Consider the following 56,923-nt stretch of genomic DNA (forward strand, 5'->3'; position numbering starts at 1 on the left):
CCGGTGGTGTGCTGCTGCCGTTCTTCTCCTTCATGACGTTCCTCATCGCCGTCCCGACCGGTGTGAAGTTCTTCAACTGGATCGGCACGATGTGGCGCGGCAGCCTGTCCTTCGAGACACCGATGTTGTGGGCCATGGGCTTTCTGATCACGTTCGTGTTCGGCGGGCTGACCGGGGTGCTGCTGGCCTCGCCGCCGATCGACTTCCACGTCTCCGACACGTACTTCGTGGTGGCGCACTTCCACTACGTGATCTTCGGGACGGTCGTGTTCGCGATGTTCTCCGGCTTCCACTTCTGGTGGCCCAAGTTCACCGGCAGGATGCTGGACGAGCGTCTCGGCAAGATCACCTTCTGGACGCTGTTCATCGGCTTCCACGGCACGTTCCTGGTCCAGCACTGGCTCGGCGCCGGGGGCATGCAGCGGCGGATCCCCGACTACCTGGCTGTCGAGGGCCTGACCACGCTCAACACGGTGTCGAGCGTCTTCTCGTTCCTGCTCGGCATGTCGATGCTGCCGTTCTTCTACAACGTGTGGAAGACGGCGAAGTACGGCGAGAAGGTCACGGCCGACGACCCGTGGGGCTACGGGCGTTCCCTGGAGTGGGCGACCTCCTGCCCGCCGCCGCGGCACAACTTCGTCACCCTGCCGCGGATCCGCAGCGAGTCCCCGGCGTTCGACCTGCACCACGACGCCATCGCGGCGGCGGAGCGGGAGCTGACGCTGCGATGACCGCCATGGAAGGGCTCCCCGTGGATCTGCGGGCGTTCCACAACGAGGTCGAGGGGCATCTGCTCGCCGCCGCCGCGCACGAGGAGGCACGCAGGGCCGCCGCTCGGGTCGCCCGCGGGTTCGACTGGCTGCCCGCGGAGCAACGGGCGGAAGTGGAGCGGCGGTTCGCGGCGGAGCATCTGGCCCTCGCCCGCGCCTCGTGGCAGCGCACGGTCCGCCGTGGGGAGGAACTGCGGGACGAGTACGAGGCCTTGTACCGAAGGCTCCGCGCGCGGATGCTGACCGCACTGCTGCTGGGGGTCGTACTGCTGGTGGCGGTGGACCTCGTGGTGCTGGTGTCGGTCTGAGCGCTTCCGGTGCCCCTCAGCGTGCGGTTCGGCGCGCGGCGTTCTCCCGCCACTCCCGGCCGATCGACCGCATCAGGGCCGGGTACACCCCCAGGTACCGGAAGGGTCTGATGCCGAGCATGTACAGGGAGCCGAGGCGGCCGTTGGGCTTCACCAGGACGGCCATCTGGCCGCGATAGCCGCCGTTGCCGTCGGCGACCCAGCCGATGTGCATCACCCCGTGCATGGTCTTGTTGGCGTACTCGGCGGCCCATTCGTCGTGTGTCTGGAAGACCGAGGTGAAGGGCGCCGAGCTGAGGTCGGGCCCCTGCGGCCCCGCGCGCAGGTCGTCCGGCAGCCGGTCGCGCAGCGTCGCCACCCGGCCGCCGACGCCCGAGTCCGGTTTGTCCCAGCCGAGCAGCGCGCCGAGCTTCCAGCGCACCGCGAAGAGGAAACGACCCACACGGTTGCCGCCGTGCGGACCGCCCTCGCCACCCGCCATCTGCCGGACCAGGTGGTGCAGGTCGTCCGGGCCGCCCGGCGTCGGCAGCGCCCACAGGTCCTCGAGCCGGAAGTCGCCGGCGATCTCGTGGATCCGCCAGGGGCGGGACGTGTGGTCGGTCGAGGGGAGGCGCAGATCGCTCATGGCGGATCCTTGTCTATACGGTGGCGTATAGATCGAGCATAGACCCATCTATACGGCTCCGTATACTGGCTGGGGCATGTGAGGGGAGACACGGCATGGGCGCGATCCGTACGCCGCGGGACAAGTGGATCGAGGAGGGGCTGCGGGCGCTCGCCGCCGGTGGCCCCGAGGCTGTCCGGGTCGAGGTCCTCGCCCAGGCGCTCGGCGTGAGCAAGGGCGGTTTCTACGGCTACTTCCGCAACCGTGCCGGCCTGCTGGAGGAGATGCTCGACACCTGGGAGCGAGCGGTCACCGAGGATGTCATCGAGCGGATCGAGCGCGACGGGGGCGACGCCCGCGAGCGGCTCGGGCGTCTCTTCGACTTCGTGGGGTCGGGCGAGTCGCGTGTGACCAGCGCCGGGGTCGAGCTCGCGATCCGCGACTGGGCCCGGCGCGACGAAGGCGTCGCGCGGTGCCTGCGCCGGGCCGACAACCGGCGTATGGACTATCTGCGCGAGCTCTACGGAGCCTTCTGTCCCGACGAGGGCGATGTCGAGGCCCGCTGCCTGATCACCTTCTCACTGCGCATCGGCGACCACCTCATCGCAGCCGACAACGGCCCGCGCAGCCGCACGGAAGTCCTCGCCGCGGTCAGGAAGCGGTTGTTGAGCCCATAGCCGGTCAGAGCCTGACCGAGGGGTGGCTCCTCCGTGCGGAGGGCGGAGGGCGGCGTGCGCGGGCGGCGGGCGCGGGCGGCGGGCGCGGGCGGCGGGCGGCGGACACTCCCCCGCACCAGACATCCACCTTCACCCTCTCCCCCGCCCTCACCCTTCCCGCTTCCACTCCGGCGGCCACAGGATGCCCAGCAACTGACGGACCAGTTCGTCGACGACCTCGTCGAGGGTCGCGTCCACCCAGCCGGTGCTCCAGTCGTGCAGCAGGCCGTTGACGCTGCCGATGAAGCCCGTGGCAGGGAGGCGATAGTCGCGCGGTGCGGCCTCCCCGCGGGCTGCGGCGGCGTCGGCCTCGGCGCAGATGAGGTCCACCCAGCCGGCCCGGCGGGCGAGGCGCTGCTCCTCCAGGCGCGGGCTGACGCCGATGATCTCGACGAAGGTGATGCGGATCCGGCGCGGATCGGCGGTGACGTTCCCGGCGTAGGCGCGGAAGATGGCGGTCGCGCGTTCGACGAGCGGCAGCTCCGCCGCGCCCGCGGCCGCCTCCAGGACCGCCGCCTCGGCCCAGCCGTTGACCTGGAGGTGCAGCGCGGCGAGTACGTCCTCGAGCGTGCGGAACTCCTCGTAGAACTGCCGGGTGGACAGCCCGGCCGTCTCGCTGAGGGCCGCGACCGTGGTGGAGCGGAAGCCTGGGGCGTCGCCGAACAGCTGGAGCGCGGCGTCGAGGAACCGCCGGCGTCGCTCGGCCTGCCGTTCCTCGGCGGTCTTGCCGCCGTAGCGGCCGGTCGGCGCTCTGAGTCTGCCCGGCACCGGCTCTCCTTTCGTCGTTCGAACACCGATTTTGTCGTGCACGCAGTCTTGTGGAGAAGGCCACCCCTTCCTTACTTTGCAGTAAGTTGACTCTGAAAGCACGTGTGTTCAGTTTCCACGCGCCATCCGCTTTGGCATGTCCCACTCATCATGCTCGCCCCCGCAGCAGCGACCCCACAGCAGAGAGGGGAGCCGTCATGCCCGTCCTCCGACGCCGGCACCTGTGCTCCGTAGCCGCAGCCCTGGCCCTGACCGTCACCGTCCCCGCGACCGCAGCCGCGGCGGCCCCGGGCTCCTCCGCCGCGCTGCGCGAGGTGCTGTTCGTGGGCAACAACTGGGACGGCACCGCCGATGTCATCCGCTCCGGCGGTGACTTCGCGAGGATCGGGCGGATCAACGTCATCCCCGACAAGGACGAGCGGATGGCGGCGATCAACGCCGATCCGATCAAGTGGATCTACTTCATGGCGATCCGCAACAGCGTCGGCGAGGGCCACGACCAGTTCGTCGACGACATGTACTCCACGCCGGACGGGACGGCGGTGGTCGTCTCGCGGCCCAGCTTCGCCGACGTCGTCTCCATCGACCTCGCCTCCGGGAAGCTCAACTGGCGTTTCCCGGTGTCCGGTTACCGCTCCGACCACATGGCGGTCTCCCCCGACGGCAAACGCGTGGCGGTGTCGGCGTCGACCTCCAACACGGTGCACGTGCTGGACATCGTCTCCGGCAAGGAACTGGGCAAGTTCGGCACCGGCGACAAGCCGCACGAGAACATCTTCACCCGCGACGGCAAGTACATCTACAACATGGCGATCGGGGACGTGAACACGCAGACCGACGCCCCGTGGCTGGACTGGACGAAGGGCGACCGGCGCATCACCGTCGTCGACGCGACCACGTACAAGCAGGTCAAGGTCATCGACATGCGTCCGCACCTCGACGCGCTCGGCCTCAAGGACCACTCCGACGCGGTCCGCCCGGCCGTCTTCTCCCCGGACGAGTCGAAGCTGTACTTCCAGGTCTCCTTCTTCAACGGCTTCTTCGAGTACGACGTCGCCGCCGACAAGATCACCCGCACCAAGACCCTGCCGAAGAACCCGGCGACCGGCGACGACCGCACGACCTTCGTCAACGACTCGCGCCACCACGGGATCTCGATGAGCCCGGACGGCCGCAAACTGTGCGTCGCGGGCACCATGGACGACTACGCCACCGTCGTCGACCGCGCCACCCTCCAGGAGGGCCCGCCCATCACCGCCGCCAAGCCCTACTGGGCCACGGTCAGCGGTGACGGCAAGTCCTGCGTGGTGTCCGAGAGCGGCACCGACCAGGTCACGGCCATCGACTTCGCCTCCGGGAAGAAGGTCGTGTCCGTTCCGGTCGGTGACCACCCGCAGCGCGTCCGGCTCGGCCATGTGGCGGCCGACTGGACGAGCCCGTCCGCTAACTGACCTCCTTCGACGCCCACGCAGCGAGTTCGGAGCGGGCCGCGGTGAGCAGCTCGGCCGAGGGAGCCGTCGCCCCGTTGGTCACCAGCGCGTAGTGCAGGGCGCCCGAGTCCGGCGCGGTGAGCAGCAGGCGGCGGCTTCCCGTGCCGCCGGGCTCCTGCGCCACGCCGACCGCGGTCGCCGGGGTGTAGGCCGGTGGGGCGTGGACCGCGCCCAGGTCGGAGACGACCGAGGTGGACGCGGTCGGGAAGCTCGCCGGCAGGTGCAGTTCGGTGGGCGCCGGCCCGCCGTTGGAGCGCCACAGCAGCAGCCCGTACTGTCCCGACCCCACCAGCCGCTGCACGTTCGGCAGGGAGCCGGGCACCGGGTTCCAGGTCAGGGTGGTCGCCCCGTCCCGGGAGCGGTCCTCGTAGGTGAAGGCGACGGTCTCACCGGCGGTGGCGCTCGGATAGAGGCGGTCCAGGAGCCGGGCGTCCTGACGCAGCACGGGCTTGCCCGTGTCGTCGAGGCGTACGGCGGACAGGTCCTCGTCGTTCCAGGCGTCGCCGGTGGTGAGCACCTTGCCGGGGTTGCCGTTCATCGGTTCGCGATGGCGGCCGTTGTAGATGTCCCACTGCCATTGCGAGCCGGAGAGCACGGGTCCCGAGGCGGCCGGGTCGGACCACCAGTCGGCGCCCTTGAGGCGGGAGTCGAGCGCCTGGTACATCGCCTTGAGGACGGTCGGCGCCTTGTCGGAGACGGTGCCGGCGAGAGGGTGCCCGAACTCGCTGACCACGGCGGCCGTCCGTGCGGCGGCGGCCCGGTCGCGGACGGTGCGGAAGTCGCCCGCGTACTGGCCGTCGGCCGCCTTGCCCCACATGAAGACCCCGGAGATGGCCTTCTGGTCGTAGAAGTGCGTGTTGAAGACGTAACGCGGGCCGAGCCGGCCGGCGTCCAGCAGGCCGCCCTCCTGCTTCTGGAAGTCCAGGTTGGCGTTCCAGAAGAGGTTCGGCTCGACGAAGGCCGGCTTGTCATGCCAGCCGGCCGTGTCCATGCGGGCCCGGAACCTCTCGCAGAAGGGCCAGAGCACGTCCTTCTCCCAGGCGCGGCTGGTCTGCCCGGAGTCGTACACGCCCGCGTGCGGCTCGTTGTAGGGGTCGAAGCCGGCGATGCCCTTGAACTGTTCCGCGCTCAGGTGCTGCCGCAGGTGTTCCATGGTCTTCTGCGCGGTGGCGAGGAAGGCGTCCTGCACGCCCTGCGCGTTGTGCCAGAAGTCGTACGAGGCCCGCTTCACGGCCTCGTTCTGGGTGATGTTCTGTCCCCAGAAGAGGCAGATCCCGCAGGACTCGTCCGGGTAGTTCCCGGCGTCCACAGCCCACTCGGGGGCACCGTCGCCGGTGTACCAGCTGTCGGTGTCGAAGAGGTGCCGGGAGTAGAGGTCCTGGTGGAAGTCGGGGTAGACCCGGATTCCGGCGTCCAGGAAGGCCTTCATCTGATCGGTGGCGGCGGTCAGATAGGCCGTGTCGACCTGGCCACGCTCGGGCTCGGCGTACGCCCAGGAGAGCAGGAAGCGGACGGTGTTGCCGCCGCCGAGGGCGCGCAGCGCGGTCGCCGACGTACGGGCGTCGGCGACCGAGGCGAAGGGCAGGCCCTTGTTCTCCGCGAGCTTGGTCTCGCCGGAGACGTTGTAGCCGCGCAGCACGATCTCGCGGCCGTAGGCGTCGGTGAAACGGCCGCCCTGCACGGTGACGGTGGGGTCGTCGAACCAGAGGGAGCCGGCCGGGGGCGCGGCGGTGGCCGGTGGGACCCCCGCCACCGAGACGGAGCCGAAGAGGACAGCCAGGACGACCAGCAGACGCGCTCGGATAGTCGGCATGTCCATTACAGTCCGGCCATATCAGGACACCGTCAACACCCCTGACTCGGGAGTAAGTTCCCGCTCGGGGAATCCTCACACGTCAACCACCCACCCTTCGTGTCACGTTCAACAAGTACTCCTTCCTGTTCAGCGGGTTGTGGTCGGTGCGCGGGCGTTCGGGGATCGTGCCGTGTGTGACCGGCGCGTAGTGGGCGAAGGAGCTCTCCAGCTCGCCCTCCCCACGGGTGAGCCCCGGCAGCTCCTGCTGGAGGGCGTGCACCCGGGCGGCCGGCACGGTGCCTTCCAGGACGCAGAGGTCCTTCCTGTTGCGCGTCGTCTCCGGTACGGCCGAGAACCGGGCGAGGGCCGGCAGCAGGGCGCCCACGGTGTCGGCGGGTGCCTCGACGCGGAAGCGGTGCAGCGGCTCGTGGACGCGCGTCCCGGCCCGCCGCAGCGCCTCGCAAAGCACCAGCGGGGTGACTCCGCGGAAGTCGGCGCCCGTGCTCGACATGCTCTTGTCGAAGCCCTGGTGGGCATGGCTCTGACGGGGTGAGTAGCCGCTGTGGGTCATGGTGACCACACAGTCGTCGACCCGCCAGCCGTGCAGGCCCTGCTCCAGGGTCTCGCGGACGGTGTCCTCGACGGCCTTGAAGAAGGCGTACGGCATCGAGCCGAGCTCCACCTCCAGCCGGAAGCCGACGCCCGAGCCGACCGGGGCGGGGTCGACGCGCAGGCCGACCGTCGCGAGGAACGGATTGGGGTCCTTCTTGTTGAACTCCACGGCCTGCCCGCTGCCGACGAGCCGCTCGACGCACAGGGGCGTCGTCTCGCGGAAGGTGACGTCCAGGCCGTACTCCCCCGCGAGGGTGGCCTGGATGACCTCCTTCTGCACTTCGCCGTACAGGGAGACGGAGGTCTCCCGGCGGCGTTCGTCGCGGCGGAGGCCGATCAGCGGGTCCTGCTCGGCGAGCTGGGTGAGCGCCACGTGGAGCGCTCCCCGGTCGACGTCCGGACCGGGGACGACGACCGTCTCCAGGGTCGGCGGGGCGAAGAAGTGCTCGTGCGCCTTGCGGGGTTCGCCGATGGCGTCACCGATCCGGATGTGGCCGAGCCCGGTGAGGCGGGCGATCCGGCCGGCCGTAACGGAGTCCGCCCGGATGTCCGTGCCGTCGCCGAAGACGCTGATGCCGGTGATCCGGCCTTCGGCCCCGTCCGCTCCGAAGGAGACCTTGTCGCGGACGCGCAGGGTCCCGGAGTACATCCGGGTGTAGGCGACCTTCTCCCCCGCCGGACCCCGGTCGATCTTGAACACGGTGGCGGAGACCGGGCCGTCCGCGTCCCCGTCGGCCACCGGCAGCAGGGTTTCGACGCCGGACAGCAGCGCCGCCACGCCCGCGCCCGTGGCGGCGGAACCGAAGTAGACGGGGTGGACGAGGCACTCCCGGGTCTGCCTGACGAGGGACGCGTGCAGCAGCGCGTCCGTGACGGTGTTCTCGACGTACGCCGCCAGCAGGGTGTCGTCGTGCTCGGCCAGGACGTCCAGCGCTCCGCCCGGACCGGGGCCGGGGATGAAGCGGGCCGTGCGGGCGCCGAGGCCGGTAGCGGTCCCCATCGGCACGATCGCGGGCGTCAGCCGCGCCGAGATCTCCCGCAGCAGCGCCTCGTGGCGTGCCCCACCGCGGTCGATCTTGTTGACGAAGAGCAAGGTCGGGATGCGCAGCCGCTGGAGCGTCCGCATCAGCACCCGCGTCTGCGCCTGCACGCCCTCCACTGCGGAGATCACCAGGACGACACCGTCGAGCACGCCGAGGACGCGCTCCACCTCGGCGATGAAGTCCGGGTGGCCGGGGGTGTCGATGAGGTTGACAGTCACGCCGTCAAGCGGGAACGACACGACGGCCGACTTGATGGTGATGCCGCGCTGCCGTTCCAGGGCGAGGGTGTCGGTGCGGGTGTTGCCGTCGTCGACGCTGCCGATCTCGTCGATCACACCGGCCGAATGGAGCAGCCGCTCGGTCAGGCTGGTCTTACCGGCGTCGACATGGGCGAGAATTCCAAGGTTGAGCATGTGCACGGAGCGTCATGTCCTTCGGAGAGAGGTCCTTTCCTGACTGGGGGGACATGCACGCAGTGCGCATTCGGGAACTCCTCGGAACCGTCGGGGTCGCTGTCCTGTGCAGGGCAGCAGACCGGCGCGGGGGGCCACAACGGAATTAACCGCCGCCGGGGTACCCGGTCAGGCAGCCCGGATGGAGAGGAGCGGCTCGTGCGTGACGTTCTCCCGGTACTGGGCCGCTGGTACGCGGCCGGGGTCCCGTTCGGCCTCGCGACGGTGGTCGAGGTCAGCCGCAGCGCACCGCGCGACCCCGGCGCGGCGATGGCGGTCGGCCCGGACGACGAGGTCGTGGGCAGCGTCTCCGGAGGCTGTATCGAGGGCGCGGTGTTCGAGCTGGCACAGGCCGTCGCCGCGGACGGGGAGGCCCGGCTGGAGACCTTCGGCTACACCGACGACGACGCCTTCGCGGTCGGCCTGACCTGCGGGGGCGAGATCACGCTGCTCGTGCGTGCCGTCACCCCCGAGCGCGATCCCGGCTTCGGCGCGGTCGCGGACTCGGTCGCGGCGGGCGAACCCGTCACCGTGGCGACGGTGACCGACGGACCGGCACCGCGCGGGGCCGCCCTCGCCGTGTGGCCGGACCGGGCCCTCGGCTCGCTCGGCACGAGCGGCCTGGACGCGGCCGTGACCGCCGACGCCCGCGGCGAACTCGCCCTCGGCGCGACCGGACTGCGGCACTACGGGCCCGGCGGGCAGCGCCGCGAGGACGCCGTCAGTGTGTTCCTTCAGTCGTTCGCCCCGCCACCGCGGATGCTGGTCTTCGGCGCGATCGACTACGCCGCGGCCGTGGCCCGCATCGGCGATTTCCTGGGCTACCGTGTCACCGTCTGCGACGCCCGCCCCGTCTTCGCCACGCCGCGGCGCTTCCCCGAGGGCGTCGAGGTGGTCGCCGAGTGGCCGCACCGCTACCTTCGGGAGACGGCCACGGACGAGCGCACGGTGATCTGCGTACTGACGCACGACCCGAAGTTCGACGTGCCGCTGCTGACGGAGGCGCTGCGCCGCCCGGCCGCCTACATCGGGGCGATGGGCAGCCGCCGCACCCACGCCGACCGGGCGGCCCGGCTGGCCGAGGCCGGGCTCACGGCAGGCGAGCTGTCCCGGCTGCGTTCACCGGTCGGCCTCGACCTCGGGGCCCGTACGCCCGAGGAGGTGGCGGTGTCGGTCGCCGCCGAGATCGTGGCACTGCGCTGGGGCGGCACGGGGGCACCGCTCACCACGACGGAAGGGGCGGTGCACCCGCGCCGGTCCTGAACACGGGCGCCGCACGGCAGCTCCGAGACACAGCGGTTCAGCCCGCAGCCGGCTTCGGCAACTCAGCAACTCAGCAACTGGAGGGAATCCCATGATCTTCATCACCGCCAAGTTCCGGGTCCGCCCCGAGCACGCCGACCGCTGGCCCGAGATCGCCGGTGATTTCACCCGGGCGACCCGTGCCGAGCCCGGCTGCCTGTGGTTCGACTGGTCGCGCAGCGTGGAGGAGCCGTCGGAGTACGTCCTCGTCGAGGCCTTCCGCGACGACGAGGCCGGGGCCGCACACGTGCAGTCCGCGCACTTCAAGGCCGCGCAGCAGACACTGCCCCCGCATCTGGCCGAGACGCCGCGCATCGTGAACGCGAACGTCGCGCAGGACGACTGGTCGCTCCTCGGCGAAATGGCCGTGCCCGGACAGGAATGACCCGCCCTCCGGCACCGACCCCCACACCGCCCCTCGGCACCGACCCCCGCCACCGCCCCTCTGCACCGCCGCCCGCCCCGGCACCTCCACCCGCATGAGCCGTAAGTCGTGCCGGACCGGCTCTTGCCTCGGACGGCGGGCGCCCGTACGCTCACGGCCGTACCGACTGGACGGTATGCAGCCGAGGAGAGTCGCCGCAGATGACTACGATCAACCGCCAGGTACGCCTGGCCGCACGTCCCGTGGGAGAGCCCGGTCCCACCGACTGGGAGCACGTCGAGGAGCCGGTGGGGCAGCCGGGCGACGGGGAGTTCCTGGTACAGGTGCTCTGCCTGTCGATCGACCCGGCGATGCGCGGCTGGATGAACGCCGGCAGGTCGTACATCCGGCCGGTGGAGATCGGCGAGGTGATGCGCGCCGGTGCGGTGGGACGGGTGGTCGCCTCCCGGCACTCCGATTTCGCGGTCGGCGACCATGTGTCGGGCACGTTCGGTGTGCAGGAGTACTGCGTGTCGGACGGGCGCGGCGTGACCAGGGTCGACCCCGCGGCCGCTCCCCTGCCGACCTATCTCGGCACGCTCGGCATGTCGGGTCTGACGGCCTACTTCGGCCTGATCGAGGTCGGGCGTCCCGAGCCGGGCCAGACCGTCGTGGTCTCCGGAGCGGCCGGGGCCGTCGGCAGCGTCGTCGGTCAGATCGCCAAGATCCTGGGATGCCGGGTCATCGGCATCGCCGGTGGCGAGGCCAAGTGCCGCCTGGTGGTGGACGAGTTCGGGTTCGACGCCGCGATCGACTACCGGAGCGAGGACGTCCGCAAGGCGCTGCGCGAGCACGCCCCCGACGGCGTGGACGTGTACTTCGACAATGTCGGGGGCGACGTTCTGGACGCCGTGCTGCTGCGGCTGGCGCGCGGTGCCCGCGTCGTGGTCTGCGGCGCGATCTCGCAGTACAACAGCACCAAGCCGCAAGGCCCCGCCAACTACCTGTCGCTGCTGGTGAACCGCGCCTCCATGACGGGCATCGTGGTGTTCGACTACGCCGAGAGGTACGCGGAGGGCATCGCGCAGATGGCCGCGTGGCGGGCGGAGGGCCGGCTGAAGTCCCTGGAGGACGTGGTGACCGGCCCGGTCGCGGCGTTCCCCGAGACCCTGATGCGCCTGTTCCGTGGTGACAACCACGGCAAGCTGGTGCTGAAGATCGCGGACTGACCGGGCCTGGGAAGGGAGAGATCCGATGAAGGCACTGACCTACCACGGCCGTCACGACATCCGCTTCGGGGACGTCCCCGACCCGGCCGTCACCGGCCCCGCCGACGCGGTGGTGCGGGTGACCGCGGCCGGCATCTGCGGCAGCGACCTGCACATCTACGAAGGCAACGCGTTCAGCCCGGAACTGGGCTACACGCCGGGACACGAGTGCGTCGGCGTGGTCGTCGACACCGGCAGCCGGGTCACCCGCTTCAAGCCCGGCGACCGGGTCCTGGTGCCCGCCTCCGTCGGCTGTGCGCAGTGCCGGCAGTGCGCGGCCGGGTTCACCGCCCGGTGCGAGCGCGCCACGTCGAGCACGGAACTCTGCTACGGAGTCGGCCCGAAGCTCCAGGGCAGCCAGGCCCAGGCCCTGGCGGTCCCCCAGGCCGATGTCAACCTGGTGCACGTGCCCGAGGACATCTCCGACGAGGCCGCCGTCGTCCTGACGGACAACGCCCCCACCGCCTGGTACGGCTGCCGCCGTGCCCGCATTCAGCCGGGCGAGACCGTCCTGGTCGTGGGCCTCGGCCCGGTGGGCCTGATGGCGGCTCAGTCCGCCTTCGCGATGGGCGCGGCACGGGTGCTGGGCGTGGACCTGGTCGCGGAGCGCCGCGTCTTCGCCGCCGGCCTGGGCGTCGAGCCGGTCGAGGGTGACGACGTACGGTCGGCCATCCGGGACATGACCGCCGGCCGCGGGCCGGACGCCGTGGTGGAGGCCGTGGGTTCCGACGCCACCATCCAGCTCGCCTGCAAGGCCGTACGCCAGGCGGGCCGGGTCAGTGTGATCGGAGTCAGCCAGAACAAGGCCTTCCCGTTCCACATGTACCTGGCGCAGGTCAAGGAACTGGAGTTCGCCATCGGGCTGTGCTCGGTGCACTACGAACTCCCTCCCCTGATCGCCCTCACCCGGGCCGGACGGATCAAGCCCGAGGCCGTGGTATCCCACCGCTTCGCCCTCTCCGAAGGACCGGCGGCGTACGAACTGTTCGCGGGGCGCTCCGACGGCGTCCGCAAGATCGTCCTCGACCCGACGGGCTGACCGCTTCCCGGGCCTTCACCGCCGGCTTCCCCTTCCCCGGCCCCGGCCCGGGCCCCGGGGGAAGGGCAGCACGGGTGAGGGGGCGCCCGGAGCTTCTGGTGATCCGGGACGCGCTGTCGTTCTCCAAACCCGTCTGCGCAGCGACGTCCCGCACCTCGACGCCGACGGCCGTCTGGTCCTCAAACCTTCGCTTCGAGCCTGCTCGTCCATGCCTGTCCGGGCCGGGCCCGCAACACCTCGATGCCGGGATCTCCCCCGCCGCCTGCGAAAGCCCTCGGCGGGAGGCGTCTCTCCGCTCCTCCCCATTCGGCCATTTCCGAGTGCGTCCGTGGACATGACGCGCTCTGAATGGAACGCTCCCTCCAGACCGCGGGACCGTATCCGGAAGACACGCCCCCGGACGCGCGGACGCCCGCAGGCCTTTCCCGTACGCACCGTCGCACCACTCATCGCTCATCGCGCATCGCTCATCGGCACGAAGTGCTCCACGAAGTCCTCGCAGAAGCCGAGTCCTGGCACGCCCGGATGCCTCGCCGAGAGGGGTTCCAGATGAAACGCACAGTTGTCACGGCCGCCGTCACCACCGTCCTCCTCGCCACCGCACCACTCCCCGTCGTCCAAGCCGCCGCACCCGTGGACACCCGTCCTGCCGACTACACCGTGGACACCACGTCCGACGCGGTCGACGCCGACGGTGCGGACGGCCGGTGCCTCACCGTCTCGGGCCGGTGCAGCCTGCGTGCCGCGGTGATGGCCGCCAACGCCCGGCCGGGCAGTACGATCACGCTGCCTCCCGGCCACTACCGGCTGACGATCCCGCCCGACCCGCGGCTGATCATCGGCGACAACCCCGACCCCACCACGGGCGACCTCAACGTCGCCGCCCCTGTCACGATCAAGGGCAGCGGCGCACGGACCACCGTCATCGACGCCAATCGTCTGGACCGGGCCTTCCGCATGCAGGCGGACTCCCGGCTGTCCGATCTGACGATCACCGGAGGAGTGACCAGACAACGCGAGCTCCCCATCACCGACACCGGTGGTGGCGCGATCGCCAACGGACATCACATGACACTGCGGCGGGTCACCGTGACCGGGAACTCCGCCGGCTACGGCGGCGGCGTCTTCAACGTCCCGGACTCCCACCTCGATCTGATCGACAGCACCGTCAGCCAGAACACCGCGGGAGAGGCCGGGGGTATCAGATTCGACGACACCGGCACCGTGACCAACTCGACGATCGCGGACAACCGGGTGACGAACCCCGGCGACCGCCCCGGCAGCCTCGCCGGATACGGGGGAGGCATCGACATCCGGGGGACGGGAGCGGTGGAGATCCTCAACTCCACCATCACCGGCAACCGTTCAAGCGACGGCGGGGGCGGGATCAACATCGCCCCCGCCTACCTCGACAGCCTGCCCGCGCCGATCCCCGACATCGTCGATCTCCCCCTCGGGCGTCTGACGCTGCGCAACTCCGTGATCGCGAACAACACGGTCGAGGGGGCGCCCGCAGACTGCAAGAAGGCCTTCGCGACCATCACGTCGCAGGGCAACAACCTCGACGGGGACGGCAGTTGCCGACTGACCGCGGCGGGCGATCTGCCCAGCCGCACGCCGCTGATCGGCCCGCTGGCGGACAACGGCGGCCCCACGGACACCGTCGCGCTGCTCCCCGGCAGCCCCGCTCTGGACGCGGCCTACGGCTGCCCGGGCACCGACCAGCGTGGCGTCGCGCGCCCCCAGGGCCCAGCCTGTGACATCGGCGCCTACGAGGCACGGTCATGATGCCGCACCACAAGCCCTGCTGACGCCGGCGCTCGGGGCGGCCGGACCGGACCGGATCCGACACCGCGTTCGCGGCCGGCCGCCCCTGCCCGTACGGGCAGCCCCCTCCCGTTCCCCGAGGAGCCGTGCGACGACCTCACGGCGCGGGCACAGTCGTGCCGCCGCCCGAGAGGCCGTCCTCACCAGGGACGCCCGGCACGGGAACGCCGTAGTGGGCGGCCAGCGCCAGCAGTGCCACGCGCAGCTGTTCGGTCTCCAGGCCCGCGTCCGGCTCGAACCAACGGGCCACCGCGGTTCCGCTCGTCATTCTCAGGGTGAAGCGCGCCAGCTCCTCCGCCACCTCGGGGCGGTCATGCAGTGCGAAGACGCAACTGACGGAATCGCGGGCCCAGGTCACCAGCGCGTCGCGGTAGTGCCGCACCTCCGCCACGGCCGCCGCGCTGGCGTCCTTCTGCACCATGCCCAGCCCCAACAGCAGTTTCACACCTCGCGGGTGGTGCCGGAAGGCGCCCGCCAGGTCCGCGAGAAAGGTGCCCAGACGCTGCGCGACGTCGGCGCCCGGCACTTCGGCCGGAGGCAAGGCGTCGAGCAGCGCGGTCCTCGCGCGCTCCAGCACGGCGACGTAGATCCCGTCCTTGCTGCCGAAGTGCCAGTAGATCGAACTCACCGGCAGACCGCACGCAGTGGAGATCATCGAGATGGACGTGGCGGCGTAGCCGTGACGCGACATCAGCTCACCGGCGGTGTCCAGGATCGCGTCACGGGACCGCGCGCCGCGGTCCAGGGCCGGTGCCTCCGTCATGGGGGCGACTCTAGACGAGGTACTGCAAGTCGTCGCCTGCCGGTCCGCGGCCCCACGCCGAGATCATCGGCGAGGCGGCGGGGTCCAGGAGGCCCGCCTTCACGGCGGCGAGGTGCCCGTCGATCTCCTCGTCCCAGGCCGGAGGGACCGGGCGGAGAGGCGTCGCGGCCGATGTCGTGCGGAGCGCCTCGAAGCCCGGGCGCTTCAGCGTGGTGCACGGGGCGGCAGCCGGTGCAGTTCCACGTCCGCGAGCCGCCCGTCGGCGACCGTGGCGGTCATGTAGGTGCAGTGGGGCTGGCGGCGCCGGTCCGTCGGGGAGCCCGGGTTCAGCAGGCGCAGGCCGGTGGCGGCCGTGGTGTCCCAGGGGATGTGGCTGTGGCCGAAGACGAGCACGTCCAGGTCGGGGAAACGGGCGGCGCACCGCTGCTCCCGGCCCTGCTTGGCGCCCGTCTCGTGCACCACCCCGAAGCGCAGCCCGCCCAGCTCCACGAAGGCCACCTCCGGCAGCCGGGCCCGCAGCTCGGGCCCGTCGTTGTTCCCGTACACCGCGACGAGCCTGCGGCAGCGCGCCTCCAGCAGATCGAGGGTGTCCGTGTCGACCCAGTCCCCGGCGTGGAACACCACGTCGGCGCGCGGGAGTTCGGCGAGCAGGGGGGCGGGCAGTTCCCTGGCACGCCTGGGCAGGTGGGTGTCGGACATCAGGAGCAGTCGCACATCATCACCCTAGAGGGTGCCCGCCAATATCCACTTATAGGGATGAATCGACATCCCGGTTGAAGGACGGGTGAAGATCCCTCCATCCTTCCTCCATGTCTCTCCTCTCGCCTGTCTTCGATGCGCCCGGCCTGCGCGACTACGCCCACGACTGGGCGGTGCTCGACGTGGAGACGTCGGGCCTCGTCGCCCGTCGGGACCGGGTGCTGTCGGTGGCCGTGGTGGTGCTGGGGCCGGACGGGGAGCAGACGGACGAGTTCTCCACTCTCCTCGACCCCGGCTGCGACCCCGGACCGGTGCATGTCCACGGGCTCACGGCCGAGCGGCTGCGCGGTGCACCGGCCTTCGACCAGGTCGCGCCACGGATCGCCGAGATGCTGCGGGACCGGGTGCTCGTCGCACACAACGCCCAGTTCGACTACGACTTCCTCGCCCACGAGTTCGCCCGCGCGGGCACAGCCCTGCCGGTGGCCCGTCGCCTGTGCACCCTCGCCCTGAATCGACGGGTCGATCCGCCGACCGAGGACCTCAGGCTGGGCACGCTCGCCGCCCACTACGGAGTCCCGCAGCTCAGGGCACATGACGCGCTCGACGACACCCGGGTGCTGGCGGGCGTGCTGCGCGGCTCGCTGCGGGAGGCGGCGCGCCTCGGACTGCCGTTGCCGTTCGTGTCCTGCCCGCCTCGCCAGGACCCCCGGTTCGCTCCCCGGCCGCCCAAGACGCCGTGCGCCTACCGCAATCCGGGGCGGCCGGAGCCGGGCGGGCCGCTGGTGCAGGGGATGAAGGTCGCGATCACCGGTGAGACGCTGACGCCGCGCGCGGAGCTGGAGCGGCAGGCCGCCGAGGCCGGGCTGAACGTCATGACGTCCGTCAGCAGGCACACCAGCGCCCTGGTCACCAACGACGCCTCGTCCGGCTCCGGCAAGGCACGTCGCGCACTGACCGAGGGCGTGCCGGTGCTCGACGAGACGACGTTCGTGCGGCTGCTGGGAGACGTCCGGCCCGGGATGCCGCACGAGCGGACGCGCAGTGCGGAAGCCGTGATCCCCTCGCCCGCGACGCCCCCGGCCACAGCCCGCACCCCGCAGACCGCCCAGGAGCCCACGGTCCCCGCCGTCGCCCCCGCCGTAGTCCTTGCCGAAGCCGCGCTTTCGGCACCGCCCACGCTACCGCGTGCGGCCCACCCCGCCACCGATGACCGTCCTCTCTCCGGGCGACGTGTCCTGGTGCTCGGTGGCACCCACCCCGATGCCGTCGCGGCCCGCGGAAGGATCGTCGAGCTCGGCGGTGCGGCGGCGATCAATCTCTCCGCCGGCGTCACCGACGTCGTGCTCCTGGCGGGCGGCGAACGGGACCGCAGGATGAAGCGGATCACCGCCCTCGCGTTCCCGACACACCAGGCAGCGTGGCTCGACGCCCCGGTCATCACCCCGCTCACCCGGCACGACGGGCCGGCGGCACCGCGTGTCCTCCCGCGCGGCGGTGTCGTCGACCTGCCGCAGCCGGGCGGTTCCGCCTCCGCGGTGCCCTGGACCGTCACCGCGACCTGGGCGCAGCAGACGTCGTGCGAGATCGACGTGGTCGCCTTCGTCGTCGACGAGGAGGAACAGGTCTGCTTCGACGAGGACTTCGTCTTCTACGGCGCGCCGGAGAATCCGGGAGGGACGGTGCGGCTGCACAGCGACGGGCCGACGGAGCAGACGATCGGCGTCGATCTCGCCTCGCTGCCACCCTCGGCGCGCAAGGTCGTGGTCGCCGCCGCCATCGACGGCTCGCCCACCTTCGGCGACGTCGGCGCGATCCACATCAGCTCCGGGCCGGGCACCAGCGCCGCGCCCCTGGTCCAGGCCACTCTGGACGCCGCGACCACCGAGCGCACCATGCTGCTCGCCGAGCTCTACCGCCGCGGTCCGCTGTGGCGCCTGCGCGCGGTGGGCCAGGGGTACGACCGGGGGCTGGTGGATCTCGCCCGGAGCTATGGTGTGGATGTCGCCGGCTGACGAGCTCTTTGACCGCGAACAGACAGACGCCGCAGCTCAGTTGCCCTGCCCGTGGAAGTGATCACGGCGAGGTCTCGAAAGGTGAGGCGACCTCGCCGAGCGGGTTAGCATCGGGCAACACGCAGTACAACAGGACGTCTACGGCAAGCGACCCGAAGGGGCCCGGAAACCCGATGCCGGTCAAGGTCAGCGTCATCGTCCCCGTGTACAACCCGGGGATCTACATCGAGGACTGCATCTCCTCGCTGCAGCGGCAGTCGCTGCCTCCCGACGAGTTCGAGGTGATCTTCGTCGACGACGGCTCGACCGACGAGACCCCGGCCCGGCTCGACGCGCTCGCCGCCGAGGACCCCCGGATGAAGGTCATCCACCAGGAGAACTCCGGCTGGTCGGGCAAGCCCCGCAACGTCGGCATCGAGGCCTCCCGGGGCGAGTTCGTGATGTTCGTCGACAACGACGACTATCTGGGCGACGAGGCCCTGGAGCGGATGTACGACTACGGCGTGGCCAACGGCGCCGATGTGGTCGTGGGCAAGATGGCCGGCAAGAACCGCGGGGTTCCCGTGGAGCTGTTCCGCCGCAACCGTCCGCGTGCCACCGTCGAGAACGCCCCGCTCATCGACAGTCTCACTCCGCACAAGATGGTCCGCCGGGCCTTCCTGGACCGTATCGGCCTGCGCTTTCCCGAGGGCAGACGGCGCCTGGAGGACCACGTGTTCATCGCCGAGGCGTATCTGCGCGCGGAGAACGTCTCGGTGCTCAGCGACTACGTCTGCTACTACCACATCCGGCGGGAGGACGGTTCCAACGCGGGCTTCGAACGCTTCGATCCCGTCGGCTACTTCGAGAACCTGCGCGAGGCCCTCGACGTCGTCGAGCAGTACACGGAGCCCGGCCCGGTGCGCGACCGGTTGTTCCGGCGGTGGCTGAGGGTGGAGATGGTCGAGCGGCTGCGCGCGCGGCGCCTGCTGAACCTGCCCGACGACTACCGCAGGGAACTGTTCGGAGAGATCCACGAGCTCGTGGTCGAGCGCTTCGGGCCCGGCGTCGCGGCCGGACTGCAGCCGACGCAGCAGGTCATCGCCGCGCTGACGGCGGCCGACCGGTACGACGACGTGGTGGCCTTCGCGGAGTGGGAGGCGGGTGTCGCACCCAAGGCGACCCCGGGGGACATCGAGTGGCGCGACGGCTCACTCCACATCGGCTTCACGGCCGAGTACCTGTCCGGCGGCGAGCCGATGCTGTTCCCCGCCGACGCCGAGGCCGCGCCGCTGACCGACGTGCCGAAGGACGTCACCGAGGCGGTGCGCTGGGTGGCCTCGGAGACCGCCGCGCGGTTCGGGCAGGCCACGGCCGATCTGCTGCTGCGGGAGCGCTCCAGCGCCGCGCAGTACTTCCAGCCGGTGGAGTTCACCCGCGAGACCGTGCCGGCCGGGGACGGCGAGGAGGTCCGGCTGGTGCTGCGGGCGACCGCCACGGTCGACCCGGCCGAACTGCCCCGTGACGGCGTCTGGGACGCCCTCGTCCGGGTGAAGTCGGGCGGCTGGACCAAGGAGTGCCGTCTGGGCCCGGAAGCGCGTGAGGAGCGGCCCACGCCCCGTGCGGGGATCGTCGGCGACCGTGCGGTGCTGCCGTACTGGACCGAACCGCACGGCAACCTCTCCCTGGAGCTCGGCGCGCGCGGCAAGCGGCTCGGGCTGGGCCGTGTGCAGCTGGGGGACGTCACCGTCTCCGACGGGCGCTTCGGGGTCCTGCTCCCGGTGCACGTCCCGGCCGGTACCCGGGCGCGGCTGCGGTTCGTCTCCTCCAGCCGGATCCTGGAGACCTCCGGTGCCCTCTCCCCCGACGCGGACCGGGCGGGCTCGGTGCTGGCGGCGGACCTGCCCGGCGAGGTCCTCTCCGGCGACGTCTGGCGGGTTGCCGTGTGCCTGAACCCGGGCGCCGAGGGAGCGCGCTTCGCCGGTCTGCCGTTCGCACTGCGGGCCGGGGGCGGAAGCGTGCTGGTGACACCGGCGCCCGGGCCCGGTGTCGCGCTGCGGCTGGCCCGGCGTGCGCGACGCGTGCTCGGCGCCGCGCGCCGGAAGGTGAATTCCCGTATCAAGACCGGAGGGCGGTGACGGCATGCGACCCCTGGGGATGGAGGGCGCCTGGGTCCTGGAACCCAAGATCTTCCCGGACGAGCGGGGCAGCTTCCACGAGTGGTACCGCGGTGCCGAGTTCCGTGAGGCGACGGGGTACGACCTGTCCCTGGCCCAGGCCAACTGCTCGGTCTCGCAGCGGGGCGTGCTGCGCGGTGTGCACTTCGCCGACGTGCCGCCCGGCCAGGCCAAGTACGTCACGTGCGTGCGCGGCGCCGTCCTGGACGTGGTGATCGACATCCGCGTCGGCTCCCCCGCCTACGGGAAGTGGGAGGCCGTACGGCTCGACGACGACACGCGCCACGCCGTGTTCCTCGCGGAGGGCCTCGGTCACGCCTTCATGGCCCTCACGGACGACGCGACGGTGGTCTACCTGTGCTCGGAGGGCTACGCCCCGGGCCGCGAACACGGCATCCACCCGCTGGACCCGGCCCTGGGCATCGAATGGCCCGAGGGCATCACCCCGCTCCTGTCCCCCAAGGACCAGCAGGCCCCGACCCTGGCTGAGGCGGAGCGCCGGGGGCTGCTGCCCTCGTACGAGGCCTGCCTGGCGTACTACGAGGAACTGCGGGGCGGGCAGGGGGCGTAGCTCCGCAGCGGCAGAACGAGGGACATACCGCAGGCCCGGACGCGAGCAGCGTCCGGGCCTGCGCCGTGCGCGTCCCGGGCCGGTATCGCCGCGGGCAGTACCGCGGTCCGGTGCCGCCCCCGGGGCAGTATCGCGCCGGGGCGGGAAGAGCGTCGGCGCCGGCCGCCCCCGGGCGGTGGCCGGCGCCGTCGTCTCAGCGGCTGACGCCGACCTGCTGCAGGGCCTTGCGCAGGGGCTCCCAGCCGACGGAACGGGGCAGGCCACGGTTACGGGCCTGGGTGAGAGGCCGCCAGAAGCCCGCTTCCAGGAGGGCCTCGGGGCGGACCGCGCCGGCCCGCTCCAGGATCGCCTCCGGAACCTTCTGCGGGTCGGGGATCTTGTACTCGGCCATGATCTCGTCGTACTTGTCGTGCAGGACCCGGTTGTCCGGGTCGGCACCGAAGACGACCAGCTGGCCGGTGGGGGCCGTGTCCACCTGCACCGTGACCAGGTCGGGGCGGTAACGCGCCAGCACCTCGGTGATCTTGAAGACGTCGCCGGTCCAGGCGTTGGTGTGACGGTCCCGGGCCGCCTCGTCCACGCTGCGCGGCAGCATGTCGTCGAGGACGATCACGCTGCCCCAGTCCGAGTACTTCTCGACGTTCATGAAGTCGCGCAGCGCGAACTCGAAGAGGTGCATGCCGTCGATGAACGACAGGTCCAGCGTCGTGCGGCGCCAGTAGCCGATCGGGCTGCGGCCGCGGCGCAGGTTGCGCAGCGGGTGACGGCCGCCCTTGAGGTGCTGGAGCGGATTGTCACGCGCGAAGAAGTCGTCGCTGGTCGCCTTCACCAGGTGGACGTCGCACCTCAGCTCCGAGACCACCTTGAAGGCCGGGTCGATCGCGATGCTGGGCACGCGGGACAGCGTCAGGCTGCGCCCGTCATTGACGCCGATCTCCAGGTAGTTGCGATTGGCGCTGACCTTGTGCAGTTCCCGGAGGAACTCATGGCGTTTCACGAGGAAGACCTTCCTTGCGGATGCGGGGCAGTGCTTCGTGCAGGGCGGAGCGCCAGTCACGGGGCGGCGGCAGGCCGATCTCCTGCCACCGCCGGTGTGCGAGGGCGCTGTACGCCGGGCGGGGCGCCGGCCGGGGGAAGGCCGCGCTGCTGGTGGGGCGCACCCGGTCGGGGTCCGCGCCGATGAGGGAGAACACCTCGCGGGCGAGGTCGTACCAGGATGCCTCGCCGGAGCTGGTCGCGTGGAAGACGCCGTGCGCGGCAGGGCCGATCCCGGGCCCGAGATCGGCGATCCGCTCGGCGACGTCCGCGCTCCAGGTGGGCTGCCCGCGCTGGTCGTCGACGACGTCGAGGGTGTCCCGACGCGCTTCCAATCCGATCATGGTGCGGACGAAGTTGGAGCCGTGGACGCCGTACAGCCACGCCGTGCGCACGATCGCGCTCGCACCGGGGAGCTCCTCCAGCACGGCCCGCTCCCCGGCCAGCTTGGTGCGGCCGTAGGCGGTGCGCGGGCCGGTCGGGTGATCCTCCGGGTAGGGCGTGGTGCGGGCCTCGCCGGAGAAGACGTAGTCGGTGGAGACGTGGATCAGGCGGGCGCCGTGCGCGGCGCAGGCCCGGGCCAGGAGGCGGGGGCCGTCGCCGTTGATCTCCAGGGCGCGGGCCTCGTCGGTCTCGGCGTCGTCGACGGCCGTGTAGGCGGCACAGTTCACAACGAGGCCGGGCAGGTGCTCCCGTACGGCGGCGTCGACCGCGCCGGGATCCGTGATGTCGAGGGCGGCGCGGTCGAGGCCCACGACCGTCTCGCCGCGCCGGGTGAGTTCCTCGACGACGTCACGGCCGAGCATCCCGCCCGCCCCGGCGATCAGCCACCTCATGCCCGCTCCTGGGTGACGCGCCGCTTCAGGGGCTCCCACCAGGCCCGGTTGTCGCGGTACCAGGCGACGGTCTCGGCGAGGCCGGTGGTGAAGTCGTGGCGGGGACGGTAGCCGAGTTCGTCTCGGGCCTTGGAGCAGTCGACGGAGTAGCGCAGGTCGTGGCCCTTGCGGTCCGCGACGTACTCCACCCGGTCCCAGCCGGCGCCGCAGGCTTCCAGGAGCAGGCCGGTGAGTTCCTTGTTGGTGAGCTCGGTGCCGCCGCCGATGTTGTAGATCTCGCCGGGCCGGCCCCGGGTGCGGGCGAGGTCGACGCCTTGGCAGTGGTCGTCCACGTGCAGCCAGTCGCGGACGTTGCGGCCCTCGCCGTACAGCGGCACCTTGTGGCCGTCGAGGAGGTTGGTGACGAAGAGCGGGATGACCTTCTCGGGGAACTGGTGCGGGCCGTAGTTGTTGGAGCAGCGCGTGACGCGCACGTCGAGGCCGTGGGTGCGGTGGTAGGCCAGGGCGAGCAGGTCGGAGGAGGCCTTGGAGGCCGAGTAGGGCGAGTTCGGCTGGAGCGGGTGGTCCTCGGGCCAGGAGCCGGTCTCGATGGAGCCGTAGACCTCGTCGGTGGAGACGTGCACGAAGGGGCCGACGTCGTGGCGCAGGGCGGCGTCCAGCAGGGTCTGGGTACCGAGGACGTTGGTGCGGACGAAGTCGGCCGCGCCGCTGATGGAGCGGTCCACGTGGGACTCGGCGGCGAAGTGCACCACCTGGTCCGCGTCGGCCATCAGCTTGTCGACCAGTTCGGCGTCGCAGATGTCGCCCTGTACGAACTCCAGGCGCGGGTGGGTGAGTTCGAGGTTGTCGAGGGTGCCGGCGTAGGTGAGCTTGTCCAGCACGGTGATGCGTGGCGCGTCGGGCGCGTCCGAGGCGAGCAGGGCGCGGACGTAGCGGGAGCCGATGAACCCGGCGGCGCCGGTGACGAGAAGGTTCATGAAGTGATCTGCACCTTGCTGTGATCTCCGAGGACGAGACGGTGGGCGCTGGGGACACTGGGGGCGGGGGTCACCTCGACGTGCCGGCCGATCAGCGAGGACTCGATCCGGCCGACGCCCTCGATCGAGGAGTCCCGCAGCACGATCGAGAACTCCAGCTCACTGTCGGTGATCCGGCAGTTCTCGGCGACGGAGGTGAAGGGGCCCACGTAGGAGTTGGTGACGACGGTGCCCGAGCCGATGACGACCGGCCCGACGACACGGGAGCCGACGATGCGCGCGCCCTCCTCGACCACGACGCGCCCGATGGTCTCCGACGCGTCGTCCACGTCGCCGTCGATGCGCCGCTCCATGGCTTCGAGGACCGTGCGGTTCACCTCGAGCATGTCGCCGACGTTGCCGGTGTCCTTCCAGTAGCCCTTGATGACCGTGGAGCGCACGTCGGCGCGGGTGTCTATCAGGTGCTGGATGGCGTGGGTGATCTCCAGTTCACCGCGCCAGGACGGTTCGATGGCGCGGACGGCCTCGTGGATGAGGGGTGTGAACATGTAGACGCCGACCAGCGCGAGATCGCTCTTGGGCTGCTCGGGCTTCTCCTCCAGGCCGATCACCTGGCCCGACGGGTCGAGTTCGGCGACCCCGAAGGCGCGGGGGTCGGCAACGCGGGTGAGCAGGATCTGCGCGTCGGGCCGGTTGCGGCGGAACTCGTCGACGAGGCCGGTGATGCCGCCGACGATGAAGTTGTCGCCGAGGTACATCACGAAGTCGTCGTCACCGAGGTAGTCCCGGGCGATCAGCACCGCGTGGGCCAGCCCGAGGGGCCGCTCCTGGGGGATGTAGGTCACCTTGAGGCCGAACCTCGACCCGTCCCCGACCGCCTCCTCGATCTCGTCGGCCGTCTCCCCGACGATCATGCCCACGTCGGTGATGCCGGCCTCGGCGATCGACTCCAACCCGTAGAACAGCACCGCCTTGTTGGCCACGGGCACCAGTTGCTTGGCCGACGTGTGCGTGATCGGCCTCAGTCTTGTTCCTGCGCCGCCGGACAGCACGAGAGCCTTCATTCGGTTCACCTTAGTCGTGAACCGGCGGATGTGAACATCACTTCTTTTACTTGCCGATGCGCGGAGTTGCTCGGATCGTCACCGCGCGGTGCCGCAGGAAGGGGCGGCCGCGGGGAGGGGTGCCGCGGGGAGGGATCAGTCCTCACCCCGGACGATGTTCCACTCCGAACCGGAGCGTGACGTCAAGGGGGTCCCTCGGTCCTCCACGGCTGGGAGGCAGGTCCGCACGGCGGCCTTGCCGCGCAGTCGGCGTGCCTTCGACCAGCCGGTCTCGTGCTGACGGACGACGGGCTTCTCACTGGTGTCCATGGACTCCACGACTCATCATCTTCCTTCTCTTACCACTGCTGTTCGAGTTCCCAGCCGAAAACCGAACAAACCCGGCGCGGAACGTCTGTGCCACCGGGGCGAACTCCCCCGCGCGGACACGGCGTTCGCGACACGCGCGACGGCCCCGCGCACCGCACGGTGCGCGGGGCCGTCCAGCGGGGCGCCGGTCACGCGTTGGGACGCGCGGCGCTGATGTCGCCGAGCGCGGACTCGGGGTCGCGCTCCATGGCCATGTCCCCCAGGGAGACGATGCCGACGGGGTGCCCGTGGTCGACGACCGGGATGCGGCGCACGGAGTGCTCGCGCATCAGCTGAACCGCCTGGCCCAGGTCCTCGTCGGGGCTGACGGTGACCAGTTCGTCGCTGCACGCGCCGGCCACGCTGATCCGCTCCGGGTCGCCGCCGCGGCTCACCGAGCGCACCACCAGGTCACGGTCGGTGACCAGGCCGCGCAGATGGTCGCCGTCCGTCACCAGGACGGCCCCGAGGTCCTCGTCGCGCATGATGCGCGCCACCTCGGCGACGGAGGTCTGCGGCTCGACGGTGACCGGGTCGCCGGTCATGATGTCGCGGACATGCAGAGCCATGATGTTCCTCTTCCTTCGGCTCGTGGTGGTCTCTCCGTCCTACGCCACGGCGGGTACCCGGTCGGCCCGCGGCGTCACCAGGTGCGGCCGGCCTCCAGCAGTCGGTCGCGGACGAGGGCGACGTGCGGGTTGCCGGAGGCGCCGGGCCGCTGGACGAGGAAGCCGGTGTTGATCGGCGCGTCCTCGGGGGCGTCGAGGAGCACCAGGGCGCCGGACGCCAGTTCTCCGGCGCACAGGTAGCGCGGCAGCACGCTGAAGCCGGCACCGGCCGTGACCAGCGCGAGGACGGCCCTCAGGTCCGGCACCGAGACGGCGGCGCGGCAGTTGAGACGCCGGCCGAAGACGTGACGCCAATAGCGCCGCACGATGGGCAGGTCCTCGGCGTACGTGATCAGCGGCACGTCGTGCAGGGCGGCCGGTACGTCGTGCAGGGCGGCCGGTACGTCGGGCGCCGCGGCCGGTCTGTCGTGCACCGCGGCCGCTGCGTCGTGCGCCGCGGCCGGTCCGGCGACCGTGCGCGCGGCGACGCGGTCGGCCCAGGCGGGGGCGGCGACCAGGACGAACTCCTCGTCCGACAGCGGCACCGCGGACAGGGTGCGGCCGCGGGGCCGGGTGGTGGCGATCACCAGGTCGTGGCGGCCCGCGCGCAGCTCGTCGAGCAGGGGATCGGTCAGCCCCGTCGTGACGCGCAGCCGGACGCCCTGCGTGACGAGCGGGGCGAGGGCGGGCAGGGCGCGGGTCGACAGCAGTTCCGCGGGGCCGGCCAGGTGGACCGGCTCCGCGTGCGCCTGCTCCCGCGGGCCGTGGCCGGTGGCGGCCGTGAGCGCGTCGAGGGGGGCCGCCACACGTGCCGCGAGGTCGTGGGCCACGGCTGTCGGGGCGACGCCGCGCGGCAGTCGCTCGAACAGCTCCCTGCGGGTCTGCCGCTCCAGGGAGCGGATCTGCGTGGTGACGGTCGGCTGGGACAGGCCCAGCAGGTGCGCGGCGGCCGTGAAGGAGCCGGAGCGGTACACGGCCAGGAAGGTGCGCAGCAGATTGAGGTCGGGCTGCGCGGGTGTCCCGGCCGCGCCGACGGGGTCGAGGGGCCTCACGTGTCCCGACCATACCGGGGTCCGCCATGGAAAAACCTATGGCAGCCATCGGTCATGCCATTGGAAAACATGCGATCCGGGCGCTTACGGTCGTCATCGTCCGAGTCATCGCCGCGCTGTCCGACCCGCGGCCCGTCTGATGGAGATGCACCACCATGTCGAAGATCCTCTTCGTCGTCACCGGCGCCGACACCTGGACCTTGGCCGACGGCACCGGGCACCCGACCGGCTTCTGGGCCGAGGAGGCCGTCGCCCCCTACGAGGCGTTCCGGGCCGCCGGTCACGAGGTCGTCGTGGCCACGCCCGGCGGTGTCGAGCCCACCGTCGACCGGGCGTCCCTGGCTCCCGAGGTGAACGGCGGCCAGGAGAACGCCGACCGGATCGCGAAGGCGCTCGAGTCCTTCACCGAGCTGCGGCATCCCGTCCGGCTCGAGGACGTCCGGCTGGAGGACTACGCGGCGGTCTTCTACCCCGGCGGCCACGGCCCCATGGAGGACCTCGCCGTGAACGCCGACTCCGGGCGGCTGCTCGCCCGGGCCCTGGAGTCGGGCAGGCCGCTCGGCGTCGTCTGCCACGGGCCGGCGGCACTGCTGGCCGCCGTCGGGAGCGACGGCCGGAACGCCTTCGCCGGGTACGAGGTCGCGGCGTTCACCAACGCCGAGGAGATCCAGGGCGGTCTCGCCGATCGCGCGAAGTGGCTGCTCCAGGACCGTCTCACCGAGGCCGGGGTGACGGTGCGGGCCGGTGAGCCGTGGGCCCCGCACGTGGTCACCGACCGCAACCTGGTCACGGGCCAGAACCCCGCGTCGTCGGCCCCCCTGGCGGAGGAGCTGCTGAAGCGGCTGAGCTGAGCAGACACCGCCGGGCGGTCCGGCCGCGGCGGCTCGGCCGGCCGGGGCAAGGGCACGCCCCCTGCCGACCGGTCGTGCCCCCGCGGTCGACGGGCCGGCGTTCGCGTCACAGCCGAGAGGCCCGGCCGGTCGTGCCCCCGCGGTCGGCGGGCCGGCGTTCGCGTCACAGCCGAGAGGCCCGGCCGGTCGTGCCCCCGCGGTCGACGGGCCGGCGTTCGTGTCGGCAGCCGGCCGGCCCGGTCCGGCCGGTGTCCCTGCGGCCGAGGCGCCGGGTCCGCCCAGGCGCACCCTTCGCACAGCGACGGCCGGCCACCGCGAAGGGGCCGGTCACATGGGCGGCCGGTGTCCGAGCGGCAGTTCCGCCCACACCTGTTTGCCGCCGCTGACCGGCAGGGTTCCCCAGGTCGCGGCGAGGGCCTCGACGAGGAGGATGCCTCGGCCGCCGGTGGCCTCCCAGCCGATGCTGGTCGGTCTGACCGGTGAGCGCGGGGAGGCGTCGGCGATCGCGACGCGCAGCCGGTCGTTGACGAGGGTGAGGTCCATGCGGACCTTGCCGTCGGTGTGGACCAGGGCGTTGGTGACGAGCTCGGAGACGACGAGGAGTACGGCGTCGTAGTCGGCGGTGACGCCCCAGGAACGCAGGGTGCGCCGGGCGAAGCGGCGGGCGTGCCCGACGGCCTGCGGCACCCGCCAGACCGTCCAGCTCTCCCGCAGCGGGCGCAGGTCCATGCCGTCGTAGCGCAACAGGAGCAGGGCGACGTCGTCGCTGCGCGGGGCGTCGCCCAGGAGAGCGTCGGCGACCAGACCCAGATCAGCGGGGGTTGCGTCCGCCAGCCGCGCGGCGAGGTGGTCCATGCCCTCGTCGATGTCGGAGTCGGGTGTCTCGACGAGCCCGTCCGTGGCCAGGGCGACCACGGTGCCGGGCGGCAGCCGCAGCGGGCTCATGGGAAAGTCGGCCCGGGTGACCACCCCGAGGGGCGGCCCGCCCTCGGCCTCCGCGATCTCGGTCCGGCCGTCCGGGTAGCGCAGCACCGGCGGCAGGTGCCCGGCCCGCACGCACCACGCGGCGCCCTCCTCCAGGTCGACGTCGACGTAGCAGCAGGTGGCGAAGAGGTCGCTCTCCATGTCCGTCAGCAGCCGGTTGGCGTGCGCGACGACCACGTCCGGCGGGTGCCCCTCGACGGCGTAGGCGCGCAGGGCGGTGCGCATCTGGCCCATGAGGGTCGCGGCACCGGCGCTGTGTCCCTGCACGTCGCCGATGACGAGGGCGACGTGGTGATCGGGCAGCGGGATGACGTCGTACCAGTCGCCTCCGAGTTCGAGCCCGGCCGTGCTCGGCAGGTAGCGGGCGACGGCCACCGCGCCCGGCAGCCGGGGCAGGCTGCGCGGCAGCAGCTGGCGCTGGAGCATGCCGACGAGTTCGTGCTCCGCGTCGAAGGCACGGGCCCGCACCAGGGCCTGTCCGGCCAGTCCGGCGCATGCGGTGAGCAGGGCGCGTTCGTCGGCGCCGAAGTCGTGCGGGGTGTCCCAGCCGATCAGACAGGCTCCCGCCATGCGGTTCCCGGCGGGCAGCGGCAGCACGGCGAGGCCGCCGGGACCGACCTCGGCCAGGGCGCGTTCGAGGGGGCTGCCGGCGGGCCAGATGCGGGCCCGGCCCTCGCGCAGCGCCGCGGCGAGGGTGGGCATGGCGCGCACGGGCGCGTCGGGCCACTCGGTGCGCCACTCCGACCGCCACAGCTCCGGCCAGGCCTCGGGTTCGGGCGGGTCGAGGACGGTGACGACGAGCCGTTCGCTCTCCAGCTCGGCGAGCGCGATCCGGTCGGCCCTGAGCGGCCTGCGCAGCGCGGCGACCACGGCCTTGCCGACGTCCCGGACGGTCACGGCGGTGGCCAGCGCGGCGGCCAGGCGCTGGACCCGGGCCACGTCGGTGACGTCGGAGCGCAGCGTGGAGACGTCGACGACCGTCCCCACCAGCCGTGCCGGACGGCCCTCGCCGCCGGGCAGCAGGCGCCCGCGCAGCCGGAGCCACTTCGGCGGGCCAGCGGGCTGGAGCACCCGGAACTCCAGCTCGCGGTCGCCGATGGACATGTGGTCGGCCTCCACCACGGACATCAGTGACGGCAGGTCCTCGGGGACGGTCAGGCTGAGCAGCGTCTCGACCCGGCCGTCGAACTCCACCGGGTCCAGGCCGAACAGGTCCAGCAGGTCGTCGCCGACCCGGACGCGCCCGGAGTCCATGGCGAGACTGAAGGCGCCCGGCGGCAGCTCCCCGGCCTCGGCGGGCGCGACCGGTGCGGTGAAGGCGACGGCGTCGGCGATGAGTTCCAGGCATCCGAGGTCGTCGGCGGCGAATCCTCCCGGGTGCTCGCTCACGGCCAGCAGACAGCCGCCCTCGGCCCGCACGGGAAGGGCGGTCAGGAAGAAGTCGGGGGACGGAACCCGCCGGGCCTGGGCGTGCTCGGCGAGTTCCGCCGGGCCCAGCGACACCGTCCGGCCGCCGCGGTGGGCCTCGGCGACCGGGGACCGCCCGGCGCGCGGGTAGCTGTCACGCAGTCCGTACAGCGTCCTCGGGACCCCGGCCGACTCCAGCAGGCACAACAGCTCGCCGTCCTCGGAAGGCGCGTAGACGGCGGCCAGCGACGCGCCGGCGAAGACCAGGGCCTGTTCGAGGACGCGGCGCAGCCGTCCGGGCGACTCCTGATCGACCGCGATCGCCTTGAGGGCACCTTCGGCACGCAGTGTCCGCGTTCCGCGCTCCTGGGCGCCCTGACTGACCACGTTGGCCATTACAGCGCTAATGGGACACCTGCGCAGCCCCTGTGGGCGTTCCGTGGACCCGCGCCGACGGAGGTCGCTCGAATGAAACCGAACATGTCTTAACGCGTGCGTTCCGCACGGTGTTCTCGTGACAGGCGTGACTGTGCGTGCCCGGTGTGTGGCTGGAAGGCTCGGTGCTCGTCAGGGAGGGGGACGCATGGACAAGCGGTACGAGGTGTACGCGCTGGCCGACCGGCACTTCTACGAGACGCCGGACCGGCTCACGCGGGGCGGGCAGGACACGGCCTCCCACCTCTACGAGACGGCCCGCCGGCCGCTGCCCGAGGGCTGGGAGTCGGCCCGGATCGGCGACTGGCAGACGATGACCCCGCTCGGCGCGGACGGCGAACCGCTCCAGGGCCCGGCCCAGGGGTGGAAGATCCATGCCTCGGCGACGCGGGCGAACGCGGAGGAGATCGCCCGGATCGTGTGGGACTACTGCGTCGAGCAGCGGGTCCCCTTCAAGTTCGTGCCGGGTCCGCACCTGCTCCACCTGCGCAACACCAAGTACGCCCCGCGCGACGGCAGCGGCAAGTTCGTCACGGTCTACCCGGCCGACGAGGAACAGTTGCACCGGGTGCTGCGTGAACTGGGCGGGCTGCTGAAGGGTTTCGAGGGGCCGTACATCCTCACCGACCTGCGCTGGGGCGAGGGCCCGCTGTACGTGCGCTACGGCGCCTTCGCCCGGGCGTTCGTGGTGGACGAGCGGGGCTCGCTGGTGCCGGCGGTGCGCGACGGCGAGGGCCGGCTGGTGCCGGACCGGCGGTCGCCGTCCTTCCAGGTGCCCGAGTGGGTGACGCTGCCGGCGTTCCTCCAGCCGCATCTCGACGCCCGGAACAACACGACGACGGGCGAACTGCCGTACCGCATCGAGAAGGCGCTGCACTTCTCCAACGGCGGCGGGGTCTACGCGGGCACCGACACGCGTGACGGGCGCAAGGTCGTCCTGAAGGAGGGCCGGCCGCACGCGGGGCTCGCCTCGGACGGCGCCGACGCGATCGCCCGGCTGGAGCGGGAGAAGCAGGCACTGGAGCAGGTCGCGGGCATCGGCGTGGTCCCGGAAGTGCGGGACTGGTTCGAACTCGGCGGCCACCACTTCCTGGTGATGGACTTTCTGGAGGGCCGTCCGCTCAACTCCTTCTTCGCGCAGCGGCATCCGCTGCTCACCCAGGACCCCGACGCCGAGGCCGTCGCCTCCTATACGGCTTGGGCTCTGCGCATCCACCGCAGGGTGGAGGAGGCCGTGGCGGCGGTGCACGCCCGGGGCATCGTCTTCAACGACCTGCACGTCTTCAACATCATGGTCGCCCCGGACGAGGAGACCGTGTTCCTGCTCGACTTCGAGGCCGCGGCCCCGGCCGGGGAGAACGGCCGTCAGGTCGTCGCCCACCCCGGGTTCTTCGCCCCGCCGGACCGCCGCGGCGCCGACGTCGACCGCTATGCGCTGGCCTGTCTGCGGCTGGCCCTGTTCCTGCCGGTCACCACGCTGTTCGTGGTCGACCGCGGCAAGGCGGCGCATCTGGCGGAGGTGATCTCGCGGGAGTTCCCGGACGTGCCGCGGGAGTTCCTCGACGAGGCGGTCGCCGAGATCACCCGCGAGGTGTCCGGTCGTACGGTGGCCGTCCCCTCGGCGCCGGTGGACCCGGGCGACTGGCCCTACAGCCGCGACTCGATGGTGAAAGCCATCCTCGCCTCGGCCACGCCGGAGCGCGACGACCGGCTCTTCCCCGGCGACGTCGCCCAGTTCTCCGACGGCGGCGGGCTCGGACTCGCGCACGGCGCAGCGGGGGTGCTGTTCGCGCTGGACGCGGCCGGCGCCGAGCGGTACGAGGAGGGTGAGCGCTGGCTGCTGGAGCGGACGGCTCCGGCCCCGGTCGGCACCCCGCTCGGTCTGTACGACGGGCTCGCGGGCGTCGCCCTGGTCCTCGACCGGCTCGGGCACCGGCAGCGGGCGCTGGACCTGGTGGAGGGCATCCTCGCCGAGCGGTGGCAGAACCTCTCGTCCGACCTGCACGGCGGACTGGCCGGGCTGGGCCTGGTCCTCGGACATCTGGCCCGCACGACCGGCGAGGCGGAGCTGGGTGAGCGGGCCCACGAGGCCGCGCGGATCCTCGTCCAGCGCCTCACGGAGCCGGTCCCTGCCGCGTCCCGGCCGCGCGCCGGCCTGCTGCGCGGCGCGAGCGGTGCCGCCCTGCTGATGCTGCGGCAGTACGAGTGGACCGGTGAGAAGGCCTGGCTGGAGGCGGCGGCCGCGGCCCTGCACCGGGACCTGGCCTCCTGCGTGACCCGCGAGAACGGGTCGCTGGAGGTCGACGAGGGCTGGCGGACCCTGCCCTACCTCGGTGACGGCAGCGCGGGCCTGGGCATGGTCCTCGACGACCTGGTGGCCCACTCCCCCGGCCGTGCCGGGGAGTTCGCAGCGGCCCGTTCCGGTGTGCTCACCGCGGCCACCTCCCGCTTCTACGCGCAGCCCGGACTCCTCCAGGGCCGCGCGGGAATGATCCTGCACCTCAGCCGCACGACCACGCCGGGCGCGACCGACGACAGGCTGGCCGCGCAGATCGCCGGGCTCGGCTGGTTCGCGATGGCCTACGAGGGCCAACTGGCCTTCCCCGGACACCAGATGATGCGGCTCTCCATGGACCTCGCCACCGGAACGGCAGGGTGCCTGCTGGCGCTCGGCGCGGCCCTCGACCCGGCGACCGGCGCCCACCTGCCGTTCCTCCCGCCGCCCGCCGGCGGCCCCCAGACGCGGTTCCGCGATCCCGCGGAGTCGTGACACCACCCCGTCCCCACGGATGACCACGGACGGACACCCGACGGAAGGAATCACCATGGCACTTCTCGACCTGCAGACCATCGAGACCGAAGAGCGCACCGACGGCGGCGGCAACAGCACGGTGAGCCTGCTCTCCTGCATCAGCGCCGCGAGCGTTCTGCTCTGTCTCTGACCCGCGGTCTGCTCGCTCCGGGCGGCTCTCTCCCCTCGGGGAGGGGCCGCCCGGGGTCCTTCCCGTCCCAGGAAAGGCCCGTATGACCCCGCGCGGCGACGACGACCCGGCGGCCGGACACGCGCGCACGCTGCTGCGCACGGCCACCCGGTACAGCGGGTTCCGCTGCGTGGCGCTGTGCCTGGTGAGCATCGTCGCCACGGGTGCCGGACTACTGCTCCCGGCCGTTCTCGGCCGGGCCCTCGATCTTGTGCTGGCGCACGCCCCGGCGACCCGGTGGGTGCTCTGCTGCGCCGGCCTCGTCCTGCTGCTGGGTCTGCTCGACGCGGCCCAGACCGTCCTCACCGGCACCGTCGACGCCCGCACCACGGCCTGGCTGCGCCGCCGGGTGACCGGACACGTCCTGGGCGTCGGCCCGCGGGCCGCCGACCGCTTCGGCTCCGGTGAGCTCGTGGCCCGCCTGGTGGGCAACGCCGCCGAGGCGGGCACCACTCCGGCGGCTCGGGCGGCCCTGCTGGCCGCGCTCGCCGGCCCGGTCGGCGGAATGGTCGCGCTGGCGGTGATCGACTGGTGGCTCGCGGCCGTGTTCCTCGCCGGGGCCCCCGTGCTGGCGCTCCTCCTGCGCGCCGTCTCCCGGGACACCTCCGAGAGCGCGTCGCGCTACCAGCGGGCCCAGGGCCGGATCGCGGCCGCGCTGGCGGAGGCCGTCGAAGGGGTGCGCACCGTGCGGGCGGCCGGCACGGAGGACCGGGAGACGGCCCGGGTGCTGCGGCCGCTGCCCGAGCTGTCCCGGGCCGGGCACCGTATGTGGCGGGTGCAGGGCCGGGCCGCGGCCCGGGCGGTCGCGGTGGCGCCGCTGCTGCAGCTCGCGGTCGTCGCCGTGGCCGGGGTCCTGCTCACCCGGGACCGGCTCTCGGTGGGCGAGGTGCTGGCGGCCTCCCGGTACGCGGTGCTGGCGACCGGTGTCGGTGTGCTGGTCGGCCGCCTCGCGGGACTGGCCCGGGCCCGGGCCGCGGCCCGGCGCCTGGGCGAGGTCGGGACCGAGCCCGCCATCGCGTACGGCGACCGCAGGCTGCCCGCCGGGCCCGGGCGGCTGGAGCTGCGCGGGGTGACGGCCCGGCGGGGCGGGCGCACCGTGCTCGACGGGGTGGACCTCGACGTGCCGGGCGGAACGACGCTGGCGGTGGTCGGCCGGTCCGGTGCGGGCAAGTCGCTGCTGGCCGCGCTCGCCGGGCGGCTGAGCGAACCGGACGCGGGCGAGGTGCTGCTCGACGGTGTGCCGTTGCGCGAGCTGCGCCACGACGAGCTGCGGGGCGCTGTCGGTTATGCCTTCGCCCGCCCCGCGCTCCTCGGCGGGACGGTCGAGCGGGCGATCGGCCTCGGCGTGGCCGCTCCCTCTGCCGGCCTGATCCGGGAGGCGGCGCGCACGGCCCGCGCGGACGACTTCGTGCGCCGTCTGCCCCACGGATACGGCACGCCCGTCACGGACGCCCCGTGCTCGGGTGGCGAGGCCCAACGTCTGGGCCTGGCACGGGCGTTCGCGCACGGTGGCCGTCTGCTGATCCTCGACGACGCCCTCTCCAGCCTCGACACGGTGACGGAACGCCACATCACCGACGCGCTCTTCGGCGACGGCCCGGGAACCACCCGGCTCCTGGTCGCCCACCGGGGTGCGACGGCCGCGTGCGCCGATGCCGTGGCGTGGCTGGACGGCGGGCGGGTGCGGGCGGTGGGGCGGCACGAGGAGCTGTGGCGGCTGGCGGAGTACCGAGCGGTATTCGGAGACGGTGCGGCATACCGAGACGAGGCGGCATTCGGAGACGAGGCGGCGTTCGAAGACGAGGCGGCGTTCGAAGACGGGGCGGACCCTGCCGACCCTCCGGTGGCGGACGGCGGTTCACGGCCTGCCCCGGACACCCGGGGCACGACGAGCGGGGAAAGGGGTGTGACGGCATGAGCGGCCGGACGTGGACGGGTGGGGCTGCCACGGGCGGAGTGTCGCCATGACCGCCGCAACCGGCCTCGCCGCCCAGGGCCTGCGCTTCCTGCTGGCCCGTCGGCACGTGCTGCTGCGGCTCACCGCCTGGTCCGTGCTGGAGACCGGGCAGACCTTCCTCATCGGGTACGGGCCCGCCCGCGCCCTGGACGAGGGGTTCCTGCGCGGGCGGGCGGAGGTCGGACTGGTCTGGCTGGCCCTGACCGGCCTGGGCGTCCTGCTCGGCGCGTACGGGACCGCCCGGGTCTACGCCGCCGTCGCCGACCTGGTCGAACCGCTCCGCGACCGGCTCGTGGAGCGCGTGGTCACGCGCGGGGTGCGCACCGGTGAGGCGGGCTCCTTGTCGGGGCTCACCCAGCAGGTGGAGATCGCCCGGGACACCTTCGCCGGACTGGTCATGGTCTCCCGCTCCTTCCTGTTCACCTCCGTCGGTGCCCTGGCGGGACTGTTCACGCTCGCCCCGCCACTGCTGCTGGTCGTGGGTCCGCCCCTGGCCGTGGGCATGGCGCTGTTCGCCGTGACGCTGCGGCCCCTCGCCCGGCGGCAGGAGACGTTCCTGGTCGCCGACGAGGCCCTCGCCGGCGACCTCGGCACCGTCTGCCCGGGCCTGCGCGACGTCACGGCGACCGGCGCCGAGGCGCAGATCGCCGCGGGCACCGGGGAACGGGTCGAGGCGGAACTGCGGGCTGCGCGGGCACTCGCCCACTGGGGCGTGCTGCGGGTGGCGTCCCTCACGATCGGCGGTCAGGCGCCGATCGTGCTGCTGCTGGCCGCCGCCCCCTGGCTGCTGGCCCACGGCGTCACCGCGGGCGCCCTGGTCGGTGCCCTGGCCTACGTCACCCAGTCGCTGCTCCCGGCCCTGCGGAACCTGATCCACGGACTGGGCACGAGCGGCTCCCGCCTGACGGTGGTGCTGCGCAGACTGGCCGGAACGAGCACGGTCCCGTCCCGTCCGGCGGACAGCGGGCGCGTGCCCCCCGGCACGGTCCCGTCCCGTCCAACGGACAGCGCTCGCGTGCCCGCCGGCACCACCGCAGGTCGCGGCACCCCTCCTCCCGCCCTCTCCCTCGCGTCCGTCACCTTCGCCTACGGCCCCGCCAGTGCGCCCGTCGTCCACGACCTCGACCTCACGCTCCCGCCCGGCGCACACCTGGCCGTCGTCGGTCCCAGCGGCACCGGCAAGTCCACGCTCACCGCGCTGGTGGCCGGGCTGCTCACGCCCTCGCACGGCGCCGTACGGGTCGCCGGACACCCCGTGCCCGGCCCCGAGGCCGCCGCCGCGCGGGTGCTCATCCCGCAGGAGGCCTACGTCTTCGGCGGCACCCTGGCCGAGAACCTCGCCTACCTGCGTCCTGGCCCGGTGCCCGAGGAGGAGTTGCAGGCCGCGGCCGAGGCGGTCGGTCTGGCCCCGTTGGCCGCCCGGCTCGGCGGACTCGGCGCCCGGGTGGAACCCACCGCGCTGTCGGCCGGCGAACGGCAGCTGATCGCGCTGGCCCGGGCCTATCTGTCGTACGCCCCGCTCGCCCTGCTGGACGAGGCCACCTGCCATCTGGACCCGGGGGCCGAGGAACGTGCCGAGCGGGCGTTCGCCGCGCGGCCGGGCGGGACCCTGGTGGTCGTGGCCCACCGCATCAGCTCGGCCCGCCGCGCCGATCGGGTGCTGGTGATGGACGGCCGGAGCACGGCGTACGGCGGCCATGAGGAGCTTCTGCGGTCCTCCGCGCTGTACCGGGACCTCGTCGGGGGCTGGGCTCCCGCGCCGGCCCGGTAGCGGCCGGAGCCGGCCCTGCTGCGGCGGGATACGGCGGCCCGGCCGCCGGAGTAGGCGCTGCTCCGGCGGGATGCGGCCGCCTGGGGCGGAGTCAGCACTGCTCCGGCGGGATGCGGCCGCATGCGGCCGAGGTCAGCCCCGCTCCGGCGCGCGGATGCGATCGCGTAGGGTCAGAGCCAGCCCTGGCCCTGTGAGATGCGTATCGCGTCGACGCGGTTGCGGGCCCCGGTCTTGCGGGTGATGGCGGCCATGTAGTTGCGCACTGTCCCGTGGGACAGGTGCAGGCTCCCGGCGATCTCCGCGATGGAGGCTCCCTCGGCCGCGAGGGACAGCACGCTCAGTTCTCTGCGGGTCAGCGGCATCTCGGCCGCCTTGAGGAACCCGAAGCCCAGCGAGTCGTTGACGAAACGTTCCCCCTCGGCAACGCGGCGGATCCCGCGCAGCAAATTCCGCGGGGAGCCCTCCTTGTCGACGTACCCGAGCGCCCCCGCCTCGGCCGCCCGCTTGAGCAGGCCCGGCCGGTTCGCGGTGGCCAGCACGAGTAATCGGGGGCGCGTGCGGCCCGGCCCGGGCCGGCACAGCTCGCCCAGGGGCGGGATGCCGTAGGAGTCCGCGCACTCCAGGTCCGCCGCGCACACGTCCGGCCGAAACGACCGCACCGTGCCCGGCGCGGCGCGCCACGACGTGTCCTGGACCGCCAGGTCGGACTCCTGCCGCAGCCACTCCGCCAGCACCGACCGCACCAGACACTCGTCGTGGACCAGAAGCACCCGGATCACTGCCACCCCCTCGGCTCGCCGTACGCCCCCTCGTCTTGGTGAACGCCTGCCCCATTGTTCGCGACCGTGACCCTGCGTGGGCGCGAAGAACCGGCCATCGCGAGGCGCGGGGGCGCACGCCCAGCACCCGTACGCCCGGCCACGCTTCGACTATGGGGGCATGGGTCGGGGCGGTCGGGGTACGAGATTGCGCCCTTCAGGGCCGAGATATGCGTGGCCGACGGTAACCGGCACTGTTCCGGAACCGTTCGTCGTGCGGGAAGGGCCGCCAGGGGGGAGATTTGTTCCTGAACCCGGTCGCGCGGCCGTGCGAGGAGGTGGTCTGCGTGTCCGACGGGCAGTCGTCCGCACAGGCGCCGGCAGCCGCCCGGACGCCGGTCGGCCGTCCCCTGCTCTCGCTGGCACTGGCCTCGATGATGGACGAGGTGCACGCCCACTCGGGCGCGGTGTACCTGAGGGCGGCGGATCAGCCGGTGCTGGAGATGGCGGTGATGGCCGGCCTGCCCCGGGCGTTCGCGGCGCCCTGGGAGCGGGTGGGCCTGAGCGCGCCGATCCCGGTGGCCGACGCGGCGCGCGAACGGCGGCTGGTGTGGGTCGGCGGCGAGGAGGAGATGGCGCGCCTCTACCCGCGGATCGCCGTGGTACTGCCCTACCCGTTCGCCCTGGCCGCGGTGCCGGTCGCCACCGAGTCGACCGTCTACGGCGCGGTCTTCGTCACCTGGCCCGGTGCGCACCCGGCCGAGATGTCCGACCACGAGCGTGAGCATCTCACCGCGGCCTGCGGCCGGCTGGCGGTCCGACTGGAGCGGGCGGCCGAGCACAGCATCCCGCCGCACCCCGAGACCGACCTGCTCGCCTCGCCCCTGGTGGGCGGCATGGCCGGCACGCTCGGCACCGTCGAGGCGGCGCGGATGGTGAGCCGGCTGCCCTACGGCCTGGTCTCGCTGGACCTGCACGGACGGGTCGGCTTCGTGAACGCGGCGGCGTCCGAGCTGCTGAACGTCCCGGTCAGCCGACTGCTCGGCACCCAGCTGTGGGCGACGGTGCCCTGGCTCAACGACCCGGTCTACGAGGACCGCTACCGGGCCGCGCTGCTGAGCCAGCACGTCACCTCGTTCGTGGCGCTGCGCCCGCCCGGCGAGTGGCTGTCGTTCCGGCTGTACCCGAGCACGACGGGTCTGAGCGTCCGCATCACCAGGTCCCGGGCCGTGTCCCGGATGAACCGGACCGCGCCGCCGCCCGACGGTGCACCGTCCCGGCTGGTCACCATCTCGCAGGTGCTGGATCTGGCCGGGGCGCTCACCGAGGCGGTGGGCGTGCAGGACGTGGTGCAGCTGGTCGCCGACGAGATCGTCCCGGCGGTGGGCAGCCAGGCCCTGGTCGTGCTGGGCTCGCGGGCCAAGCGGCTGCGGGTGCTCGGGCACCGCGGGTACCGGGACCCGCGCGTGGTGGAGCGGTTCGACGGGATGCCCCTGACCGAGTCGACACCGGGCACCCAGGTGCTGCGGACGGGCGTGCCCGCGTTCTTCGAGTCGCAGGAGCAGCTGGAGCGGCTGTACCCGGCGCGGGCCGCGACCCCCGACGGGTTCGCGGCCTGGGCGTTCCTGCCCCTGATCGCCCAGGGCCGCCCGGTGGGGACGTGCGTGCTCTCCTACGCCGAGCCGCACCCGTTCCCGACGGAGGAGCGGGCGGTGATGACGAGCATGGCCGGGCTGATCGCCCAGGCCCTGGAGCGGGCGCTGCTCTACGACGCCAAGCACCGGCTCGCGCACGGCCTCCAGGAGGCCCTGCTGCCGCACTCCCTGCCGTCGCTGCCGGGCGTCGAGGCGGTCGGCCGCTATGTGCCGGCGACTCAGGGCATGGACATCGGCGGCGACTTCTACGACCTGGTCGGCGCCCAGGGCACCGCGGCGGCGGTGATCGGGGACGTGCAGGGCCACAACGTGACGGCGGCCGGGCTGATGGGCCAGGTCCGCACGGCGGTGCGCGCGTACACCACCGTGGGGCAGCCGCCCGAGGAGGTCATGCGCAGCACCAACCGGCTGCTGCTGGACCTCGGGTCCGACCTGTTCGCCAGCTGCCTGTACCTGCGGCTCGACCCGGAGCACGGGCGGGCCGTGATGTCCCGGGCGGGGCATCCCCCGCCGCTGCTGAGACGCCCGGACGGCCGGGTGCGGGTCCTCGACCTGGCGGGCGGCCCGCTGCTGGGCATCGACGCCTCGGCGGTGTACCCGACGACGGAGGTCGCCCTGCTCCCCGGTTCGCTGCTCGTCCTCTACACGGACGGTCTCGTCGAGTCGCCCGGCACGGACTTCGAGGAGGCCCTCGCGGATCTCGGCCGGCGGCTGGCCGATGCCGGGGACCTGCCGCTGGACGAGCTGGCCGACAGCCTCGTCCACCAGGAGCGGCATCACACGGACGGGGAGGAACGGCTCGATGACATCGCCCTGTTGCTGATCAGGGCCCTCGGGTAGGGCCGACGGGGGTCGGCAGCCGGCCTGGGACGCAGGGGAGCCGGCCCGGATCCGCCAGGAAGGGGGCGGAACCGGGCCGGCTGCGTCGGACCGGCTGCCGACGGTTGTGCCGGGGTCAGCGCGACTCGGTCAGACCGGAGTGGTCCTCGGCACCCTGACCCGCGTCCTGGCCGGCGCCCGAGCCCTGACCGGCTCCGGCGCCCGCTTCGTCGCCTCCGGCCTGCTCACCGGCACCGGCTCCGGCCTCTTCGCCGGCACCGGCTTCCTCACCGGCACCCGCACCGGCTTCGTCGCCGGCACCGGCCTCTTCACCGGCGCCCGCCTCCTGGCCCGCACCGGCCTCCTGGCCGGCGCCGGCCTCCTCACCCGCACCGGCCTCTTCACCGGCACCGGCGCCGCCGCCCGCGGCACCGCCCGCGCCGAGGGTCGCGCCGACCGCCTCCAGGGCGGTGGTCACCGGCTGGAAGAACGTCTCGCCGCCGGCCGTGCAGTCACCGCTGCCCCCGGAGGTCAGGCCGATGGCGAGGCCGTCCTGCGTGAACAGCGAGCCGCCGCTGTCGCCGGGCTCGGCGCAGACGTCGGTCTGGATGAGGCCGGTGACCGTGCCCTCCGGGTAGTTCACCGTGGCGTCGAGGCCGAGGACCTGGCCGTCGTTGAGCCCGGTGGTGCTGCCCATCCGGAAGACCTGCTGGCCGACGGTCGCCTCGGCGGCCTCGGTGATCGGCACGGTCTGGTCGCCGGTGTTGACCTCGCTGGGCGCCTCGGTCGCCGGGTCGTCGTACTTCACGAGTGCGAAGTCGCCGTTGCCGGGGAAGGTCGACTGGTCGACCGTGGCGATCGGCTGGCCGCCCTGGGTGTCGGACCACTCGTTGCCGCCGAGGGTGCAGTGGCCGGCGGTCAGGAAGGCCGGCGAGCCGTCGCCCGCGGTGACGTTGAAGCCGAGGGAGCAGCGCGAGCCGCCCGCGAAGATGGCGTCGCCGCCGGAGACGAACGGCTTGAAGGTGCCGGAGGACTTCTTGAGCGTGGCCATGCCGGAGCCGAGCTCCTGCACGGTGGATTCCAGTCTGTCCCACTTGGCGCCGGTCACGGTGCTGTCGGCCGTCACCAGGAGCTTGTTGGTGCGCGGGTCGATCGCCCACGAGGTGCCCGCGATGGTCGCCTCGGACTTCAGCGTCGACGCCCCCTCCTGGAGCTCCGACCAGCTGTTGTCGACCTCGCGGACCTTCGCGCCGGCCGCCTTCGCCTGCACGATCACGTTGTTGTTGTCGCCCGGGACGACGTTGACGACGAGCTGCTTGTTGTCGCCGTCGTAGTAGGAGCCGCCGAACGCCTCACCGAGGAGCCCGGAGAGCTGCGAGGCGAGATCCGAGGCGTCGCCCGCCTTCAGGGTCTTCGGCGCGGCCGCCGCGTCGCCGGACGAACCGTCCTGCGAGGCGTTGGCGTTGGGGAGCAGGATCGCGGCGGCGCCGAGCGCCACCACACCGCCCGCCGCTATCGCGGCCTTGCGCTTCGGAATTCGCTTGTGACTCAAACTTCTCTCCTCCTGGGGAACGGAGTAGGTGCCGCCGTCCGGCAGCTTCTGGGGGGGCGCCTGGATGGCTGTTGGTACGCACGGGCCGCACGGGGCGTTCAATTCCGATTGCAAGTGATCCCTTCGCACCGCGGAATCAGCCAACTCCCGCCGTGGGCAAGCGGACCCGCACACGCGGCGACCGCCCTGCTCACGGCGGCCGGTCCGGTGGACGGGCCCGGCGGGGCCTGCGACGGGTCATGGCCGGATGACGGCCTTTCAGCAACGGACGCCGCGTCAGCCCACCGGAAGCAAACGCTCCGTATCCGTGCGGGAACGATCTGTCGCTGTTCCGGAGTCAAACCCCGGCTTCAGCGAATCTGCACATCGAATGCTCAACCCGGTCACCGAAAGGAGGGTTATCCACAGCCCGGCCGCGTCGGTCACGCCTTTGGGGCGGGAGTGCCGGATTCGCCTCCCGGCGACTCAAGACCCCGAATGCGCCGATGCGATGGCGCATGTGAAGAACTCGCCGTCAAGCGGTGCGCAGACCTCCACCAATCGGTACCGGCGAGGCGCAAGTTGCCTGGTGAGGGGGGTGGTTGATTGGAAGCGGCGAGCCGCAGCGTGCTTTGATCCATCGCACCGCGGGGGCCGCTCAGGGCTTTCGGAAACGGATGTCCGGCGCTCGCGGTCGCGGCCGTCATCTGTCCCCAGAGGGGGCCGCTCCCCCCTTGTGAGATATCCATATGAAGGGAAGTTCCACCATGAACTCCACCCCCCAGGTTGAGACCGTCGAGATCGCTGACGCCCAGCTCGACGCCATCTCCGGCGGCCTGTCCGTGAACGCCGTGAACACCGTCACCGACACCGTTGACGGCATTGCCCCGGTCTCCGGCCTGGTCGACACCGCCGTCGGCACCGTCGAGGGCGTCACCGGCCTGAACACGGCCCCGGTCACCGGCCTGGTCTCCGGCCTCTGATCGAGCCCTTGTGCCGTTGATTCCCGGAACCGCAGCCGGCGGTTCCGGGTTCTTCGGGTTCCGCATGAACCTCTTCCACGGTTCCGTCTGCACCTTCTCCACGGCTCCGTATGAACCTTCTCCACGGCTCCGTATGAACCTCTTCCACGGGTGAGGGAAGTTCCTTGCAGTTCCGCCAACAGGCCCTCGCCAAGCTCCAGTCCCCGGAGGAACTCGACCTCCCGGTGCGCTTCGCCCGCCCGCAGGGCTGGCTCGTGCTCTCGGTGACGGTCGTCGCCATGGCGGCCGCCTCGGTATGGGCCGTGACCGGCTCGGTGACCTCCACCGTCAGCGCGCCCGCCATCATCACGCACGGGCAGGGCAGTTACCTCCTGCAGAGCCCTGTCGCGGGCCAGGTCACCACGGTGCTCGCCAAGCAGGGTGAGCAGGTCCCCGCGAACTCCCCCGTACTCAAGGTCCGCACGGCCAGGGGCGAAGCAATCGTCCGCACGCTCGCCGCGGGCCGGGTCTCGGCGCTGGCCGCGACCGTCGGGCAGATCATCCGGACCGGCGCGAACGTCGCCGCCGTGGAGAAGGTCGCCCGCACCGGCGACCCGCTCTACGCCACCGTGTACGTCCCGGCCGAGAACGCCGCGTCGATCCCCGACGACGCGGCCGTGGACCTCACCGTGCAGTCGGTGCCCACACAGGAGTACGGCGTGCTGCGCGGCCATGTGAAGTCGGTGGACCGAGCGGCGCAGTCCCCGCAGACGATCGCCGCGTTCCTCGGGGACAGCCAGCTGGGCGAGCAGTTCACGAAGAAGGGCAGGCCCGTGGCCGTGACGGTCCGGCTGGACAAGTCCTCCGCGACGAAGAGCGGCTACCGGTGGTCGTCCGCGGACGGGCCCCCGTTCAAGCTGACCTCCATGACGCTTGCCTCCGGTTCGATCCGGCTGGCCGACCAGCGTCCCGTCGACTGGCTGCTGCCATGAGCGCGACCGCCCAGGAGCCCCGGAGCAGACGCCGCGCCGCCCCGCCGAAGCGCAAGGTGCCCAAGGCCCGGGCGAAGACCGTCCGCACCCCCACCGTGCTCCAGATGGAAGCCGTCGAGTGCGGCGCCGCCTCCCTGGCGATGGTGCTCGGCCACTACGGCAAGCACGTCCCGCTGGAGGAGCTGCGCATCGCCTGCGGCGTGTCCCGGGACGGCTCGCGCGCCAGCAACCTCCTGAAGGCGGCCCGCAGTTACGGCCTGACGGCCAAGGGCATGCAGATGGACCTGGCCGCCCTCGCCGAGGTGAAGTCGCCGGCCATCCTGTTCTGGGAGTTCAACCACTACGTCGTCTACGACGGCATGGGCCGGCGCTTCGGCCGTCGCGGCGTCTACATCAACGACCCGGGCAAGGGCCGCCGCTTCGTGCCCATGGAGGACTTCGACGGCAGCTTCACCGGTGTCGTGCTGGTGATGGAGCCCGGCGAGGACTTCACCCGGGGCGGCCGCAAGCCGGGCGTGCTGGGCGCGATGCCCGCGCGTCTGCGCGGCACCGCGGGCACCATGCCCGCCGCGGTCCTGGCAAGCCTGCTGCTGGTGGCGGTCGGCGCGGCGGTGCCCGCGCTCAGCCGCACCTACATCGACGAGTTCCTGATCGGCGACCAGACCTCTCTGCTGGGCGTGCTGTTCACGTCGATGGCGGCCTGCGTGCTGCTCACGGTCGTGCTGACCTGGCTCCAGCAGGCCAACCTGCTGCGCGGCCGCATCATCTCCTCGACGCTGTCCAGCGCACGCTTCCTGCGGCATCTGCTGCGGCTTCCGGTGACGTTCTTCTCCCAGCGCAGCCCGGCCGACCTGGTACAGCGGCTCCAGTCCAACGACGCGGTGTCCGAGACCCTGTCCCGGGACCTCGCGGCGGCGGGCGTGGACGCGATCGTGGTAGTGCTGTACGCGGTGCTGCTGTACACCTACGACCCGCAGCTGACGTTCGTGGGCATCGGCGTGGCCCTGCTGAACGTCGTGGCCATGCGGGTCGTCATCCGGCTGCGCGCGACCCGCACGGCGAAGCTGCGCGCGGACACCGCACGCCTCACCAACACCGCTTACACGGGTCTCCAGCTCATCGAGACGATGAAGGCGACCGGCGGCGAGGACGGTTACTTCCGCAAGTGGGCCGGGCAGCACGCCACGACTCTGGAGGAGCAGCAGCGGCTCGGCGTGCCGAGTGCCTGGCTGGGGGTGGTCGCGCCGACGCTCGCCACCCTCAACAGCGCGCTGATCCTGTGGATCGGCGGCATGCGGGCGGTCGAGGGGCACATCTCGGTCGGTCTGCTGGTGGCCTTCCAGGCCCTGGTCACCCGCTTCACGGCTCCGCTGACCCGGCTGAACGGCGTCGCGGGCCGCATCCAGGACTTCGCGGCGGACGTGGCCCGGCTGAAGGACGTGGAGAACTTCCAGGCCGACCCGCTCTACGGCCGGCCCGGAGCCGCCGAGTCGACGCGCCGGCTTCAGGGCCATGTCGAGCTGGAGAACATCACCTTCGGCTACAGCCCTCTCGACAAGCCGCTGCTGGCCGGCTTCGATCTGACGGTCGGTCCGGGGCAGCAGGTGGCCCTGGTGGGCGGCTCGGGCAGCGGCAAGTCCACGGTGTCCCGGATGATCTCCGGGCTGTACGCACCGTGGGAGGGCGTGATCCGCATCGACGGGCAGCGCATCGAGGACATCCCGCGCGGGGCGCTGGCCGCCTCGGTGTCCTTCGTCGACCAGGACGTGTTCCTCTTCGAGGGCACGGTCCGCGACAACGTGGCGCTGTGGGACCCGTCCATCCCGGACGACGCGGTGGAGGACGCGCTGCGCGACGCCGCCCTGTACGACGTGATCACGCGCCGCCCGGGCGGCATCCACAGCAAGGTGGAACAGGACGGCCGCAACTTCTCCGGCGGACAGCGCCAGCGCCTGGAGATCGCGCGGGCGCTGGTGCGCCGGCCGAGCATCCTGGTGCTCGACGAGGTGACGAGCGCCCTGGACGCCGAGACCGAGCAGGTCGTGATGGACAACCTGCGCCGGCGCGGCTGTGCCTGTGTGGTGATCGCGCACCGGCTCAGCACGGTCCGCGACAGCGACGAGATCGTCGTCCTGCAGCACGGCACGGTCGTGGAGCGGGGACGGCACGAGGACCTGGTGGCCCGCGGCGGAGCGTACGCGGCACTGGTCAGGGAGCGGTGAGATGACGACCGTTCACGAAGGGCACGACGACGACCTGGTACTGGGCGCCTTCGGGCAGATGGGTTCGCGCATCGACTGCGCCGGGTTCAACCGGCTCGACCTCGAAGGCCCACAGGTGCTGTGGCTGATCGTGTCCGGCGCCGTGGACCTGTTCGCCGTCGACGCCGGGCAGCAGGGCCATTGGCACCACCTCGGCCGTCTGGAGGCCGGTTCCCTGGTGCTCGGCCCGGTGCCGGGCCCGCAGCACACCCTGGTGGCCCGCCCGCTGCGGGACTGCGTGGTGCACCGCATCGGCCTGCGCGAGCTGTACCAGCCCGCCAACACCGCGACCTGGTCGTACGACGAGTACGGCAACCCGCAGTACGTGCCGCCGACGACGAGCCCGCTGGAGTACGCGCTCGCCCTCGGGGTCGGCCGCAGCCTGTCCATCCTCTTCCAGGCGCCGATGGCCACCGAGCGGGCCGCGGCCCCCACCGACGACGACGTGTTCTGGATGCAGGTGCCGCCGGGCAGCGTGCAGTACGGCTCGCTCTACGGCGCGGAGGCCGCGGCCGACCTGCTGATGGACCCGGCGCTGTGGCAGTCCATGGTCGACCAGCAGTACCGGCTGCTGACCACGCTGGACCGCTGGATCGAGCAGCTGGAGCGCACCCATGAGACGCGCACCGCCGAGGGCATCAAGGCCGGTGAGGCCGTACGCGCCCAGGCGGACCGGACGTTGCTCGCCTCCATCGGCAAGCGGTCGGGCAAGCGGACCACGTCGGCCGACGCCGACGCCACGTACGCGGCGTGCAAGCTGGTCGGGCAGGCGGCCGGGATCCGCATCACCGAGCCGACCCAGAAGGGCACCGGCGGCGACCGCCTCGACCCGGTCGAGCAGGTCGCCCTGGCCTCGCGCGTGCGTACCCGGGCCGTACGGCTCGACGGCCGCTGGTGGCGGGACAACGTCGGGCCGCTGGTCGGCCAGCGGGCGCTGTCGGGTGCGCCGGTGGCGCTGCTGTGGCGGCGCGGCGGCTATGTCGCGGTGCATCCGTCGACCGGGCGTGAGACGCCGATCGAGAAGGCCAACGCGGACGAGTTCGAGCCGCGCGCGGTGATGTTCTACCGTCCGCTGCCGGAGAAGCGGCTCGGTCCGCTGGGGCTGCTGCGGTTCTGCATGCAGGGCATGCGCGGCGATCTGACGGGGCTGCTGCTCAGCGGTCTGGTCACGGTGGCGATCGGCGCGCTGGTACCGATCGCCACCGGCAAGGTGCTGGGCGAGTTCGTGCCGAAGGCGCAGACGGGCCTGATCGTGCAGGTGTGTCTCGCGGTGATGCTGAGCAGTGTGGTGGCCGCGGCCTTCATGCTGTTGCAGAACCTGACCATCCTGCGGATCGAGGGCCGGATCGAGGCCACGCTGCAGCCGGCGGTGTGGGACCGGCTGCTACGGCTGCCGACGAAGTTCTTCACCGAGCGCTCCACCGGTGAGCTGGCCAGCGCGGCCATGGGCATCAGCTCGATCCGCAGGCTGCTGGCGGGCGTCGGGCCGACGGTCGCCCAGTCGGTGACGATCGGCGTGATGAACCTGGGGCTGCTGTTCTGGTACAGCGTGCCGATGGCGATGGCCGCGATCGGCATGCTCGTCGTCATCGCGGCCGTGTTCCTGGCGCTCGGGCTGTGGCAGGTGCGCTGGCAGCGGCGTCTCGTGGTGCTCTCCAACAAACTGAACAACCAGGCGTTCCAGACGCTGCGGGGCCTGCCCAAGCTGCGGGTGGCGGCAGCGGAGAACTACGCGTACGCCGCGTGGGCGTCGGAGTTCGCGCGCAGCCGTGAGCTCCAGCAGAAGGTCGGCCGCATCAAGAACCTCACGACGGTGCTGGGCGCGGTGTACCTGCCGCTGTGCACCCTGCTGATGTTCATGCTGCTGGCGGGTCCGGCCCGGGGCTCGATGTCGGCGGCGGCGTTCCTCACCTTCAACACCTCGGTGACGATGGTGCTGACCTCAGTGACACAGCTGACGGGCTCGTTCGTGTCGGCGGTGGCCGCGCTGCCGCTGTTCGAGGAGATCAAGCCGGTGCTGGACGCGACGCCGGAGGTGCGTACGGCGAGCACCCGGCCGGGTCCGCTGACCGGGGGGATCGAGGCGCGGCGGCTGTCCTTCCGCTACTCGGACGACGGCCCCCTCGTCCTGGACGACGTGTCGTTCGAGGTACGGCCGGGCGAGTTCGTCGCGGTCGTCGGCCCGAGCGGCTGCGGGAAGTCGACGCTGCTGCGGCTGCTGATCGGCTTCGACCGGCCGGTGTCGGGCAGCGTGCTGTACGACGGGCAGGACCTGGCGGCCCTGGACCAGTCGGCGGTGCGCCGCCAGTGCGGTGTGGTGCTCCAGCACGCGCAGCCGTTCACCGGTTCGATCCTGGACGTCATCTGCGGCACCGAGCCGTACACGCCGGAGGAGGCGATGGCGGCGGCCGAGATGGCCGGTCTCGCCGAGGACATCAAGCGGATGCCGATGGGTCTGCACACCATCGTCGCGGGCAGCGGAGCCGTCTCCGGCGGCCAGCGCCAGCGGCTGATGATCGCCCAGGCGCTGATCCGGCGGCCGCGCATCCTCTTCTTCGACGAGGCGACCAGTGCGCTCGACAACGAGACGCAGCGCACGGTCATCGAGAGCACCAAGGCCCTCAACGCCACCCGGATCGTCATCGCGCACCGGCTGTCGACCGTGCTGGACGCCGACCGGGTCGTGGTGATGGAGGACGGCAAGGTCATCCAGCAGGGCCCGCCGGCCCAGCTGCTCGCCGACACCTCAGGCCGGCTGCACGAGCTGGTGCGGCGTCAGATGGCGTGAGCGGTCAGTCCAGTCCGGGCACGGGTGCGCCGGAGGGCACTCCCGCCGCGACATAGGCGGCGTAGAGCTCCTTCCAGGGCGCGTCGGCCCCGGCGTGCGGACCGGCGGTCTCCTCGCCGCGCGCCCTGGCGTCCAGTGCGGCCAGGCACACCTCCCAGCCGGCGCCGTTGCCGGCGGCGCTGTCCTGGGCGTCGAGGACGTTGGTGAGGGTGAGGCGGGTGCTCTTCTCGCCGGTTTCCTCCAGGTCGAAGCGGAGTTCGTCCCCGCCCCACTCGAACGACAGGTGCCGGGGCGGGTCGACGGCGAGGACCCGGCCGGTGGAGTCCTCCATGTGCGGGTCACCGCTGAACCTGACGGTGCCGCCGGGGCGCAGCTCGATCTCGGCGCGGGAGGGGAACCAGCGCTCCAGCTCGTCCGCGTCGGTGACGAACTGCCAGACGCGGTCCACGGGGTGGTCGTAGAGACGGCTGAAGCGGACGGCGGGGCGGCCGTCGTCCAGGGTCAGATAGGTGCCGGTGAGGTCGGCGGTCATGGCGGATCAGTCCTTCGGTGGGGTGGTTCGGGGGCGTCCGGCGTCTCGTCGAGGCGGCGGCCCAGCGTGTCGAGGCTCGTGTTCCAGAGCGCGCGGTAGGGGGCGAGCCATGCGTCCAGGGCGGCGATCGGTGCGGGGTCGAGGGCGTAGACGCGGCGTTGCGCGTCCTGCCGCACCCGGACCAGGCCCGCCTCGCGCAGCACCTTGAGGTGCTTGGAGGTGCCGGGTTGGCTCAGTCCGCACGCCTCGACGATCTCACCGACGGACCGGGGCCGCTCCAGGAGCAGGGCGACGATGGCCCGCCGATGGGGGTCGGCGAGCGCGTTCCAGAGGACGGCGTCGGACATGGATCCAATATGCCTCTAGCGTTATATATGCGTCAAGGAATATGAGCAGGCCCCGGAGCACGGGGCCGGCGAAACGCTAACGTTTCGCCCGGACTGACCTAACCGCGATGTGTACGAAACCGTTTCGTTTATGCAGTCTTCGCCTGTTCTCGTACGCCGTCACTGGAAAGCGGGTGCTCCTCATGCCACAGAAATCCCTCACCGACATGGCGGTGTCGCGGCCGGGGCGGCGGTCCTTCTCCCTGCTCCTTCTCCGCTGACCCTGCGCCCCGGCCCGTGGCGCGTCCTCGCCGCTGTGCCCCCGGCGTTCTGTTGGGCCGCCCTGTATGTGGGTACCCACCGGCCATGCGAATCAGCGTGGTGGACGTGGGATCGAACACGGTCAGACTTGTGGTCGCGGACGCGGCGGACGGGGTGCCGCTGCCCGTGCACACCGCCAAATGGCGACTGAGGCTGTCCGAGCAGGTCACACCAGGGGGACCCATCCCGGAACGGGCCGTGGCACAGCTGGTGGACGCGGTGGCCGAGGCGAGCAGGACCGCAGCCCGCTGGGGTGCGGCCGACCCGCCGGCGTTCGCGACCGCCGTGGTGCGCAACGCCCCGAACCGGCACGAGGTGCTGCGCACCGTCCGTGCCCGGACCGGCGTCCACCTGTGCACCCTGCCGGGCGAGGTCGAGGCCGAACTGACGTTTCTCGGGGCACGGCGCTGGATGGGCTGGCGGTCGGGACCGCTCGCCCTGCTCGACATCGGGGGCGGCACGCTCGAAGTCGCCTTCGGGCGCGGCCGGTTGCCGGACTTCGTGGCGTCGCTGCCGCTGGGCGCGCGGCGGTTGACGCACGAGTTCTTCGACGACGAGGACCCGCCGTCACCGGAGCGGGTCCGGGCGCTTCGACGCAAGGTCCGCCACCAGTTGCGGGACGTCGCCGCGCGGATCCGCTGGGAGGGCCCGCGCACCGCGGTCGCCACCTCCCGCACCTTCCAGCAGCTGGGCCGGCTGTGCGGCGCCGCGCCCGGACGCCATGGACCCTTCGTGGACCGGCAGATGTACCGCTCCGACCTGCGGGCGGCGATCACACAGCTGGCCGCCCTGCCCGCCGCCGAACGCGCGCACCTGCCGGGCATCTCCGCACCGCGCGCCGCACAGAGCCTGGCCGGAGCGGTGGTGGGGCACACCGTACTCAAACTGACCGGCATCAAGGCCGTCACGGTCTGCCCCTGGGCGATCCGCGAGGGCGTACTCCTGCGCCACATCGAGGACGGCCCCTCCTGGTGGGCGGACGTCGCCAGGAGCAGTGAGGAGGCCGCCCCCGCCGACCCGGTGCCGCTGCGCCTCGCCCGGGCCTCCAGCTGACGACCGCACCACATCGCCATACCGGCATACCGGCATACCGCACAAAGAAAGGAGCCCCTGTGTCCCAGCACCAGGATCACCACCGCGACGAGGACCGGCACGGCAAGTCGGCCGAGACGGCACTCGAAGAGGTGCTGCGGGAGGTCGAGGACGCCGAGAACCGCACCCGGGACTCCGCCGAGGAGCGCCGCCACCGGGGCGAGGCGGGTGAGGCCATCACTCCGAACACGCGCGCACAGGAAGAGTCCGAGGGTGACTGACGAGGACCGCGACTGAGGGAACCCGGCGGGTCCGGGCGACCGGGGCCACGCCCCGGGCGGCAGCGCAGCCGGCTCCCGGATTCCACCGGGCAGCTCCGCCGCCCCAGCCCGTCCGGTCCCAACGGCCTGTCCGGCTGCCCCTGCCCGTCCAGTCCGCACGGCATGTCCGGCTGCCCCGTCCGGACGGACGCCACGGCGCCCGTCCGGTCACCCCGGGGCGTCCGGCATTCCGCCGACCGCTCCCCTGGCCGTATGCCAACGGCGGGTGACCCGGGTCGCCGGGCGGGTACCCGGCGTGCATGGAGCACGAAGGACCACTTCTTCCCACCCCGCGCGGACCGCTGAGCAGGGGCGTCGACGCCTATCTGCGGGGCGCCGGCCACCTGCCCCGTCTGGAGGAGGTCGCCCGTGCCGAGGTGTACGGCGACGACCTCCAGCTCGCCCTCTACCTGTGCTACGAGCTGCACTACCGCGGCTTCGCGGGCGTTCCCCCGGAGCGTGAGTGGGACCCGGACCTGCTGCGCGTCCGCGCGGCCATGGAGCACCGGTTCCTGTCCGCCCTGCGCAGCGACGCCCAGGTCCACGACAGCGTGGAAGAGGCGCTGGCCGGGCTGCTGGTCGAGCCCGTCGAGGGTACGGGCGTCAGCCACTTCCTGCGTGCCGAGGGCGAACTCTGGCAGGTGCGCGAGTACGCGGCGCAGCGCTCCCTGTACCACCTCAAGGAGGCGGACCCGCACGCCTGGGTGCTGCCACGGCTGTGGGGCCGGGCGAAGGCGGCCATGGCGGCGGTGGAGTTCGACGAGTGGGGCGGCGGCCGCGCGGAGCGTGTGCACGCCCGCCTGTTCGCCGACCTGATGGCGGACCTGGGCCTGGACACCGCCTACGGCCGCTATCTCGACGCGGCGTGCGCACCGGCCCTGGTCACGGTGAACATGATGTCTCTCTTCGGGTTGCACCGGGCCCTCAGGGGCGCCCTGGTCGGGCACTTCGCGACGGTGGAGATCACCTCGTCACCGGGTTCGCGGCGGCTCGCCGAGGCGATGCGCCGCACCGGCGCGGGGCCCGCCGCCGAACACTTCTACGACGAACACGTCGAGGCGGACGCGGTCCACGAGCAAGTGGTGCGGCACGACGTCATCGGCGGACTGCTGGAGCGCGAGCCGTATCTCGCCTCGGACGTCGCCTTCGGCATCGACGCCACGGAGTTCGTCGAGGAACGCTTCAGCGCCCGGCTCCTCACCGACTGGCGCGCATCCCGTTCGTCACTGCATGCTCCACTCGACCTGGAAGAAGCCCATATCTCCTGATTTCCGGGGTACCCGGCGTCCGTGATTGCACTGGTACTCCCGGGCGTGTACGCCCCGCAGGAGGACACCGAGCTGCTGGCCGGTGCCCTGTCCGACGAGCCGCTGCCCCCGGGCGCGGAAGTCCTCGACGTGGGCACCGGCAGTGGCGCCCTGGCCCTGGAGGCCGCGCGCCGGGGCAACCGGGTGACCGCCGTGGACGTGTCCTGGCGCGCCGTGTGGGCCGCGCGGCTGAACGCCCGGCTCGCGGGAGTCCCGGTCCGCATCCGGCACGGGAACCTCTTCGAGCCCGTGCGCGGAAAGAAGTTCGACCTGATCCTGGCCAACCCGCCCTACGTACCGTCGCCGCACGGCCATCACAGGCCGCCCCGGGGCGCGGCCCGCGCGTGGGACGCGGGTGCCGACGGGCGGCTGGTCGTCGACCGGATCTGCCGCGAGGCACCAGGTCTGCTGCGCCCGGGCGGGGTGCTGCTGCTCGTGCAGTCGGCGCTCAGCGGCCCGGACCTGACCGTCGGGCGGCTGCGCTCGGCGGGTCTGAAGGCCGCGGTGACACGTCGGCACCGCATCGCGCTCGGGCCCGTACTGCGCGGCCGGGAACGCTGGCTGCGGGAGCGGGGGCTGCTGTCCGCCGCAGAGGACAAGGAAGAGCTGGTGGTCGTCCGTGCCGAACTCCCCGTCTGACCGGTCCGCGGCGCCGCGCCGTGTCAGTGTCCAGCGCAAGGGCCCGCTGCTGATGGAGGGCCCGGTGGAGGTGGAGCTGGAGGACGGCTCCGTCGTCTCCTCCGACCGCTTCCGCGTGGCCCTGTGCACATGCCGCCGCAGCCGCCGCTACCCGTGGTGCGACACGAGCCACCGCGACCGCGCGTGAGAACCCCGGCACCCCCGTGAACGGGCAGAGCCCGGGCGTGACAGCCCGGGCTCTGGAACGTCCCAGGGGCCGGCGGGCGGCCCCACTCCGCCCGCCGGCCCCCTTGCGCGAGATCGCGACTCCTCGTGACAACGGCCCGGCTCCCCAGCCACGGCCCGCTGTGCTTCACGGGTACAGCGCGATCCCGGTCTGTGGGCTCAGCCCTCTCAGAAGGAGAAGACTCCCGTCCCGTAGGCGTTCTTCATGCAGTCGTTGGAGAAGGTGCGCTCGTAGGAGACGCGCTTGCCCTGCCATACGCCGTCCACCGTGACGACCACGGGGTCGTACTGCTTGGTGCACATCACGTTGCCCCGCGCAGTCAGCGCGTTGAAGTCGCCGCCGACGCCGCGCAGTTCAGCACAGGCCGCGCCTGCCGCCGGGTGCGTTCCGGCGGCGGTCGGCGCACAGGTCAGGGTGACCGCGCGTTCCGGAGTCGCTGCGATCGCGCTCTCCCCGTGGCCCACCGTGAGGACGAGGGCCGAGGGGGCGTAGAGCGCGGTGGGGGCCTGACCCGGATCGGCGAGCGCGGCCCCGGAGAGGGGTCCGCAGACGGCGGTGGCCGTCATGCCGATGGTCATGGCCCAGCGCGCGGTGGTCCGCATTGTGTGCATCCTTCCGCATCGATTACAGGGTGTGCCGTCCGGTGCTCGGTCGGTGCCCGGAGCGGCGAGCGCGAGTCTGCCGAGTCCGCAGCGGAAACACACATCGACCCCACGGGTTTCAGTAACATTGCGTATTGAATCAGTGGCGTGAAGTTACGGAATCAGTGCGCGTGAAGCCCGTAACCGCACGGTTCCCGGGGACGCGAAGCGGCCAGATGGCCGATTGCCGCACGTTCGTTAATAGGCCTGAAACATTCCGATTCCGCTCTCAGCCGACTGCTTTGTGACCCCTTGTGTTCATGGAACGGCAGAGTAATCGTCATTACATGATTACGAGAGAGCAGCGAGAGAAGCTCCGCGGCTGGTTCGCCGGCCGCCTGCCCGACGACCTCTTCGAGGAGCTGACCGAGATCACGGTCGACCGCGAGGAGATCACCGTCATCGGCCGCATCCCCGCCCCGCGGCTGGCCGAGGACGCCCCGGCGGCCGAGCGGGACGCGGCCCTTCAGAGCCGTGCGCAGGAATTCCGTGAGCGCACCCGTGAGGACCGGATGGCCGTGGCGCGGGAGGCCGAGCAGCGGTTCGGCCGCAAGGTGTCCTGGGGCGTGGAGTGCGGCGGGCGGCGGACCCTCTTCACGCACGTGGCCGCGCCCGTCATGACACGGCTGCGCCAGCCGGAACGCCAGGTCCTCGACACCCTGATCGCCGGCGGCGTCGCCCGCAGCCGCAGCGACGCGCTGGCCTGGTGCGTGCGCCTGGTCCAGCGCCATACGGACGACTGGCTCGCCGAGTTGCGCGAGTCCCTCGAACACGTGCAGCGTGTCAGGGCCCAGGGCCCGGACGCCGGGCCGGACCCCGCACCGCGCGCGGACGAGGAGGAGTGAGGCGCTGTCAGACCCCTCGGCTACGTTGCCGGCATGACCGACCTCGTACTGGTGGCAGGGGCATGGCTCGGGGCGTGGGCATGGGACGAGGTGGCCGCGGAGCTGCGCGCCGCCGGGCATGACGTCCATGCGCTGACGCTGTCGGGCCTCGCCGAGAGACGGCACACACAGCCGGCCGGACAGCGGACGCACGTCCGGGACGTCGTGGAGGAGGTGGAGCGGCTCGGTCTGCGGGAGGTGGTCCTGGTCGGGCACAGCTATGCGGGCGTGCCGGTCGGGCAGGCCGCCGGACGGATCGGCGACCGGCTGCGGCGCGTGGTGTTCGTCGACGCGAACGTGCCGGTGCACGGGGAGTCGTTCCTGTCGGGCTGGCCCAGCGGGCACGTACGGCGGACGATCGACGCACAGGGCGGGTACTGGCCGCCGCCCGGGCCCGAGGAGTACGCGGGGCAGGGGCTGACGGACGAGCAGATCGCCCACATCGTGGGAGCGACCCCGCACCCGGGTGTCACACTCACCGAACCTGCCGTCCTCGACCGCCCCTTGGACGAGCTGCCGGCGACGTATGTGAAGTGCCTCCTGGACGGCGACGAGCCGATGCCGGCGGTGACCGCGCTGCTCGGGAGTGACCGCTGGGAGCTGGTGAAGCTGGACACCGGTCACTGGCCGATGTTCTCGCAGCCGGGCGCACTGGCCCGGGTACTGCACGAGGCAGCGCTCCGCCCCCGACCCACCTGAGCGCATACCGCTCGGTATCGTCGCCCCACGGCACGGTCTCGACGAGGAGACGACGAGAGGCGGCGCGTACGGTGGGCAAGCACTGGGCGGACTTCCAGTACGAGATCTATCTGAACGGGATGACGGGCGCCGTGCCGCGGCTGCCCACCGACCTGACCCGGCTGGAGGAGCTCACCGCACAGCGGCTCGGGCCCGGCCCGGTCGGCTATGTGGCGGGCAGCGCGGGCAACGGCAGTACGGCGCGCGCCAACCGGGCGGCCCTGGAGCGCCGCCGGATCGTGCCGCGCATGCTGCGCGACGTGCACGACCGGGATCTGTCGGTCGAGGTGCTGGGGCGTGCCCTGACGGCGCCCCTCGCGCTGGCCCCGGTCGGAGTGCTGTCGATCATGCACCCGGACGCCGAGTCCGCCGCCGCCCGGGCCGCCGCCGCACAGGGCGTGCCGTACGTCCTGTCGTCCGCGTCCAGCACTCCCATGGAGCAGGTCGCCGAGGCGATGGGTGACGCCGAGCGCTGGTTCCAGCTGTACTGGCCCAAGGACCCGGAGGTGGCCCGCAGCTTCCTGAACCGGGCGAAGGCGGCGGGGTTCACGGCCCTGCTGGTCACCCTGGACACGCCGCTGCTGTCCTGGCGGCCGCGCGATCTGGACCAGGCGTACCTGCCGTTCCTGCACGGGGTCGGCACGGCCAACTACTTCTCGGACCCGGCGTTCCAGGCAGGCCTGGCCAAGCCGGTGCACGAGGATCGGAACGCGGCCGTGATGCACTTCGTCGGGATGTTCTCCGACCCGGCGAAGAGCTGGCCGGACCTGGCGTTGCTGCGGGAGAACTGGGACGGCCCGATCGTCCTCAAGGGCGTCCTGCACCCGGACGACGCGCGCCTGGCCGCCGACGCCGGTATGGACGGCGTGGTCGTCTCCAACCACGGCGGCCGCCAGGTGGCCGGGGCCGTCGCTGCGGCCGACGCCCTTCCCCGCGTGGCGGAAGCCGTGGGCGACCGGCTCACCGTCCTCTTCGACAGCGGTATCCGCACCGGTGACGACATCTTCAAGGCCCTCGCCCTCGGCGCCCGCGCGGTCCTCGTCGGCCGGCCGTACGTCTACGGCCTCGGCCTCGACGGCCGGTCCGGCGTGGAGCACGTCATCCGCTGTCTGCTCGCCGAACTCGACCTGACACTCGCCCTGTCGGGCCATGCCACGCCGGGCACGGTCGGACCGGCCGACCTCGTCGAGGATCCGGTGTGAGAAGCGGGGGGGGGGGGGGGGGGGGGGGCGGGGGCGCCCCCCCCCCCCCCCCCCCCCCCCCCCCCGGGGGGGGGGGGGGGCCGCCCCCCCCGCCGCGGGGGGGGGGGGGGGGGCCGGCCCC

Annotated in this window: 48 protein-coding genes and 1 pseudogene; 30 read left to right on the plus strand and 19 right to left on the minus strand. The window is 72.3% G+C overall.

The features are described 5' to 3' along the window. A partial coding sequence (locus ACIQU3_RS35265; protein WP_403929686.1) for a cbb3-type cytochrome c oxidase subunit I occupies positions 1-731 on the plus strand: 731 nt, incomplete at its 5' end. Then, the gene (locus ACIQU3_RS35270; protein ID WP_403929689.1) at positions 728-1,078 is read left to right on the plus strand and encodes a hypothetical protein; all 351 of its coding nucleotides are present in this window, start codon (positions 728-730) and stop codon (positions 1,076-1,078) included. The genes ACIQU3_RS35265 and ACIQU3_RS35270, both read left to right, overlap by 4 nt. A gap of 16 nt (positions 1,079-1,094) precedes the next feature. Here the strand turns inward: ACIQU3_RS35270 and ACIQU3_RS35275 are convergent, their stop codons facing one another. After that, complete coding sequence (locus tag ACIQU3_RS35275) at positions 1,095-1,703, minus strand: DUF2867 domain-containing protein (RefSeq protein ID WP_403743324.1); 609 nt, start codon at positions 1,701-1,703, stop codon at positions 1,095-1,097. Positions 1,704-1,798: 95 nt separating this feature from the next. Here ACIQU3_RS35275 and ACIQU3_RS35280 point away from each other — a divergent pair, with 95 nt between their 5' ends. Continuing rightward, positions 1,799-2,359 (plus strand): TetR/AcrR family transcriptional regulator, encoded by a 561-nt coding sequence (locus ACIQU3_RS35280; RefSeq protein WP_403929692.1) that lies wholly within the window; start codon positions 1,799-1,801, stop codon positions 2,357-2,359. Between the two features lie 147 nt (positions 2,360-2,506). Here the strand turns inward: ACIQU3_RS35280 and ACIQU3_RS35285 are convergent, their stop codons facing one another. Continuing rightward, complete coding sequence (locus tag ACIQU3_RS35285; RefSeq protein WP_403743330.1) at positions 2,507-3,166, minus strand: TetR/AcrR family transcriptional regulator; 660 nt, start codon at positions 3,164-3,166, stop codon at positions 2,507-2,509. A gap of 197 nt (positions 3,167-3,363) precedes the next feature. Between ACIQU3_RS35285 and ACIQU3_RS35290 the strand changes: the two genes are divergently transcribed. Beyond that, on the plus strand, positions 3,364-4,617 hold the full coding sequence (locus ACIQU3_RS35290) for a YncE family protein (protein WP_403743332.1): 1,254 nt from the start codon (positions 3,364-3,366) through the stop codon (positions 4,615-4,617). On the opposite strand, the gene ACIQU3_RS35295 is transcribed toward ACIQU3_RS35290, so the two are convergent. Together ACIQU3_RS35295 and ACIQU3_RS35300 are read right to left on the minus strand one after the other, a co-directional pair. Continuing rightward, positions 4,610-6,475 carry an endoglycosylceramidase gene (locus ACIQU3_RS35295; RefSeq protein ID WP_403929695.1) on the minus strand — a complete coding sequence of 622 codons (1,866 nt, stop codon included), beginning with the start codon at positions 6,473-6,475 and terminating at the stop codon, positions 4,610-4,612. The genes ACIQU3_RS35290 and ACIQU3_RS35295 overlap by 8 nt on opposite strands. 76 nt (positions 6,476-6,551) lie before the next feature. After that, the gene (locus tag ACIQU3_RS35300) at positions 6,552-8,525 is read right to left on the minus strand and encodes a GTP-binding protein (protein WP_403929698.1); all 1,974 of its coding nucleotides are present in this window, start codon (positions 8,523-8,525) and stop codon (positions 6,552-6,554) included. Between the two features lie 192 nt (positions 8,526-8,717). Here ACIQU3_RS35300 and ACIQU3_RS35305 point away from each other — a divergent pair, with 192 nt between their 5' ends. The 5 genes from ACIQU3_RS35305 to ACIQU3_RS35325 all read left to right on the plus strand — a co-directional run bounded on the left by ACIQU3_RS35305 (position 8,718) and on the right by ACIQU3_RS35325 (position 14,319). Beyond that, positions 8,718-9,821 carry an XdhC family protein gene (locus ACIQU3_RS35305; RefSeq protein ID WP_403929700.1) on the plus strand — a complete coding sequence of 368 codons (1,104 nt, stop codon included), beginning with the start codon at positions 8,718-8,720 and terminating at the stop codon, positions 9,819-9,821. Between the two features lie 91 nt (positions 9,822-9,912). Then, the gene (locus tag ACIQU3_RS35310) at positions 9,913-10,245 is read left to right on the plus strand and encodes a putative quinol monooxygenase (protein ID WP_403743341.1); all 333 of its coding nucleotides are present in this window, start codon (positions 9,913-9,915) and stop codon (positions 10,243-10,245) included. 200 nt (positions 10,246-10,445) lie between these two features. Continuing rightward, positions 10,446-11,453, plus strand: coding sequence for an NADP-dependent oxidoreductase (locus ACIQU3_RS35315; protein WP_403929703.1), 1,008 nt, complete (start codon positions 10,446-10,448; stop codon positions 11,451-11,453). A 25-nt stretch (positions 11,454-11,478) separates the two neighbouring features. Beyond that, positions 11,479-12,531: an alcohol dehydrogenase catalytic domain-containing protein gene (locus ACIQU3_RS35320; RefSeq protein ID WP_403743345.1), complete on the plus strand. Its 1,053-nt coding sequence runs from the start codon at positions 11,479-11,481 to the stop codon at positions 12,529-12,531. A 549-nt stretch (positions 12,532-13,080) separates the two neighbouring features. Further along, positions 13,081-14,319: a choice-of-anchor Q domain-containing protein gene (locus tag ACIQU3_RS35325; RefSeq protein ID WP_403929705.1), complete on the plus strand. Its 1,239-nt coding sequence runs from the start codon at positions 13,081-13,083 to the stop codon at positions 14,317-14,319. Between the two features lie 136 nt (positions 14,320-14,455). Here ACIQU3_RS35325 and ACIQU3_RS35330 read toward each other — a convergent pair whose 3' ends face one another. Both ACIQU3_RS35330 and ACIQU3_RS35335 read right to left on the minus strand, forming a co-directional pair. Then, the gene (locus tag ACIQU3_RS35330) at positions 14,456-15,121 is read right to left on the minus strand and encodes a TetR/AcrR family transcriptional regulator (protein ID WP_403743349.1); all 666 of its coding nucleotides are present in this window, start codon (positions 15,119-15,121) and stop codon (positions 14,456-14,458) included. Positions 15,122-15,325: 204 nt separating this feature from the next. Further along, on the minus strand, positions 15,326-15,835 hold the full coding sequence (locus ACIQU3_RS35335) for a metallophosphoesterase family protein (RefSeq protein WP_403929708.1): 510 nt from the start codon (positions 15,833-15,835) through the stop codon (positions 15,326-15,328). A gap of 95 nt (positions 15,836-15,930) precedes the next feature. Here ACIQU3_RS35335 and ACIQU3_RS35340 point away from each other — a divergent pair, with 95 nt between their 5' ends. From ACIQU3_RS35340 to rfbC, 3 genes are all read left to right on the plus strand, one after another. Continuing rightward, the gene (locus tag ACIQU3_RS35340) at positions 15,931-17,835 is read left to right on the plus strand and encodes a TerD family protein (protein ID WP_403929711.1); all 1,905 of its coding nucleotides are present in this window, start codon (positions 15,931-15,933) and stop codon (positions 17,833-17,835) included. Between the two features lie 173 nt (positions 17,836-18,008). Continuing rightward, positions 18,009-19,952: a glycosyltransferase family 2 protein gene (locus tag ACIQU3_RS35345; RefSeq protein ID WP_403743357.1), complete on the plus strand. Its 1,944-nt coding sequence runs from the start codon at positions 18,009-18,011 to the stop codon at positions 19,950-19,952. Positions 19,953-19,956: 4 nt separating this feature from the next. After that, a complete protein-coding gene (gene rfbC / locus ACIQU3_RS35350; protein ID WP_403929714.1) occupies positions 19,957-20,562 on the plus strand; it encodes a dTDP-4-dehydrorhamnose 3,5-epimerase in 606 nt (201 codons plus the stop codon). 193 nt (positions 20,563-20,755) lie between these two features. Here rfbC and ACIQU3_RS35355 read toward each other — a convergent pair whose 3' ends face one another. The 7 genes from ACIQU3_RS35355 to ACIQU3_RS35385 form a co-directional block, all read right to left on the minus strand. Continuing rightward, complete coding sequence (locus ACIQU3_RS35355; RefSeq protein ID WP_366717717.1) at positions 20,756-21,559, minus strand: class I SAM-dependent methyltransferase; 804 nt, start codon at positions 21,557-21,559, stop codon at positions 20,756-20,758. Then, positions 21,546-22,433 carry a dTDP-4-dehydrorhamnose reductase gene (gene rfbD, locus ACIQU3_RS35360; protein ID WP_403743361.1) on the minus strand — a complete coding sequence of 296 codons (888 nt, stop codon included), beginning with the start codon at positions 22,431-22,433 and terminating at the stop codon, positions 21,546-21,548. The genes ACIQU3_RS35355 and rfbD overlap by 14 nt, the downstream gene beginning before the upstream one ends. Further along, positions 22,430-23,410 (minus strand): dTDP-glucose 4,6-dehydratase, encoded by a 981-nt coding sequence (gene rfbB / locus ACIQU3_RS35365; protein WP_403929717.1) that lies wholly within the window; start codon positions 23,408-23,410, stop codon positions 22,430-22,432. The genes rfbD and rfbB overlap by 4 nt, the downstream gene beginning before the upstream one ends. Next, on the minus strand, positions 23,407-24,474 hold the full coding sequence (locus tag ACIQU3_RS35370) for a glucose-1-phosphate thymidylyltransferase (protein ID WP_403743365.1): 1,068 nt from the start codon (positions 24,472-24,474) through the stop codon (positions 23,407-23,409). The genes rfbB and ACIQU3_RS35370 overlap by 4 nt, the downstream gene beginning before the upstream one ends. 135 nt (positions 24,475-24,609) lie before the next feature. Further along, positions 24,610-24,783, minus strand: a complete 174-nt coding sequence (locus ACIQU3_RS35375; RefSeq protein WP_403929719.1) for a hypothetical protein — start codon at positions 24,781-24,783, stop codon at positions 24,610-24,612. Positions 24,784-24,971: 188 nt separating this feature from the next. After that, on the minus strand, positions 24,972-25,391 hold the full coding sequence (locus ACIQU3_RS35380; RefSeq protein ID WP_403929722.1) for a CBS domain-containing protein: 420 nt from the start codon (positions 25,389-25,391) through the stop codon (positions 24,972-24,974). A gap of 74 nt (positions 25,392-25,465) precedes the next feature. Next, entirely contained in the window at positions 25,466-26,482 is a 1,017-nt protein-coding gene (locus tag ACIQU3_RS35385) for a LysR family transcriptional regulator (RefSeq protein ID WP_403929725.1), read from the minus strand. A 155-nt stretch (positions 26,483-26,637) separates the two neighbouring features. Here ACIQU3_RS35385 and ACIQU3_RS35390 point away from each other — a divergent pair, with 155 nt between their 5' ends. Then, a complete protein-coding gene (locus tag ACIQU3_RS35390; protein WP_403929728.1) occupies positions 26,638-27,333 on the plus strand; it encodes a type 1 glutamine amidotransferase domain-containing protein in 696 nt (231 codons plus the stop codon). 327 nt (positions 27,334-27,660) lie between these two features. Here the strand turns inward: ACIQU3_RS35390 and ACIQU3_RS35395 are convergent, their stop codons facing one another. Continuing rightward, a complete protein-coding gene (locus ACIQU3_RS35395) occupies positions 27,661-30,120 on the minus strand; it encodes a SpoIIE family protein phosphatase (protein ID WP_403929731.1) in 2,460 nt (819 codons plus the stop codon). Between the two features lie 187 nt (positions 30,121-30,307). Between ACIQU3_RS35395 and lanKC the strand changes: the two genes are divergently transcribed. The 4 genes and pseudogenes from lanKC to ACIQU3_RS35415 all read left to right on the plus strand — a co-directional run. After that, positions 30,308-32,929, plus strand: a complete 2,622-nt coding sequence (lanKC, locus tag ACIQU3_RS35400; protein ID WP_403743374.1) for a class III lanthionine synthetase LanKC — start codon at positions 30,308-30,310, stop codon at positions 32,927-32,929. A gap of 55 nt (positions 32,930-32,984) precedes the next feature. After that, positions 32,985-33,101 carry a SapB/AmfS family lanthipeptide gene (locus ACIQU3_RS35405; protein WP_031113019.1) on the plus strand — a complete coding sequence of 39 codons (117 nt, stop codon included), beginning with the start codon at positions 32,985-32,987 and terminating at the stop codon, positions 33,099-33,101. A gap of 82 nt (positions 33,102-33,183) precedes the next feature. Then, complete coding sequence (locus ACIQU3_RS35410; RefSeq protein WP_403929734.1) at positions 33,184-35,058, plus strand: ABC transporter ATP-binding protein; 1,875 nt, start codon at positions 33,184-33,186, stop codon at positions 35,056-35,058. Between the two features lie 46 nt (positions 35,059-35,104). Further along, positions 35,105-36,867: pseudogene (locus tag ACIQU3_RS35415) on the plus strand (ATP-binding cassette domain-containing protein); the annotation flags it as partial. A 171-nt stretch (positions 36,868-37,038) separates the two neighbouring features. Here ACIQU3_RS35415 and ACIQU3_RS35420 read toward each other — a convergent pair. Next, on the minus strand, positions 37,039-37,647 hold the full coding sequence (locus ACIQU3_RS35420) for a LuxR C-terminal-related transcriptional regulator (RefSeq protein WP_403929737.1): 609 nt from the start codon (positions 37,645-37,647) through the stop codon (positions 37,039-37,041). 317 nt (positions 37,648-37,964) lie between these two features. On the opposite strand from ACIQU3_RS35420, the gene ACIQU3_RS35425 reads away from it, so the two are divergent. Then, positions 37,965-40,121 (plus strand): SpoIIE family protein phosphatase, encoded by a 2,157-nt coding sequence (locus tag ACIQU3_RS35425; RefSeq protein WP_403743491.1) that lies wholly within the window; start codon positions 37,965-37,967, stop codon positions 40,119-40,121. Positions 40,122-40,236: 115 nt separating this feature from the next. Here ACIQU3_RS35425 and ACIQU3_RS35430 read toward each other — a convergent pair whose 3' ends face one another. Then, entirely contained in the window at positions 40,237-41,652 is a 1,416-nt protein-coding gene (locus ACIQU3_RS35430; protein WP_403743493.1) for a S1 family peptidase, read from the minus strand. Between the two features lie 746 nt (positions 41,653-42,398). Here ACIQU3_RS35430 and ACIQU3_RS35435 point away from each other — a divergent pair. The 4 genes from ACIQU3_RS35435 (at position 42,399) to ACIQU3_RS35450 (ending at position 48,634) form a co-directional block, all read left to right on the plus strand. Further along, a complete protein-coding gene (locus tag ACIQU3_RS35435) occupies positions 42,399-42,614 on the plus strand; it encodes a hypothetical protein (RefSeq protein WP_003994898.1) in 216 nt (71 codons plus the stop codon). Positions 42,615-42,778: 164 nt separating this feature from the next. After that, positions 42,779-43,585 carry an HlyD family efflux transporter periplasmic adaptor subunit gene (locus ACIQU3_RS35440; protein WP_403929739.1) on the plus strand — a complete coding sequence of 269 codons (807 nt, stop codon included), beginning with the start codon at positions 42,779-42,781 and terminating at the stop codon, positions 43,583-43,585. Then, positions 43,582-45,807 (plus strand): NHLP family bacteriocin export ABC transporter peptidase/permease/ATPase subunit, encoded by a 2,226-nt coding sequence (locus tag ACIQU3_RS35445; RefSeq protein ID WP_403743387.1) that lies wholly within the window; start codon positions 43,582-43,584, stop codon positions 45,805-45,807. Before ACIQU3_RS35440 ends, ACIQU3_RS35445 begins: the two co-directional genes overlap by 4 nt. 1 nt (position 45,808) lies before the next feature. Next, positions 45,809-48,634 carry an NHLP bacteriocin export ABC transporter permease/ATPase subunit gene (locus ACIQU3_RS35450; protein WP_403929742.1) on the plus strand — a complete coding sequence of 942 codons (2,826 nt, stop codon included), beginning with the start codon at positions 45,809-45,811 and terminating at the stop codon, positions 48,632-48,634. A 4-nt stretch (positions 48,635-48,638) separates the two neighbouring features. Here the strand turns inward: ACIQU3_RS35450 and ACIQU3_RS35455 are convergent, their stop codons facing one another. Together ACIQU3_RS35455 and ACIQU3_RS35460 are read right to left on the minus strand one after the other, a co-directional pair. Continuing rightward, on the minus strand, positions 48,639-49,166 hold the full coding sequence (locus tag ACIQU3_RS35455; RefSeq protein ID WP_403929746.1) for an SRPBCC family protein: 528 nt from the start codon (positions 49,164-49,166) through the stop codon (positions 48,639-48,641). Further along, complete coding sequence (locus tag ACIQU3_RS35460) at positions 49,163-49,513, minus strand: ArsR/SmtB family transcription factor (protein ID WP_403929749.1); 351 nt, start codon at positions 49,511-49,513, stop codon at positions 49,163-49,165. The genes ACIQU3_RS35455 and ACIQU3_RS35460 overlap by 4 nt, the downstream gene beginning before the upstream one ends. Positions 49,514-49,858: 345 nt before the next feature. Here ACIQU3_RS35460 and ACIQU3_RS35465 point away from each other — a divergent pair, with 345 nt between their 5' ends. The 5 genes from ACIQU3_RS35465 to ACIQU3_RS35485 all read left to right on the plus strand — a co-directional run bounded on the left by ACIQU3_RS35465 (position 49,859) and on the right by ACIQU3_RS35485 (position 53,298). Beyond that, positions 49,859-50,866, plus strand: a complete 1,008-nt coding sequence (locus tag ACIQU3_RS35465; RefSeq protein WP_403929752.1) for a Ppx/GppA family phosphatase — start codon at positions 49,859-49,861, stop codon at positions 50,864-50,866. A 59-nt stretch (positions 50,867-50,925) separates the two neighbouring features. Further along, the gene (locus ACIQU3_RS35470; RefSeq protein ID WP_403743397.1) at positions 50,926-51,126 is read left to right on the plus strand and encodes a hypothetical protein; all 201 of its coding nucleotides are present in this window, start codon (positions 50,926-50,928) and stop codon (positions 51,124-51,126) included. 299 nt (positions 51,127-51,425) lie between these two features. After that, on the plus strand, positions 51,426-52,433 hold the full coding sequence (locus tag ACIQU3_RS35475; RefSeq protein WP_403929754.1) for an iron-containing redox enzyme family protein: 1,008 nt from the start codon (positions 51,426-51,428) through the stop codon (positions 52,431-52,433). A gap of 21 nt (positions 52,434-52,454) precedes the next feature. Continuing rightward, the gene (locus tag ACIQU3_RS35480; protein ID WP_403743401.1) at positions 52,455-53,111 is read left to right on the plus strand and encodes a HemK2/MTQ2 family protein methyltransferase; all 657 of its coding nucleotides are present in this window, start codon (positions 52,455-52,457) and stop codon (positions 53,109-53,111) included. Beyond that, positions 53,092-53,298: a CDGSH iron-sulfur domain-containing protein gene (locus ACIQU3_RS35485; protein WP_234850727.1), complete on the plus strand. Its 207-nt coding sequence runs from the start codon at positions 53,092-53,094 to the stop codon at positions 53,296-53,298. The genes ACIQU3_RS35480 and ACIQU3_RS35485 overlap by 20 nt, the downstream gene beginning before the upstream one ends. Positions 53,299-53,504: 206 nt before the next feature. On the opposite strand, the gene ACIQU3_RS35490 is transcribed toward ACIQU3_RS35485, so the two are convergent. Continuing rightward, positions 53,505-53,939, minus strand: coding sequence for a protease inhibitor (locus ACIQU3_RS35490; RefSeq protein WP_403743405.1), 435 nt, complete (start codon positions 53,937-53,939; stop codon positions 53,505-53,507). A 326-nt stretch (positions 53,940-54,265) separates the two neighbouring features. Here ACIQU3_RS35490 and ACIQU3_RS35495 point away from each other — a divergent pair, with 326 nt between their 5' ends. The 3 genes from ACIQU3_RS35495 (at position 54,266) to ACIQU3_RS35505 (ending at position 56,802) form a co-directional block, all read left to right on the plus strand. Further along, a complete protein-coding gene (locus ACIQU3_RS35495) occupies positions 54,266-54,823 on the plus strand; it encodes a hypothetical protein (RefSeq protein WP_403743407.1) in 558 nt (185 codons plus the stop codon). A 33-nt stretch (positions 54,824-54,856) separates the two neighbouring features. Continuing rightward, on the plus strand, positions 54,857-55,561 hold the full coding sequence (locus ACIQU3_RS35500) for an alpha/beta fold hydrolase (protein ID WP_403929757.1): 705 nt from the start codon (positions 54,857-54,859) through the stop codon (positions 55,559-55,561). Between the two features lie 71 nt (positions 55,562-55,632). Then, entirely contained in the window at positions 55,633-56,802 is a 1,170-nt protein-coding gene (locus ACIQU3_RS35505; RefSeq protein WP_403929760.1) for a lactate 2-monooxygenase, read from the plus strand. Positions 56,803-56,923: the final 121 nt, after the last annotated feature.

The sequence above is a fragment of the Streptomyces sp. NPDC101110 genome (assembly GCF_044759525.1).
Classification (GTDB): domain Bacteria; phylum Actinomycetota; class Actinomycetes; order Streptomycetales; family Streptomycetaceae; genus Streptomyces.

Excerpts from the sequence above, each read along its gene's own strand:
- ACIQU3_RS35270 (WP_403929689.1), top strand. The coding sequence starts at position 728 with ATGACCGCCATGGAAGGGCTCCCCGTGGATCTGCGGGCGTTCCACAAC.
- ACIQU3_RS35275 (WP_403743324.1), bottom strand. The coding sequence starts at position 1,703 with ATGAGCGATCTGCGCCTCCCCTCGACCGACCACACGTCCCGCCCCTGG.
- ACIQU3_RS35280 (WP_403929692.1), top strand. The coding sequence starts at position 1,799 with ATGGGCGCGATCCGTACGCCGCGGGACAAGTGGATCGAGGAGGGGCTG.
- ACIQU3_RS35290 (WP_403743332.1), top strand. The coding sequence starts at position 3,364 with ATGCCCGTCCTCCGACGCCGGCACCTGTGCTCCGTAGCCGCAGCCCTG.
- ACIQU3_RS35295 (WP_403929695.1), bottom strand. The coding sequence starts at position 6,475 with ATGGACATGCCGACTATCCGAGCGCGTCTGCTGGTCGTCCTGGCTGTC.
- ACIQU3_RS35310 (WP_403743341.1), top strand. The coding sequence starts at position 9,913 with ATGATCTTCATCACCGCCAAGTTCCGGGTCCGCCCCGAGCACGCCGAC.
- ACIQU3_RS35315 (WP_403929703.1), top strand. The coding sequence starts at position 10,446 with ATGACTACGATCAACCGCCAGGTACGCCTGGCCGCACGTCCCGTGGGA.
- ACIQU3_RS35320 (WP_403743345.1), top strand. The coding sequence starts at position 11,479 with ATGAAGGCACTGACCTACCACGGCCGTCACGACATCCGCTTCGGGGAC.
- ACIQU3_RS35325 (WP_403929705.1), top strand. The coding sequence starts at position 13,081 with ATGAAACGCACAGTTGTCACGGCCGCCGTCACCACCGTCCTCCTCGCC.
- ACIQU3_RS35330 (WP_403743349.1), bottom strand. The coding sequence starts at position 15,121 with ATGACGGAGGCACCGGCCCTGGACCGCGGCGCGCGGTCCCGTGACGCG.
- ACIQU3_RS35340 (WP_403929711.1), top strand. The coding sequence starts at position 15,931 with ATGTCTCTCCTCTCGCCTGTCTTCGATGCGCCCGGCCTGCGCGACTAC.
- ACIQU3_RS35345 (WP_403743357.1), top strand. The coding sequence starts at position 18,009 with ATGCCGGTCAAGGTCAGCGTCATCGTCCCCGTGTACAACCCGGGGATC.
- rfbC (WP_403929714.1), top strand. The coding sequence starts at position 19,957 with ATGCGACCCCTGGGGATGGAGGGCGCCTGGGTCCTGGAACCCAAGATC.
- rfbD (WP_403743361.1), bottom strand. The coding sequence starts at position 22,433 with ATGAGGTGGCTGATCGCCGGGGCGGGCGGGATGCTCGGCCGTGACGTC.
- rfbB (WP_403929717.1), bottom strand. The coding sequence starts at position 23,410 with ATGAACCTTCTCGTCACCGGCGCCGCCGGGTTCATCGGCTCCCGCTAC.
- ACIQU3_RS35370 (WP_403743365.1), bottom strand. The coding sequence starts at position 24,474 with ATGAAGGCTCTCGTGCTGTCCGGCGGCGCAGGAACAAGACTGAGGCCG.
- ACIQU3_RS35375 (WP_403929719.1), bottom strand. The coding sequence starts at position 24,783 with ATGGACACCAGTGAGAAGCCCGTCGTCCGTCAGCACGAGACCGGCTGG.
- ACIQU3_RS35380 (WP_403929722.1), bottom strand. The coding sequence starts at position 25,391 with ATGGCTCTGCATGTCCGCGACATCATGACCGGCGACCCGGTCACCGTC.
- ACIQU3_RS35390 (WP_403929728.1), top strand. The coding sequence starts at position 26,638 with ATGTCGAAGATCCTCTTCGTCGTCACCGGCGCCGACACCTGGACCTTG.
- ACIQU3_RS35395 (WP_403929731.1), bottom strand. The coding sequence starts at position 30,120 with ATGGCCAACGTGGTCAGTCAGGGCGCCCAGGAGCGCGGAACGCGGACA.
- lanKC (WP_403743374.1), top strand. The coding sequence starts at position 30,308 with ATGGACAAGCGGTACGAGGTGTACGCGCTGGCCGACCGGCACTTCTAC.
- ACIQU3_RS35405 (WP_031113019.1), top strand. The coding sequence starts at position 32,985 with ATGGCACTTCTCGACCTGCAGACCATCGAGACCGAAGAGCGCACCGAC.
- ACIQU3_RS35410 (WP_403929734.1), top strand. The coding sequence starts at position 33,184 with ATGACCCCGCGCGGCGACGACGACCCGGCGGCCGGACACGCGCGCACG.
- ACIQU3_RS35435 (WP_003994898.1), top strand. The coding sequence starts at position 42,399 with ATGAACTCCACCCCCCAGGTTGAGACCGTCGAGATCGCTGACGCCCAG.
- ACIQU3_RS35445 (WP_403743387.1), top strand. The coding sequence starts at position 43,582 with ATGAGCGCGACCGCCCAGGAGCCCCGGAGCAGACGCCGCGCCGCCCCG.
- ACIQU3_RS35450 (WP_403929742.1), top strand. The coding sequence starts at position 45,809 with ATGACGACCGTTCACGAAGGGCACGACGACGACCTGGTACTGGGCGCC.
- ACIQU3_RS35455 (WP_403929746.1), bottom strand. The coding sequence starts at position 49,166 with ATGACCGCCGACCTCACCGGCACCTATCTGACCCTGGACGACGGCCGC.
- ACIQU3_RS35460 (WP_403929749.1), bottom strand. The coding sequence starts at position 49,513 with ATGTCCGACGCCGTCCTCTGGAACGCGCTCGCCGACCCCCATCGGCGG.
- ACIQU3_RS35465 (WP_403929752.1), top strand. The coding sequence starts at position 49,859 with ATGCGAATCAGCGTGGTGGACGTGGGATCGAACACGGTCAGACTTGTG.
- ACIQU3_RS35475 (WP_403929754.1), top strand. The coding sequence starts at position 51,426 with ATGGAGCACGAAGGACCACTTCTTCCCACCCCGCGCGGACCGCTGAGC.
- ACIQU3_RS35490 (WP_403743405.1), bottom strand. The coding sequence starts at position 53,939 with ATGCGGACCACCGCGCGCTGGGCCATGACCATCGGCATGACGGCCACC.
- ACIQU3_RS35495 (WP_403743407.1), top strand. The coding sequence starts at position 54,266 with ATGATTACGAGAGAGCAGCGAGAGAAGCTCCGCGGCTGGTTCGCCGGC.
- ACIQU3_RS35500 (WP_403929757.1), top strand. The coding sequence starts at position 54,857 with ATGACCGACCTCGTACTGGTGGCAGGGGCATGGCTCGGGGCGTGGGCA.